At 63.0% G+C, this 55,646-nt stretch carries 53 protein-coding genes (1 of these 53 running past the window's edge); 15 read left to right on the top strand and 38 right to left on the bottom strand.

Annotated elements, in window-relative coordinates:
* Positions 1-172: the end of a class I SAM-dependent rRNA methyltransferase gene (locus PM2_RS08860; protein WP_028698427.1), read on the top strand. It extends 1,025 nt beyond the left edge of the window; the window shows 172 of its 1,197 coding nt (coding positions 1,026-1,197); its start codon lies beyond the left edge, outside the window; its stop codon occupies positions 170-172.
* A 37-nt stretch (positions 173-209) separates the two neighbouring features.
* On the opposite strand, the gene PM2_RS08855 is transcribed toward PM2_RS08860, so the two are convergent.
* Positions 210-866 (bottom strand): magnesium transporter, encoded by a 657-nt coding sequence (locus PM2_RS08855; protein ID WP_016712539.1) that lies wholly within the window; start codon positions 864-866, stop codon positions 210-212.
* Positions 867-1,343: 477 nt separating this feature from the next.
* Between PM2_RS08855 and ilvD the strand changes: the two genes are divergently transcribed.
* Both ilvD and PM2_RS30720 read left to right on the top strand, forming a co-directional pair.
* Entirely contained in the window at positions 1,344-3,185 is a 1,842-nt protein-coding gene (ilvD, locus tag PM2_RS08850; protein ID WP_003249056.1) for a dihydroxy-acid dehydratase, read from the top strand.
* A gap of 184 nt (positions 3,186-3,369) precedes the next feature.
* Complete coding sequence (locus PM2_RS30720) at positions 3,370-3,648, top strand: hypothetical protein (protein WP_141745088.1); 279 nt, start codon at positions 3,370-3,372, stop codon at positions 3,646-3,648.
* A 2-nt stretch (positions 3,649-3,650) separates the two neighbouring features.
* On the opposite strand, the gene PM2_RS08845 is transcribed toward PM2_RS30720, so the two are convergent.
* Positions 3,651-4,706, bottom strand: a complete 1,056-nt coding sequence (locus PM2_RS08845; protein WP_016712540.1) for an HAD family hydrolase — start codon at positions 4,704-4,706, stop codon at positions 3,651-3,653.
* 244 nt (positions 4,707-4,950) lie between these two features.
* Between PM2_RS08845 and PM2_RS08840 the strand changes: the two genes are divergently transcribed.
* On the top strand, positions 4,951-6,342 hold the full coding sequence (locus PM2_RS08840; RefSeq protein WP_028698426.1) for an L-cystine transporter: 1,392 nt from the start codon (positions 4,951-4,953) through the stop codon (positions 6,340-6,342).
* Positions 6,343-6,580: 238 nt separating this feature from the next.
* On the opposite strand, the gene PM2_RS08835 is transcribed toward PM2_RS08840, so the two are convergent.
* Complete coding sequence (locus PM2_RS08835) at positions 6,581-7,096, bottom strand: dihydrofolate reductase (protein WP_028698425.1); 516 nt, start codon at positions 7,094-7,096, stop codon at positions 6,581-6,583.
* Between the two features lie 54 nt (positions 7,097-7,150).
* Between PM2_RS08835 and PM2_RS08830 the strand changes: the two genes are divergently transcribed.
* Together PM2_RS08830 and PM2_RS08825 are read left to right on the top strand one after the other, a co-directional pair.
* A complete protein-coding gene (locus tag PM2_RS08830; protein ID WP_016712543.1) occupies positions 7,151-8,542 on the top strand; it encodes a DUF2868 domain-containing protein in 1,392 nt (463 codons plus the stop codon).
* A complete protein-coding gene (locus PM2_RS08825) occupies positions 8,535-9,899 on the top strand; it encodes a GTPase/DUF3482 domain-containing protein (protein WP_016712544.1) in 1,365 nt (454 codons plus the stop codon). The genes PM2_RS08830 and PM2_RS08825 overlap by 8 nt, the downstream gene beginning before the upstream one ends.
* A 62-nt stretch (positions 9,900-9,961) precedes the next feature.
* Here PM2_RS08825 and PM2_RS08820 read toward each other — a convergent pair whose 3' ends face one another.
* The 5 genes from PM2_RS08820 to PM2_RS08800 all read right to left on the bottom strand — a co-directional run bounded on the left by PM2_RS08820 (position 9,962) and on the right by PM2_RS08800 (position 17,001).
* Complete coding sequence (locus tag PM2_RS08820) at positions 9,962-10,987, bottom strand: putative 2-aminoethylphosphonate ABC transporter substrate-binding protein (protein WP_019097927.1); 1,026 nt, start codon at positions 10,985-10,987, stop codon at positions 9,962-9,964.
* A gap of 18 nt (positions 10,988-11,005) precedes the next feature.
* Positions 11,006-12,730 carry a putative 2-aminoethylphosphonate ABC transporter permease subunit gene (locus tag PM2_RS08815; RefSeq protein WP_028698424.1) on the bottom strand — a complete coding sequence of 575 codons (1,725 nt, stop codon included), beginning with the start codon at positions 12,728-12,730 and terminating at the stop codon, positions 11,006-11,008.
* Position 12,731: 1 nt separating this feature from the next.
* Positions 12,732-13,790 carry a putative 2-aminoethylphosphonate ABC transporter ATP-binding protein gene (locus PM2_RS08810; RefSeq protein WP_016712547.1) on the bottom strand — a complete coding sequence of 353 codons (1,059 nt, stop codon included), beginning with the start codon at positions 13,788-13,790 and terminating at the stop codon, positions 12,732-12,734.
* A 118-nt stretch (positions 13,791-13,908) separates the two neighbouring features.
* On the bottom strand, positions 13,909-14,778 hold the full coding sequence (locus PM2_RS08805; RefSeq protein ID WP_016712548.1) for a LysR family transcriptional regulator: 870 nt from the start codon (positions 14,776-14,778) through the stop codon (positions 13,909-13,911).
* A gap of 9 nt (positions 14,779-14,787) precedes the next feature.
* Positions 14,788-17,001, bottom strand: a complete 2,214-nt coding sequence (locus tag PM2_RS08800; protein WP_028698423.1) for a heavy metal translocating P-type ATPase — start codon at positions 16,999-17,001, stop codon at positions 14,788-14,790.
* Positions 17,002-17,084: 83 nt separating this feature from the next.
* Between PM2_RS08800 and cadR the strand changes: the two genes are divergently transcribed.
* Positions 17,085-17,528: a cadmium resistance transcriptional regulator CadR gene (gene cadR / locus PM2_RS08795; protein ID WP_016712550.1), complete on the top strand. Its 444-nt coding sequence runs from the start codon at positions 17,085-17,087 to the stop codon at positions 17,526-17,528.
* Positions 17,529-17,585: 57 nt separating this feature from the next.
* On the opposite strand, the gene PM2_RS08790 is transcribed toward cadR, so the two are convergent.
* Genes PM2_RS08790 through PM2_RS08780 form a run of 3 tightly spaced genes read right to left on the bottom strand, consistent with a single transcriptional unit; the run spans position 17,586 to position 20,214 of the window.
* Complete coding sequence (locus tag PM2_RS08790) at positions 17,586-18,557, bottom strand: thymidylate synthase (protein ID WP_028698422.1); 972 nt, start codon at positions 18,555-18,557, stop codon at positions 17,586-17,588.
* Between the two features lie 48 nt (positions 18,558-18,605).
* The gene (gene lgt, locus PM2_RS08785) at positions 18,606-19,415 is read right to left on the bottom strand and encodes a prolipoprotein diacylglyceryl transferase (protein WP_019097932.1); all 810 of its coding nucleotides are present in this window, start codon (positions 19,413-19,415) and stop codon (positions 18,606-18,608) included.
* A 16-nt stretch (positions 19,416-19,431) separates the two neighbouring features.
* Positions 19,432-20,214, bottom strand: coding sequence for a sulfite exporter TauE/SafE family protein (locus PM2_RS08780; protein WP_019097933.1), 783 nt, complete (start codon positions 20,212-20,214; stop codon positions 19,432-19,434).
* Positions 20,215-20,343: 129 nt separating this feature from the next.
* Here PM2_RS08780 and PM2_RS08775 point away from each other — a divergent pair, with 129 nt between their 5' ends.
* Positions 20,344-21,090: an NRDE family protein gene (locus PM2_RS08775; protein ID WP_025752208.1), complete on the top strand. Its 747-nt coding sequence runs from the start codon at positions 20,344-20,346 to the stop codon at positions 21,088-21,090.
* A gap of 51 nt (positions 21,091-21,141) precedes the next feature.
* Here PM2_RS08775 and ptsP read toward each other — a convergent pair whose 3' ends face one another.
* Positions 21,142-23,421: a phosphoenolpyruvate--protein phosphotransferase gene (ptsP, locus tag PM2_RS08770; protein ID WP_025752205.1), complete on the bottom strand. Its 2,280-nt coding sequence runs from the start codon at positions 23,419-23,421 to the stop codon at positions 21,142-21,144.
* Between the two features lie 22 nt (positions 23,422-23,443).
* Positions 23,444-23,923 (bottom strand): RNA pyrophosphohydrolase, encoded by a 480-nt coding sequence (locus PM2_RS08765; protein ID WP_003249017.1) that lies wholly within the window; start codon positions 23,921-23,923, stop codon positions 23,444-23,446.
* Positions 23,924-24,064: 141 nt separating this feature from the next.
* Here PM2_RS08765 and PM2_RS08760 point away from each other — a divergent pair, with 141 nt between their 5' ends.
* Positions 24,065-24,721, top strand: a complete 657-nt coding sequence (locus PM2_RS08760; protein ID WP_016712556.1) for a histidinol-phosphatase — start codon at positions 24,065-24,067, stop codon at positions 24,719-24,721.
* A 39-nt stretch (positions 24,722-24,760) separates the two neighbouring features.
* On the opposite strand, the gene PM2_RS08755 is transcribed toward PM2_RS08760, so the two are convergent.
* The gene (locus PM2_RS08755; RefSeq protein WP_028698421.1) at positions 24,761-25,186 is read right to left on the bottom strand and encodes a DUF2269 domain-containing protein; all 426 of its coding nucleotides are present in this window, start codon (positions 25,184-25,186) and stop codon (positions 24,761-24,763) included.
* 38 nt (positions 25,187-25,224) lie between these two features.
* The gene (gene ilvA / locus PM2_RS08750) at positions 25,225-26,739 is read right to left on the bottom strand and encodes a threonine ammonia-lyase, biosynthetic (RefSeq protein ID WP_016712558.1); all 1,515 of its coding nucleotides are present in this window, start codon (positions 26,737-26,739) and stop codon (positions 25,225-25,227) included.
* A gap of 135 nt (positions 26,740-26,874) precedes the next feature.
* On the opposite strand from ilvA, the gene rpiA reads away from it, so the two are divergent.
* Complete coding sequence (gene rpiA, locus PM2_RS08745; protein WP_016712559.1) at positions 26,875-27,549, top strand: ribose-5-phosphate isomerase RpiA; 675 nt, start codon at positions 26,875-26,877, stop codon at positions 27,547-27,549.
* Positions 27,550-27,683: 134 nt separating this feature from the next.
* Here rpiA and PM2_RS08740 read toward each other — a convergent pair whose 3' ends face one another.
* From PM2_RS08740 to PM2_RS08725, 4 genes are all read right to left on the bottom strand, one after another.
* Positions 27,684-28,586 (bottom strand): SdiA-regulated domain-containing protein, encoded by a 903-nt coding sequence (locus PM2_RS08740; RefSeq protein ID WP_016712560.1) that lies wholly within the window; start codon positions 28,584-28,586, stop codon positions 27,684-27,686.
* A gap of 90 nt (positions 28,587-28,676) precedes the next feature.
* Positions 28,677-29,594 carry an SdiA-regulated domain-containing protein gene (locus PM2_RS08735; RefSeq protein WP_016712561.1) on the bottom strand — a complete coding sequence of 306 codons (918 nt, stop codon included), beginning with the start codon at positions 29,592-29,594 and terminating at the stop codon, positions 28,677-28,679.
* Positions 29,595-29,688: 94 nt separating this feature from the next.
* Positions 29,689-30,354, bottom strand: a complete 666-nt coding sequence (locus PM2_RS08730; RefSeq protein ID WP_016712562.1) for a fumarylacetoacetate hydrolase family protein — start codon at positions 30,352-30,354, stop codon at positions 29,689-29,691.
* A 25-nt stretch (positions 30,355-30,379) separates the two neighbouring features.
* Positions 30,380-31,777, bottom strand: coding sequence for a D-2-hydroxyglutarate dehydrogenase (locus PM2_RS08725; protein WP_028698420.1), 1,398 nt, complete (start codon positions 31,775-31,777; stop codon positions 30,380-30,382).
* A 171-nt stretch (positions 31,778-31,948) separates the two neighbouring features.
* Here PM2_RS08725 and serA point away from each other — a divergent pair, with 171 nt between their 5' ends.
* A complete protein-coding gene (gene serA, locus PM2_RS08720; protein ID WP_016712564.1) occupies positions 31,949-33,178 on the top strand; it encodes a phosphoglycerate dehydrogenase in 1,230 nt (409 codons plus the stop codon).
* A gap of 46 nt (positions 33,179-33,224) precedes the next feature.
* On the opposite strand, the gene PM2_RS08715 is transcribed toward serA, so the two are convergent.
* Positions 33,225-33,701 carry a DUF4399 domain-containing protein gene (locus tag PM2_RS08715; RefSeq protein WP_016712565.1) on the bottom strand — a complete coding sequence of 159 codons (477 nt, stop codon included), beginning with the start codon at positions 33,699-33,701 and terminating at the stop codon, positions 33,225-33,227.
* Positions 33,702-33,924: 223 nt separating this feature from the next.
* On the opposite strand from PM2_RS08715, the gene PM2_RS08710 reads away from it, so the two are divergent.
* Positions 33,925-34,413 (top strand): transporter substrate-binding domain-containing protein, encoded by a 489-nt coding sequence (locus PM2_RS08710; protein WP_028698419.1) that lies wholly within the window; start codon positions 33,925-33,927, stop codon positions 34,411-34,413.
* 60 nt (positions 34,414-34,473) lie between these two features.
* Here PM2_RS08710 and PM2_RS08705 read toward each other — a convergent pair whose 3' ends face one another.
* Positions 34,474-34,977 (bottom strand): 2-thiouracil desulfurase family protein, encoded by a 504-nt coding sequence (locus PM2_RS08705; protein ID WP_016712567.1) that lies wholly within the window; start codon positions 34,975-34,977, stop codon positions 34,474-34,476.
* Entirely contained in the window at positions 34,964-35,596 is a 633-nt protein-coding gene (locus tag PM2_RS08700; RefSeq protein WP_028698418.1) for a 2OG-Fe(II) oxygenase, read from the bottom strand. Before PM2_RS08700 ends, PM2_RS08705 begins: the two co-directional genes overlap by 14 nt.
* A 113-nt stretch (positions 35,597-35,709) precedes the next feature.
* On the opposite strand from PM2_RS08700, the gene PM2_RS08695 reads away from it, so the two are divergent.
* Positions 35,710-36,462 carry a DUF2059 domain-containing protein gene (locus PM2_RS08695; RefSeq protein WP_016712569.1) on the top strand — a complete coding sequence of 251 codons (753 nt, stop codon included), beginning with the start codon at positions 35,710-35,712 and terminating at the stop codon, positions 36,460-36,462.
* Here the strand turns inward: PM2_RS08695 and bipL are convergent, their stop codons facing one another.
* A complete protein-coding gene (gene bipL, locus PM2_RS08690; protein WP_016712570.1) occupies positions 36,463-37,389 on the bottom strand; it encodes a phospholipase BipL in 927 nt (308 codons plus the stop codon).
* Positions 37,390-37,509: 120 nt separating this feature from the next.
* Between bipL and PM2_RS08685 the strand changes: the two genes are divergently transcribed.
* A complete protein-coding gene (locus PM2_RS08685) occupies positions 37,510-38,079 on the top strand; it encodes a DUF6436 domain-containing protein (RefSeq protein WP_016712571.1) in 570 nt (189 codons plus the stop codon).
* Here the strand turns inward: PM2_RS08685 and PM2_RS08680 are convergent.
* Positions 38,058-38,624 (bottom strand): sugar O-acetyltransferase, encoded by a 567-nt coding sequence (locus PM2_RS08680; protein WP_016712572.1) that lies wholly within the window; start codon positions 38,622-38,624, stop codon positions 38,058-38,060. The two genes, PM2_RS08685 and PM2_RS08680, sit on opposite strands and share 22 nt — an antisense overlap.
* A gap of 86 nt (positions 38,625-38,710) precedes the next feature.
* Between PM2_RS08680 and PM2_RS08675 the strand changes: the two genes are divergently transcribed.
* Positions 38,711-41,074 carry a penicillin acylase family protein gene (locus PM2_RS08675; RefSeq protein ID WP_028698417.1) on the top strand — a complete coding sequence of 788 codons (2,364 nt, stop codon included), beginning with the start codon at positions 38,711-38,713 and terminating at the stop codon, positions 41,072-41,074.
* 72 nt (positions 41,075-41,146) lie between these two features.
* On the opposite strand, the gene PM2_RS08670 is transcribed toward PM2_RS08675, so the two are convergent.
* The 14 genes from PM2_RS08670 to PM2_RS08605 form a co-directional block, all read right to left on the bottom strand.
* Positions 41,147-41,932, bottom strand: a complete 786-nt coding sequence (locus PM2_RS08670; RefSeq protein WP_003248974.1) for a MetQ/NlpA family ABC transporter substrate-binding protein — start codon at positions 41,930-41,932, stop codon at positions 41,147-41,149.
* A gap of 174 nt (positions 41,933-42,106) precedes the next feature.
* Complete coding sequence (locus tag PM2_RS08665; RefSeq protein WP_028698416.1) at positions 42,107-42,937, bottom strand: sigma 54-interacting transcriptional regulator; 831 nt, start codon at positions 42,935-42,937, stop codon at positions 42,107-42,109.
* Positions 42,938-42,994: 57 nt separating this feature from the next.
* Positions 42,995-43,576, bottom strand: coding sequence for an alpha/beta hydrolase (locus tag PM2_RS08660; protein WP_019097334.1), 582 nt, complete (start codon positions 43,574-43,576; stop codon positions 42,995-42,997).
* A gap of 249 nt (positions 43,577-43,825) precedes the next feature.
* Complete coding sequence (locus PM2_RS08655) at positions 43,826-44,227, bottom strand: ExbD/TolR family protein (RefSeq protein WP_016712576.1); 402 nt, start codon at positions 44,225-44,227, stop codon at positions 43,826-43,828.
* A 1-nt stretch (position 44,228) separates the two neighbouring features.
* The gene (locus PM2_RS08650) at positions 44,229-44,948 is read right to left on the bottom strand and encodes a MotA/TolQ/ExbB proton channel family protein (protein ID WP_016712577.1); all 720 of its coding nucleotides are present in this window, start codon (positions 44,946-44,948) and stop codon (positions 44,229-44,231) included.
* A 30-nt stretch (positions 44,949-44,978) separates the two neighbouring features.
* Positions 44,979-45,779 carry an energy transducer TonB gene (locus PM2_RS08645; RefSeq protein ID WP_028698415.1) on the bottom strand — a complete coding sequence of 267 codons (801 nt, stop codon included), beginning with the start codon at positions 45,777-45,779 and terminating at the stop codon, positions 44,979-44,981.
* A 265-nt stretch (positions 45,780-46,044) separates the two neighbouring features.
* Entirely contained in the window at positions 46,045-47,034 is a 990-nt protein-coding gene (locus tag PM2_RS08640) for a sulfate/molybdate ABC transporter ATP-binding protein (RefSeq protein ID WP_016712579.1), read from the bottom strand.
* A gap of 3 nt (positions 47,035-47,037) precedes the next feature.
* Entirely contained in the window at positions 47,038-47,910 is an 873-nt protein-coding gene (cysW, locus tag PM2_RS08635) for a sulfate ABC transporter permease subunit CysW (protein WP_004575843.1), read from the bottom strand.
* Between the two features lie 11 nt (positions 47,911-47,921).
* Positions 47,922-48,740: a sulfate ABC transporter permease subunit CysT gene (cysT, locus tag PM2_RS08630; protein ID WP_016712580.1), complete on the bottom strand. Its 819-nt coding sequence runs from the start codon at positions 48,738-48,740 to the stop codon at positions 47,922-47,924.
* A gap of 100 nt (positions 48,741-48,840) precedes the next feature.
* Positions 48,841-49,848 carry a sulfate ABC transporter substrate-binding protein gene (locus PM2_RS08625; RefSeq protein WP_019098645.1) on the bottom strand — a complete coding sequence of 336 codons (1,008 nt, stop codon included), beginning with the start codon at positions 49,846-49,848 and terminating at the stop codon, positions 48,841-48,843.
* A gap of 48 nt (positions 49,849-49,896) precedes the next feature.
* Entirely contained in the window at positions 49,897-50,079 is a 183-nt protein-coding gene (oscA, locus tag PM2_RS08620; protein ID WP_016712582.1) for a sulfur starvation response protein OscA, read from the bottom strand.
* A gap of 193 nt (positions 50,080-50,272) precedes the next feature.
* Positions 50,273-53,335, bottom strand: coding sequence for an efflux RND transporter permease subunit (locus PM2_RS08615; protein ID WP_016712583.1), 3,063 nt, complete (start codon positions 53,333-53,335; stop codon positions 50,273-50,275).
* Positions 53,332-54,399, bottom strand: a complete 1,068-nt coding sequence (locus PM2_RS08610; RefSeq protein WP_019098647.1) for an efflux RND transporter periplasmic adaptor subunit — start codon at positions 54,397-54,399, stop codon at positions 53,332-53,334. Before PM2_RS08610 ends, PM2_RS08615 begins: the two co-directional genes overlap by 4 nt.
* Positions 54,396-55,484, bottom strand: coding sequence for an efflux RND transporter periplasmic adaptor subunit (locus PM2_RS08605; RefSeq protein WP_016712585.1), 1,089 nt, complete (start codon positions 55,482-55,484; stop codon positions 54,396-54,398). The genes PM2_RS08610 and PM2_RS08605 overlap by 4 nt, the downstream gene beginning before the upstream one ends.
* Positions 55,485-55,646: the final 162 nt, after the last annotated feature.

The raw sequence follows: 55,646 nt of genomic DNA, 5'->3' as shown, positions 1-55,646 counted from the left end.
CCTGCCCGAGGACGACCTGCACAACATCCTGCTGACCAGCGCCCGCCACCTGGACCGCAACCTGCAGCTGCTTGAGCGCGGCGGCCAAGGCCCGGACCACCCGGTGCACCCGGCCATCGCCGAGACCCGCTACATCAAGAGCATCACCTGCCGCTTGCTGCCAAACAGCTGATTGCTGTCGGTCGGGGGCCTTGCGCCCCCGGCCCGCTTCAAATATCCAGAACGTGCGTCGCAATCCCGAAGTACACCAATACCCCCGCTGCATCGGCAATCGATGTAATCAGTGGCCCGCTGGCTGTCGCTGGGTCCAGCCGCAAGCGGCTCAGCAGAAATGGCAGGCTCATGCCGATCAGGCTTCCAACCAGTACGATGATCACCATGCTGCTGGCTACGATCAGGGCAATTTGCGGCCCGCCGCGCAGTACCCCCAAGGACGCCACGGCAACAGCCATGGTGCATCCCAGAGCCAATGCAACCCCGAACTCCCGACCCAACATGCGCCACCAGTCACGCATGGCCACTTCACCCGTCGCCAGGCCTCGTACCATCAGCGTTGCAGACTGAGCACCAGCATTACCGCCGCTGTCCACCAGCAATGGCAGGAAGAATACCAAGGCGATATGGGCGGCGATGGTTTCCTCGAAAGCGGCGATACCCGCCCCAGAAAACAGGTTGCCAAACACCAGCAAAACCAGCCATAGCACGCGCTTTCGGTAGAGCAAACCAAGGGTCGCATCGCGCAAGTTACCGACATGGTTGGTGATTGAAGCGCCCTTGTGAAAGTCCTCTGTCGCTTCGCGCCGTTGGGCCTCCAGGGCTGCATGGGCGTTCGACTGAAGGGTGTTTTTATCGATTTGATGTTGCATGAAGTTCTCCAGGCGCCGACGCAGGCGCCTGCAGACTTCAGCCTCGCGGACTCAAGCCTTCGGCAGCCCTGGCGGCGGCGCGCTCAGTGCCAGATAGCAGGTTCATGTGGAACCGGTAACTGGGAAGGTCCATTGAGGGTTATCTCGTTAAACCGCACATGCGGCGGCCGGATGATAGTTATTCGAGGTGCGCAAGTCAGCCCGTTGGGGGATGTTTCGGAAGCGTCCTACAGGTACCGGCTGTACGGGCAAATTCACCGACCAGGCACATCTTCATTCCCTCGCCGCGCCAGCGGTGTAGAATCGGCCTATTCATCGCCAGTCATCCCCGGCGGGTTTATGAGCTCTGGCCAAGCACGCGGCGATCCCGCGCGGTCTTCGGCCTCATCCGTGCCAGTGGCAACCGGCCTGCGGCGCAAAGGACAAGAGAAGCTCACTCCCCTTTTTGTGACCTGATTAAGCCGCCAGGAGTGTTTCATGCCTGATTATCGTTCCAAGACGTCCACCCAAGGCCGCAACATGGCCGGCGCCCGTGCCCTGTGGCGCGCCACCGGGATGAAGGACGAAGACTTCAAGAAACCGATCATCGCCATCGCCAACTCGTTCACCCAGTTCGTCCCGGGCCACGTGCACCTGAAGGACCTGGGCCAACTGGTTGCCCGCGAAATCGAGCGCGCCGGTGGCGTGGCCAAGGAATTCAACACCATCGCGGTCGATGACGGCATCGCCATGGGCCACGACGGCATGCTGTACTCGCTGCCAAGCCGCGAGATCATTGCCGACGCCGTGGAATACATGGTCAACGCCCACTGCGCCGACGCCATTGTGTGCATTTCCAACTGCGACAAGATCACCCCCGGCATGCTGATGGCCGCCCTGCGCCTGAACATCCCGGTGATCTTCGTTTCCGGCGGCCCGATGGAAGCCGGCAAGACCAAACTGGCCAGCCACGGCCTGGACCTGGTCGACGCCATGGTCATCGCCGCCGACTCCACGGCTTCGGACGAAAAAGTCGCCGAGTACGAGCGTAGCGCCTGCCCGACCTGCGGTTCGTGCTCCGGCATGTTCACCGCCAACTCGATGAACTGCCTGACCGAAGCCCTGGGCCTCGCCCTGCCGGGCAACGGCTCGACTCTGGCCACTCACTCCGACCGCGAGCAGCTGTTCCTCACCGCCGGCCGCACCATCGTGGAGCTGTGCAAGCGCTACTACGGCGAGAACGACGAGTCGGTACTGCCGCGCAGCATCGCCAACTTCAAGGCGTTCGAAAACGCCATGATGCTCGACATCGCCATGGGTGGCTCGACCAACACCATCCTGCACCTGCTGGCTGCCGCCCAGGAAGGCGAGGTGGCGTTCGACCTGCGCGACATCGACCGCCTGTCGCGCAAAGTGCCACAGCTGTGCAAAGTGGCGCCGAACATCCAGAAGTACCACATGGAAGACGTACACCGCGCCGGCGGCATCTTCAGCATCCTCGGTTCGCTGGCCCGTGGCGGCCTGCTGCACACCGACCTGCCGACCGTGCACAGCCGCAGCATGGAAGAAGCCATCGCCAAATGGGACATCACCCAGACCGATGACGAAGCCGTGCACACCTTCTTCAAGGCAGGCCCTGCCGGCATCCCGACCCAGACCGCGTTCAGCCAGTCGACCCGTTGGGAAACCCTGGATGACGACCGCGAAAACGGCTGCATCCGCAGCTTCGAGCACGCTTATTCGCAAGAAGGCGGCCTGGCCGTGCTGTACGGCAACATCGCACTCGACGGTTGCGTGGTGAAAACCGCCGGTGTCGACGAGTCGATCCACGTGTTCGAAGGCACCGCGAAAATCTTCGAAAGCCAGGACAGCGCCGTACGCGGCATCCTCGCTGACGAAGTGAAGGCCGGCGACATCGTGATCATCCGCTACGAAGGCCCGAAAGGCGGCCCGGGCATGCAGGAAATGCTGTACCCGACCTCGTACCTGAAGTCCAAAGGCCTGGGCAAGGCTTGCGCCCTGCTCACCGACGGCCGCTTCTCGGGCGGCACTTCGGGCCTGTCGATCGGCCACGCCTCGCCTGAGGCTGCTGCTGGTGGCGCCATCGGCCTGGTGCGCGATGGCGACAAGGTATTGATCGACATCCCTAACCGTTCGATCAACCTGCTGGTCAGCGATGAAGAGCTGGCTGAGCGTCGTGTAGAGCAGGACAAGAAGGGCTGGAAGCCTGCCGAAGTACGCCCACGCAAGGTGACCACTGCGCTGAAGGCCTACGCCCTGCTGGCGACCAGTGCCGACAAGGGTGCTGTGCGCAACAAGGCTATGTTGGAAGGCCTGTAAGAAGCGTCTGAAAACACCAACCGGCGCCCCGTGCGCCGGTTTTTTTTGCTTTTCCGCTCCCATACTGCCTAAAAAGCAGCCTTAGGGGGCAATGGCAGCCATGAGTTGGAAAAGCCTGCTGTACAGCGTGACCATAGGGTACGCATGCCTGGTACCCACCTCTACCCAAGGTCAGGAGCGTGCAATGACCGGAGCCATCAGTTTCAGGGGCTCGGTACATGTACCTGGTTGTCGCCATGCCTGGGATGCCGAACAAGGGCGCTTGGTGCTTACCGATTGCCCCAGCGCCTTTCTTCCATCAGACGCACCCCCTGTCCATTTGCAAGCCGAGAACATTTTCTCTGGCGAGTACACCACGGTCATTCATCAAGAGCCCCTGGCCGGTCACACGTTCGCCATTCACGACCGCTACGGCAAACGTGTTTCCAGCGGCAGTTATCGAATCACGGTACACGTACCATGAGCCTACTGGATCTGCTCCGGCGTCACGATCACCCAGTTCTTGTCCGCCGTCACCAAGAGCCCTTCCTTGGCCTGCGCCGCCGCATTCTTGGCAATCATCCCGTTAAGCTGGTCCATGTACTTGGCCTTGCGGTTTATCCACAGGTGAATACCGCCCTTGCCTACATCCACCCCATGAAACTGCATGTAACCGTCACTGGTCGGCGTGTCGCCCCCCACCAGCACCGGCTTCTTCCACTCATCGATATAGGTCAGGATCGCCGCCTGCTTGCCCGCCATCCAGGTGGCGGGGGTCCACAGGTACGGGGTCAGTTCCAGCCCTTCGTTGGCCTTGGCGTCATAGTGCCCGGCGCTGATCTGCTTGCGTGCCGTGGTCAGCTGGCCATTGACGCGGTCTTTCAGCAGCAGGCTCACACCAATCACGTTCTGCGGCTTCACGTTGTACCCGTACTTGGGGTCTGACGCGACCATGCGCACCAGCTCTTCCGAAGCCGCCGAAATCACGTACACCTCGATGCCGTTCTCCATCAGCTTGTTGTACAGCTCGGCCTGGCCTTTGAAGACCTTGGGCGGCTGTACCTCGATGGCCTTGACCTGGTCCCCGTCGTAATAGGTGCTGGGGATCGGCTTGGTGGAGGCCATCAGCTCATCCACCTGCACTTTCAGCTCCTTCAGGGTAAAGCCCGAGAACACCTGGGCCACCCACGGATAGCAGACCATGTCGTCAACTTCGCACAACCGGTAGTAGTAGCTGAACAGGCTTTCCTTGTGCTCGGCGGTGTCCTTGAACGGCATCAGCTTCAACGACGGGTCGAGCTTGTCGCGGCTCAGCAGCCCCTTGTTTTCCATGAATGGCAGCAGGGCCTCTTCAAGGTCATAGCGGTAACTGGTGTTGTCCATGTCGAACACCGCGTAATTACCTTTGTTGGCATTTGCGGCAATCATGCTGTCGAGCTGTTTGGCTGCTTCTGCAGGCCAATGCTTGAGCTCGGTGGCGAAGGTTTCGATACTGAACAGCAGGGACAGGCCGAGGGCCACGGCTTTAGGGGCGCGCTTCATGTACGAATCTCCTGAAATGACCCGGAAACGCTAGTGCAACATTCCCCGTCAACGGCCCTCGATAACGACCTTCATGCAGCTGCAAACGCCGTGTTCATTGCAATCTGCGACACGCCGTTATTCCATAAACGAATATGCACATTCCATTTGGATATAAATTCGTTTGTTTTCAGCCTGTTAGCATTTCCGTTCGCAATCGCTCACAGAGGCGATGCTTCCTTTGCTTTTTTTCGCTGGAGCTTCAATGAACCTGCCGCTGTCCCTTAACCTGCTGGCGTTCCTGGCCCTGTTGCTGGGCCTGGCACAAACCCGCCGTACCGACTGGAGCCTGGCCAAGAAGGTGCTGCTGGGCCTGGTGCTGGGTGTGCTCTTCGGCCTGGCCCTGCACACGATCTACGGCGCGGGCCACCCGGTGCTCAAGGCCACCATCGCCTGGCTCGACCTGGTCGGCAACGGCTATGTCGGCCTGTTGCAGATGATCGTCATGCCGCTGATCTTCGCCTCGATTCTCAGCGCCGTGGCACGCCTGCACAATGCCTCTTCGCTGGGCCGCATCAGCGTGCTGAGCATCGGCACCCTGCTGCTGACCACCGCCATTGCCGCGCTGATAGGCATCGTGCTGACCAACCTGTTCGGCCTCAGCGCCGAAGGCCTGGTGGCCGGCGCCCAGGAAAGCGCACGCATGCAGGTTATCCACAGCGACTATGCCGGCAAGGTCGCCGACCTCAACATCCCGCAACTGCTGCTGTCGTTCATCCCCAGCAACCCTGTGGGTGACCTGGCGCGGGCCAAGCCGACTTCGATCATCAGCGTGGTGATCTTTGCCGTGTTCATCGGCCTGGCGGCCTTGCAGCTGATCAAGGACGATGCCGAGAAAGGCGAACGTGCCCTGTCGGCCATCGACACCCTGCAAGCCTGGGTGATGCGCCTGGTGCGCGTGGTGATGAAACTGACCCCGTATGGCGTGCTGGCGTTGATGACCAAGGTAGTGGCCAGCTCGAACATGGAAGACATCCTCAAGCTGGGCAGCTTCGTGGTGGTGTCGTACCTGGGCCTGGCGCTGATGTTCGTGGTGCACGGCATCATCCTCGCCGCCGCTGGCGTGAGCCCGCTGCGCTTCTTCCGCAAGGTGTGGCCGGTGCTGACCTTCGCCTTCACCAGCCGCTCCAGCGCCGCCAGCATTCCGCTGAACATCGAGGCGCAAACCCGCCGCCTGGGCGTGCCGCAGTCGATTGCCAGCTTCAGCGCATCGTTCGGCACCACCATTGGCCAGAACGGCTGTGCCGGCCTTTACCCCGCCATGCTGGCGGTGATGGTTGCACCGGCAGTGGGCATCGATACCTTCGACCCGCTGTGGATCGCCACCCTGGTGGCCATCGTCACGTTGAGCTCGGCAGGGGTTGCCGGTGTAGGCGGTGGTGCCACCTTTGCCGCGCTGATCGTGCTGCCGGCCATGGGCTTGCCGGTGGAGCTGGTGGCATTGCTGATTTCGGTGGAGCCGCTGATCGACATGGGGCGCACGGCGTTGAACGTGAACGGTTCGATGACAGCAGGTGTGGTGACCAGCCAATTGCTGAAAGAGACTGACAAAGCTGTGCTGGCGGGTGATGAGCATGCCGAGTTGAGCCATACCTGACGGATCACCCGGGGCTGCTATACAGCCCCAATATCCCGTAACGCAATGGCGTGGGGAGTGAACAACAGGCGGCTGGCAGCATCGCTATACTGCTAGCTCGCGTTAGCGAACACTCCTAGGGAAAAAGCCACACCATGCCCCAGTACGACATGACGCAGGCCGAAGCCGAAAAACTCCGTATTTGGGACCAGCTGTCTTGCTGTGCCTGCGATGGGGTTGCAAAGCAGCCCCGGCAATCTCAAACCCTGTCCCAGACCTCGAAGTGATAGGCAGGCTTACCTTCTTCAGCCTGCGCCTCACTCGACGCCAGCTTCCACTGCCCCTCATCAAACGCCGGGAACCACGCGTCCCCTTCCGGTGCCATTTCCACCCGCGTCAGGTACATCCGGCTGACCAGCCCTTTCTCCAGCGCCTGCCCATACAGCTGCGCCCCGCCAATCAGCATCAGCTCATCAACGCCTTGCTCACGCGCCCACTGCTCGGCCCGCACCAGCGCCTCCTCAAGGGAAGCGAACACCTCGGCGCCTGCCAGCTCAAGCCCCGGCTGGCGGCTGACGACGATGTTCAACCGCCCGGGCAGTGGCCGCCCCAGCGAGTCCCAGGTCTTGCGCCCCATGATGATCGGCTTGCCCAGGGTGGTGGCCTTGAAGTATTTGAAATCACCCGGCAAATGCCAGGGCATGGAGTTGTCGATGCCGATCACGCGGTTTTCAGCGTATGCCGCGATCAGGCTGAGGGGGAGTGATGTATTCATGCCAGCGAGGATAGCACCGGGCGTGTGGGTTATGCTTCTGCCCTGACCTGTGCAATGGAAGACCTTGTGACTGCACCCACTTCACTGGACAAGCGCTGGCTCACCGAAGCGGTACGCCTGCGTGAAGAACATGCCGGCCCTCTGGAAGACCAGGAGGCCAACCGCCGCGCCCGCCAACTGGGCGGCGACCTGGCGGCCCGCATCGAAACCCGTGCGCTGTGCCTGGCCGAACGCGACGGCATGACTGTCGCCTTGCACCACTGGAAGCAGGGGGCGCGCCTGGCGCTGCTGGCCTTGTTGCTGCTGGCCGTGCTCAGCGGCGCCGGCATGGCACTGGCCGCCCTGGGCGATGGGCAACGGCCGGTCAACGTATTCTGGGCCTTGGGCAGCCTGCTCGGGCTGAACCTGCTGATGCTGCTGGGCTGGGCCGTCGGCCTTGCCATCAGTGGCGAGCACGGCGCGGGGCTGGGCCGCCTGTGGCTATGGCTTAGCGAACGCTTTGCCCGCGATGCCAAAGCCGCGCACTTGGCACCTGCGCTGCTAGTGCTGCTGCAACGCCAGCGGCTCAACCGCTGGTTGCTCGGCCTGCTGGTACACGGCCTGTGGCTGCTGGCGATGCTCACCGCGCTGGGCATGCTGCTGGCCTTGCTGGCGACCCGGCGCTATGGCTTCGTCTGGGAAACCACGCTGCTTGCCGCCGACCCGTTCATCCACCTGACCCAGGCCCTGGGCGCCCTGCCCTCGTTGCTGGGCTTTGCCATACCCGACGAGGCCATGATCCGCGCCAGCGGCGACACCTTGCCCGCGCTGGACCTGGCCCGCCAGGCCTGGGCCAGCTGGCTGCTCGGCGTAGTGCTGGTGTATGGCCTGCTGCCGCGCTTGCTGCTGGCAGCGTTATGCCTGTGGCGCTGGCGCCAGGGCCGCGAGCGCCTGACGCTGGACCTTAGCCTGCCCGGCTACGCGCACCTGCGAGATGCGCTGATGCCCCGCAGCGAGCGCATCGGCGTACAGGACCCCGCCCCCGATGCCTTGCCGCAGTTTGCCGTAGGCCAGCTGGAAAGCGGCAGCAGCGGTGCCCTGCTGGTCGGCCTGGAACTGGACGACCAGCGCCCTTGGCCGCCCGCCCTGCCCAAAAACGTGACCGATGCCGGTGTGCTCGACAGCCGCGAATCGCGCAACCGCCTGCTTGAACAACTTAGCCGCTTCCCGCCCGCACGCCTGGCCATCGCCTGCGACCCACGGCGTTCACCCGACCGCGGCAGCCTGGCACTGCTCGCCGAACTGGCGCGCAATGCCGGTGCGACCCGAATCTGGCTACTACAGGCCGCGCCTGGTCAGGCCCTCGATGCCCAGCGCCTGGGTGACTGGCACGAAGCCCTCGACCGCCTTGGCCTCGCGCACGCCGACACCTCGCCATTGACCTGGCTGGAGCATGGCCATGACTGAGCCGCTGAAACTGGCCGTGGTCGGCCACACCAACGTCGGCAAGACCTCGCTGCTGCGCACCCTCACCCGTGACGTCGGCTTTGGCGAAGTCTCCCACCGCCCCAGCACCACCCGCCATGTGGAAGGTGCGCGCTTGTCGGTGGACGGCGAACCCATGCTGGAGCTGTACGACACACCGGGCCTGGAAGATGCCATCGCTTTGCTCGACTACCTCGAACGCCTGGAGCGCCCAGGCGAGCGCCTGGACGGCCCGGCCCGCCTGGAGCGCTTTCTTCAGGGCAGCGAAGCACGTCAGCGCTTCGAGCAGGAGGCCAAGGTGCTGCGCCAGCTGCTGGCCAGCAATGCCGGCCTGTACGTGATCGATGCGCGTGAGCCGGTGTTGGCCAAATACCGCGACGAGCTGGAAGTGCTGGCCAGCTGCGGCAAGCCGTTGCTGCCGGTGCTCAACTTCGTCGCCAGCCACCAGCACCGCGAGCCGCAATGGCGTGAAGCCCTTGCCCGGCTTGGGCTTCACGCGTTGGTGAGGTTCGACAGCGTGGCCCCGCCCGAGGATGGCGAGCGGCGTTTGTACGAGAGCCTGGCCCTGTTGCTGGAAGACGCTCGACCTGCCCTGCAGCGGCTGATCGACGACCAGCAGGCGCAGCGCCTGGCGCGCCAGCACAGTGGCAAGCGCCTGATCGCCGAGCTGCTGCTGGACTGCGCCGCCTGCCGGCGCAGTGTCGAGGCTGAGCCGGCAGCCGAAGCCCGGGCCATCGAAGCGCTACGCCGGGACATACGTCAGCGGGAGCAGCGCTGCGTCGAGGCACTGCTCAAACTGTATGCCTTCCGCCGCGAAGACGCCCATGCCAGCGACCTGCCATTGCTGGATGGCCGGTGGGGTGACGACCTGTTCAACCCCGAAACCCTGAAGCTACTGGGCGTACGCCTGGGCAGCGGTGTGGCAGCCGGGGCGGCCGCCGGTGCCGGGGTTGATTTGCTGGTTGGCGGCCTTACCCTCGGTGCAGCGGCCTTGGCAGGTGCAATTGCCGGTGGTGCGCTGCAGACGGCACGCAACTATGGTTCGCGGTTGATGAGCAAGCTAAAGGGCAAACGCGAGTTGACCGTGGACGACACGGTATTGCGCTTGCTGGCCTTGCGTCAGCAGCAGTTGATGGTTGCGCTGGACAACCGCGGGCATGCGGCGCAGGACAGCATCAGGCTGGGTGAGCTGGATGAAAAGGCCTGGCGTGAAGGCAAGTTGCCAGAGGCGCTGGTCAAGGCGCGAGCACATCCGCAGTGGTCGACGCTCAATCCAGGGTCGAAGCTGAATCAGGCTGAGCGGCAGGAACAGCTAGAGGCGTTGGTTTCTCAGTTTTGAGTAAACAGGTCTGGCCTCTTCGCGGGTAACCCGCGAAGAGGCCAGAGCTGCAAAGCGAAAGGTTACTGCTGGGCCACCTTCTCCGACTTACCGTCATAGCGCTTGCGCCATTCAGCCAGAATCTGGTCGCGGTTCTGCGAGGCCCAGGCAAAGTCGTTCTTGATCAGGCGCTGCTCATAATCCGCTGGCAACTCGGTCTGCGGCTTGGCAATGCCCGGCGCCGCCAGCACGGCGAAGTTCTCCTTGTACAACTCCATGGCTGCGGGGCTTGCCGAAAAATCGGCCAGACGCTTGGCCGCGTCCGCCTTGGGCGAGCCCTTGATCACCGCAGTCGCCTCGATCTCCCAACCCAGGCCTTCCTTCGGCAGCACGATGTCCAGCGGCGCGCCCTGGCGCTTGAGCTGCACGGCCGGGTATTCGAACGAGATACCGATCGGGAACTCGCCCGCCGCCGCCAGCTTGCATGGCTTGGAGCCGGAGTGAACGTACTGCCCGATGTTCTGGTGCAGCGCATCCATGTAGGCCCAGCCCTGCGGCTCACCGAAGGTCTGCAACCAGGCGCTCACGTCAAGGAATCCGGTGCCCGAAGAGGCCGGGTTAGGCATGACGATCTTGCCCTTGTACTCCGGCTTGGTCAGGTCTTGCCAGCTCACCGGTTTGCTCAGGCCCTGCTTCTCGGCCTCGATGGTGTTGAAGCAGATGGTCGCGGCCCACACGTCCATGCCCACCCAGGCCGGTGGGTTTGCGGCATCGCGGTAGTTGGCGGCGATCTTGCCCAGGTCTTTCGGCGCGTAGGCTTCCAGCATGCCGTTCTGGTCGAGAATGGCCAGGCTGGACGCCGCCAGGCCCCACACGGCGTCAGCTTGCGGGCGGTCCTTCTCGGCCAGCAGCTTGGCGGTGATGATGCCGGTGGAGTCGCGTACCCACTTGATCTCGATGTCTGGGTTGGCCTTTTCGAAGGCCTGCTTGTAGCTCTTCAGCTGTTCAGCTTCCAGGGCGGTGTAGACCGTCAGCTGGGTACCGGCGGCCAAGGCCTGCAGGCTGAACACGGCAGAAACGGCAGCGGCAAGTGCAAGGTGCTTGTACATGGGTAGGTTCCTTACAGGTCAGACGGTCGCGGCGCGTTGGCGCCAGGCTTGGGAGCGGCGCAGCAGGCCGCGTGAGGCTGCGGCCAGCAACAGTGAAGCGCCGGCACTGGTCAGCAGAATCAGGGTGGACATGGCAGCAGCACCGCCCACGTTGCCGGCATCGTCCATGTTCAGCACGGCAACGGCGGCCAGGATGGTGCCGGGGCTGTACAGGAAGATCGCCGCCGAAACCGTGGTCATGGCCGAGACGAACAGGTAGCGGATGATGTCCTGCAGCGCCGGCAGGCAAATCGGCACGGTCACCCACAGGAAGTGCTTGTACAGCGGTGCCTTCAGCGACAGCGCGGCGGCCTCGAACTCGCCGTCGAGCTGGCGCAGCGCAGTGGTTGCGGTCATCTGTGCGGTGGTCAGGTAGTGAGCAATGGTGCACACCACCAGCAGCCCCATGCCGCCATACAACACATGCAGCGGGTTGCCGTTCAGGTTGAAGAAGAAGACGTAGCCCAGGCCCAGTACCAGGCCTGGCACGGCCATGGGGATGAAACTGAGCAGGCGCAGCATCTGGTTGAGCAGGCGCTGGCCCTGGGTTTTCTCCATCAGGTAAGCACCGGTGAAGATCACGATGCTGCCGATCAGCGCGGTGCCGATGGCCATGGTCACGCTATTGCGGTAGGCCAGCCAGCCACCACCGGCGGTGTCTTCGAACATGTAATGACGCAGCGACAACGACAGGTTGTACGGCCAGAAGGTGACCAGCGAGGAATACACCGCCATGCCGATCACCAGCAGCAACGCCGCGCACACCAGCAACACGATGGCCAGGAAGCAGGCATCTCGGCTGCGCGATGGCTTGGGCTCGAACACCTGGGCACGACCGCTCATGGCTTCGCCCTGGCGCCGACGCAGCCAGGCATCGACCGTGAAGCTGAACAGCGCCGGCAGCAGCAGGACCATGCCGATCAACGCGCCACGGCCGAACTGTTGCTGGCCCACCACCGCCTTGTAGGCCTCCAGTGCCAGTACCTGATAGTCACCACCGACCACGACCGGTACACCGAAGTCGGTGATGGTCAGGGTGAACACCAGGCAGAACGCCGCGAATACCGCTTGCCGCGTGGCTGGCCAGGTGATGCTGGTAAATGCCCGGCACGGGCCGGCGCCCATGCTGGAGGCCGCATCGAACAGCCGGGCATCGGCCAACGACAGCGCCGACAACAGAATCATCAGCGCATGCGGGAAGGTGTAGATCGCCTCGCCCAGCACGATGCCCCAGAAGCCGTAGATGTTGTCGCTGAGCAACCCGCGCAGCAGCCCCTGGTTACCAAACAGATAGACCAGCGCGATGGCCGGCAGCATCGACGGCGCCAGCAGCGGCAGCAGGGAAATCCCCCGCCATACGCCCTTGGCCGGGATCCGCGTGCGTTGCAGCGCATAGGCGAACAGGTACGCCAGCGGCACCACGATGGCCGCCACGGTGAAAGCCACCGACAGGCTGTTGCCCAGCAACCAATGGAAATTGTCGCTGGCGAACAGGTCGCGGGCTGCCAGCAGGCCGCCACCCTGGCCCGCGTCAGCGCTGAAGCCACGCCAGAAGATCGCCAGCAGTGGCATCAGCACGGCCAGCACCAGAAGGATCAGCAGCAGGCTCTTGCCGCCGACGACGAACAACCGGTCACCCAGGGCGATACCAGCTCGCGGCATGGGGTTGGCCTGGGTCAACGGCAGGGACATTGGCGCGGCCATCTCAGGCAAACACCTGCAGGCTCTGCGGCGGCAGGGCCACCCAGATGTCCTGCGAACCCAGGCGCGGCATGGCTTCGGGGGCCAGTTCAGCCAGCAGGGCATGGCCAGGCAGGGCTTTGAGTTCGAAGCTCATGCGGCAGCGGTTACCCAGGAACGTAATCTCGCGGACCATGGCCGGGAACAGGTTTTCCTCGTGCACCACCGGGTTGACCGTGATTGCCTCCGGGCGGCAGAACAACCGGCCGCTGCTGGCCTGGGCCGAGCCCGGCGCCAGACGCATGCTCATGGCGCCGACCTGGGCATGGCTGTCACCGTTGCGCTGGAAAGGCAGCCAGTTGCCCTGGCCAACGAACTCGGCGACGAACGGTGTGGCCGGCTGGTCGTAGATTTCCTGTGGGGTGGCGTACTGCTCAACCTGGCCGTTGTTCATCACCGCAATACGGTCCGCCATCAGCATGGCCTCGTCCTGATTGTGAGTGACCATCAAGGTGGTAATGCCCAGCTGGCGTTGCAGTTGGCGCAGTTCGGTGCACAGGTGCTCGCGCACCCGTGCGTCAAGCGCCGACATGGGCTCATCGAGCAGCAACAGGGAGGGTGACGGCGCCAGCGCACGGGCCAGGGCCACACGTTGCTGCTGGCCACCGGAGAGCTGGCCGGGGTACTTCTTCTCGCTGCCAGAAAGGCCTACCAGTTCAAGCATTTCAGCCACCCGCTGGCGGGCCTGCTCGCGGCCACTGCCGGCCAGGCCGTAGGCAATGTTGGCCTCGACGGTGAGGTTGGGGAACAGCGCGTAGGACTGGAACAGGATGCCGTAGTCACGGGCCTGGGGTGGCAGCTCGGAGATATCGCGTTCACCGATGTACAACGTGCCACGGTCCTGGCGCTCCAGGCCGGCAATGCAGCGCAGCAGCGTGGTCTTGCCACAGCCGGACGGGCCGAGCAGGCACACCAGCTCGCCGGCGGCGATGTCCAGCGAGACATCGTTGAGCGCCGTAAAGGCACCGAAGCGCTTGTGAATGTTGCGCACTTTCATTTGTGCGCCGGGGGTGGCGTGGTTCATGGCAGGGCCTCATCGAAGAGATGGGGGCCATGCTAGGCAGGCTGTGCGAAGGTTCTGTGGCTTTAAGGCAAAAGCAAGTGATAGTGGTATTGGCAGATTTTGTATTGCCCAAACAAATCTAGAAGTGTGAGCCCGCCACTTCCTGCGCCACCCCAAGGAAGGCAGCCGGCAACCGCGCCTGGCGCCGCTCCTTTAGGCAATACAAATACTCATGCATCACCGGCGCATCTTCCAGCGCCAGCACCCGCAATTCAGGGTTATGCGGCACCTCATGCCGGGCAATCACGCTGATACCGATATTGCGCAGCACCGCTTCGCGGATCGACTCGCGGCTGCCGATTTCCAGCAAAGCCCCGGCTTTCACCCCGGCCTCCTGCAGCATCTGCTCGGTCAGCTTGCGCGTGGTCGAGCCCTTCTCGCGCATCAACAGGCAGTGCCCGGCCACAACGTCGATCGACACCGCCTGCCGCTGGGCCAACGGGTGGTTGCGATGCACCGCCACCACCAGCGGATCAGTCCCCAGCACCCGCCGCACCAGCCGGGCATCTTCCACCAGCTGTGACGAAGCGGCGATGTCCACCCGGTAGTCTTCAAGCATTTCCAGCACCTGCTGCGAGTTGCCGATTTCCACCGCCACTTCCACCTGCGGCAAGCGCTCGCGATAGATCTTCACCAGGTCGAGAATGTAGTAAGGCGCCGTGGCGGCAATACGCAGGCTGCCCTGGGCCTGGCCACTGTTGCGCAGCTCGAACTCGATATCGGCCTCTTGCTGCAGCAGCGCCTTGACCATCGGCAGCAGGCGGACGCCCTCTTCACTCAACACCAGGCGCCGCCCGCCACGGTAGAACAGCTCGACCGCGTACTGGCTTTCCAGATTGCGGATCTGCGTGGTCACCGTGGGCTGGCTGAGCCCGAGCTTTTTCGCCGCCAAAGTGATGCTGCCCAAGCGGGCCACCATGTAGAAGGCTTTCAGCTCCGAACTCAGCATGCACGTCCTCTATTTGCGCAGCAGGCGCAAGCCGTTGAACACCACCAGCAGGCTCACGCCCATGTCGGCGAACACCGCCATCCACATGGTGGCCATGCCGGCAAAGGTGATCGCCAGGAATATTGCCTTGATGCCCAACGCCAGAACGATGTTCTGCATGAGGATCGCCGCACTTTGGCGCGACAGCCTGACGAAGGCCGGGATTTTGCGCAAGTCGTCGTCCATCAGCGCTACATCGGCAGTCTCGATGGCGGTGTCGGTGCCAGCCGCCGCCATGGCAAAGCCGATTTCGGCGCGGGCCAGGGCCGGGGCGTCGTTGATGCCGTCACCGACCATGCCCACCCGATGGCCCTTGGCGTAGAGGGTTTCGATGCACTTGAGCTTGTCGGCAGGCAGCAGGTTGCCTTCGGCACGGTCGATGCCCACCACGGTGGCGATGGCCTGGGCGGTATGCGGATTGTCGCCGGTCAGCATGACAGTCTTGATACCCAGCTCATGCAGTTCCGCGATGGCCTGGCGGCTGCTGTCCTTGACCGTATCGGCCACCGCGAACAGCGCCAGCGGGCCAGAGCGGTCGAGCAGTAAAACCACTGTCTTGCCCTGGCGCTCCAGCGCATCCAGCTGGGTTTCCAGCGCGGGCGAGCACAGCCCCAGTTCCTCGACCAGGCGGTGGTTGCCCAAGTGGTAAACCTCACCCGCGATAGTACCGCGCACGCCGCGCCCGGCCAGGGCGGCGAAGTCATCGACCTCGCTCAAGGCCAGGCCTTGCTCCTTGCCGAACTGGGCTATGGCACGGGAAACCGGGTGGTCCGAACGCTCGCCCAGGCTGGCGGCCAGGGCTTGCGCGCGGCCTTCGAACAGCGGCTCCAGCACCTTGGCGTCGGTTTGCACCGGTTTGCCGTTGGTAATGGTGCCGGTCTTGTCCAGGGCCAGGAAGTCCAGGTGGCGACCGCCCTCCAGGTAAACACCGCCCTTGATCAGGATGCCTTTGCGCGCCGCAGCGGCCAGGCCGCTGACGATGGTCACCGGGGTCGAGATCACCAGGGCGCACGGGCACGCGACCACCAGCAGCACCAAAGCGCGGTAGATCCAGTCGAACCAGGCGCCGGCCATGAACAGCGGCGGAATCACCGCCACGGCCAAGGCGATGGCAAACACCACCGGGGTGTAGATGCGCGAGAAGCGGTCGACGAAGCGCTGGGTCGGCGCCCGCGCGCCTTGCGCTTCCTCGACGGCCTTGATGATCCGCGCCAGGGTCGATTGCCCGGCAACAGCGGTAACGCGAAACTCCAGTGCCCCTGCCTGGTTGATGGTGCCGGCGAACAGCTTGTCGCCCACTGCCTTCTCTACAGGCAGGCTTTCGCCGGTGATCGGCGCCTGATCGACGCTGGATTGGCCGCTGATCACTTCACCATCCAGGCCGATACGTTCGCCGGGGCGCACCCGCACCAAGGCGCCGATGGCCACTTCACGCACCTCTACCTCGCGCCACTGGCCGTCGACCTGCTGCACCGTGGCCATGTCCGGGGTCAGCTGCATCAGCCCGCCGATGGCATTGCGTGCGCGGTCCAGCGAGCGCGCTTCGATCAGCTCGGCGACGGTGAACAGCACCATCACCATGGCCGCTTCCGGCCACTGGCCGATCAGCACCGCGCCAGTCACAGCAATGCTCATCAGCGCGTTGATGTTGAGGTTGCGGTTTTTCAGGGCGATCCAGCCCTTCTTGTAAGTACCCAGGCCACAGCCGAGGATCGCTGCCAGCGCCAGCGCCGCCACCACCCACTCCGGGGCCAGTGCGGCAAAGTGCACGATTTCGGCGGCGATCGCGGCAATACCGGACAGCGCTAGCGGCCACCAGCGGGTCTTGGCCACGTGTGGTGCACTGGCGGTGCCATCGTCTTCGGCGCCAAGCGGCTCGGCTTTCATGCCCAAGCTGTCGATGGCCTGCTCGATTTCAGCAGTGCCACCCAGGGTGTGGCGCACGCCAAGCACACGGTTAATCAGGTTGAATTCGAGCTGCTCGATACCGGCCAGCTTGCCCAGCTTGTCCTGGATCAGGTTCTGCTCGGTAGGGCAGTCCATGGCCTCGATGCGGAAACGGCTGAACTGGGCGTGGCTGCTGGCCTTTTCGCTCAGCTGGACCAAGGCTGGCGCAGCAGCGCTGCCACAGCAGCTGTGGGCGTGGTGATCGTGTTTGTGTTCGTGGCTGACAGGCTGGTTCATGGGGTCATCCTTAATTTGAGCCTGTTGCCAATGGAACACCCTGTAGCCACTATAGGGTCAAGCCATTTGCTGGAGATTTCGTGATGAAGATCGGAGAGCTGGCCAAAGCCACCGACTGCGCCGTGGAAACCATCCGCTACTACGAGCGTGAACAGCTGCTGCCGGAGCCGGCGCGCAGCGACGGCAACTACCGGCTGTACACCCAGGCCCACGTCGAGCGGCTCACCTTCATCCGCAACTGCCGCACCCTGGACATGACCCTGGATGAAATCCGCAGCCTGCTACGCCTGCGCGACAGCCCCGATGATTCGTGCGGCAGCGTCAATGCGCTGATCGACGAGCATATCGAGCATGTGCAGGCACGGATCGATGGTCTGGTGGCGTTGCAGGAACAGCTGGTGGAGCTGCGGCGGCGCTGCAATGCGCAAGGGGCGGAATGCGCGATCTTGCAGCAACTGGAGACGAACGGGGCAGTATCGGTGCCGGATACCGAGCATTCGCATGTGGGGCGAAGTCACGGGCATTAAGCCGAAAGCATTCGCGGGCAAGCCCGCGAATAGGCCAGCTCAGGTAATGGAGATCTGTCAGACCGCCATCGGCGCCGTCATCGGCGCATGGTGCTCATACCCTTCCAGCCAGAAGTCACTCGGCTCGATCTTCTCCAGCCACTCCGGCTCATACTTGCCGGTCTCGGCAAACGCCGGCACGCGATCACTGATCACCAGCTTCGGCGCCTCCAGCGGCTCGCGCTTGAGCTGCTCATTCAGCATGTCCAAGTGGTTTTCATACACATGGGCATCACCAATGAAGTAGCTGAACCAGCGCGGGGTATACCCGGTCAGGCGGCCGAACAGCGACAGCAGCGCCGCGCCTTCGGTGAGGTTGAATGGCGTGCCCAGGCCCAGGTCGTTGGAGCGGATGTAAAGGGTCAGGGAGATTTCCTTGGTCTCTACATTCGGATGGAACTGGTACAGCAGGTGGCACGGCGGCAGGGCCATTTCGTCCAGCTGCGCGCAGTTCCAGCCGTGGAACAGAATACGGCGGCTGCCCGGGTCGTTGGCGATGGTGTCCAGGCACTGGCGCACCTGGTCGATGGCCTTGTACAGGATGACGAACGCGACGCCGCCCTCTTCGTCCTGAGCGATGCGACGGAAGCCTGCCTTTTCGGCCATTTCGATGGCCGCCGGGTTGCTCAGCGGGATGCGCTTGTAGCCCGGCCACTGGCGCCATTGCACGCCGTAGATTTCGCCCAGGTCGTCATGGCCCTGGCGGAACGGGTTCGCCAGCCACTGAGCGTTCTCGTTGGCGTTCTGGTCCCAGACCTTGCAGCCCAGCTCGCGGAATTCACCGGCGTTCTTCACGCCACGCAGGAAACCGACCATTTCGCCGATCGCCGACTTGAACGCCAGCTTGCGCGTGGTGATGGCCGGAAAGCCCTTCTGCAGGTCGAAGCGCAGCATGGCGCCCGGCAGGCTGATGGTACGGATGCCGGTGCGATTGCCTTGCAACGTACCGTTCTCGATGACTTCACGGACCAGATCTAGATACTGTTTCATGACTTTCCTGTAACAAGAACGGCAGGGGGATCACCCCTGCCGTGAAAATCATACGGCTGGTTTTGCCGTAGGTTTGCGGTTGTAGGCCAACCAGATCAAGAAGATGCCGCCGACAATCATCGGCACGCAAAGCAACTGACCCATGGTCAACCAGCCGAAGGCAATGTAGCCAAGCTGGGCATCAGGCACCCGCACAAACTCCACGATAAAGCGGAAAATGCCGTAGAACAGCGCGAACATGCCGGAAACGGCCATGGTCGGGCGCGGCTTGCGAGAGTACAACCAGAGAATCACGAATAATGCCACACCTTCCAGGGCAAACTGGTACAGCTGCGACGGATGACGGGGCAACTGGGCCGGGTCGCTGAACGGCGGGAAAACCATCGCCCACGGCACGTCGGTCGCCTTGCCCCACAGCTCGGCGTTGATGAAGTTGCCAATACGCCCGGCGCCCAGGCCGATCGGCACCAGTGGGGCGACGAAATCCATCAGTTCGAAGAACGACTTGTTGTTGCGCTTGCCGAACCACAAGGCCGCCAGCATCACGCCAATGAAGCCGCCGTGGAACGACATGCCGCCCTTCCACACCTCGAAGATCAGCGTCGGGTTGGCCAGGTACTGGTGCAGGTCATAGAACAGCACATAGCCCAACCGCCCACCGACGATCACCCCCATCGAAAGCCAGAACACCAGGTCGGACAGTTTCTCCCGCGACCAGGTAGGGTCGAAGCGGTTCAGCCGACGCGAGGCCAACAGCCAGGCGCCGCCGATGCCGATCAGGTACATCAGGCCGTACCAGTGGATTTTCAGCGGCCCGAGGGCCACGGCCACGGGGTCTATCTGCGGGTAAGGCAGCATGGAACTTCCTCTCGATTCAAATCAAAAAGCTGAGGCCGACACAGAACAGCAGTGCTGCGAACAGGCGTTTCAACAAACGGGGCGACAGCTTGTGCGCCAGGCGCGCGCCGAAGCGGGCGAAAAACATGCTGGTCACGGCAATGCCGACCAGCGCCGGCAGGTACACGTAGCCCAGGCTATGGGGTGGCAGGTGCTCTTCGTGCCAGCCCAGCAGCATGAAACTCAGGGCACTTGCCACGGCAATCGGCAGGCCACAGGCCGAGGACGTGGCCACTGCCTGCTGCATGGGCAGGCTGCGCCAGGTCAGGAACGGCACGGTCAGCGAACCGCCGCCAATGCCGAAAATGGCCGAGGCCCAGCCAATCACCCCGCCCGCGCCGATCAACGCGGGTTTGCCGGGGATGCCACGGCTGGCCCTGGGCTTGAGGTCCAGGGCCATCTGCGCGGCGATGACCAGGGCGAACACGCCGATGATCTTCTGCAGCAGCGGGCCCTGGATCAGCGAGGCCGTCTTGGCACCGATGCCGGCACCAATGAGGATGCCGAGGGTCATCCAGGCGAAGATCGGCCATTGCACGGCCCCTTTGCGCTGGTGTTCGAGCACGGCGTTGATCGAGGTAAAGACGATGGTGGCCAGCGACGTGCCGACGGCCAGGTGGGTCAGCACCGAGGCATCGAAGCCCTGCAAGGTGAAGCTGAACACCAGCACCGGCACGATGATGATGCCGCCGCCCACGCCAAACAGCCCGGCCAGCACACCGGCACAGGCGCCCAACAGCAGATAGAGCACGAATTCCATTCGGCTTCCCCAGCAAAACAATCCGGCATGGTAACGGAAGCCGGGCTCAGGGCTCTAGTGAACTCTGTGACAGGATGGATCCGCCCCGCCGCTGTGGGTACAGTGGCATAAAACACAGAGGCCCAACCGATGTGCCTGATCGTATTCGCCTGGCGGCCGGGGCATGCCCTGCCGCTGATCGTCGCGGCCAACCGCGACGAGTTCTATGCCCGCCCCACCCAGGCCCTGGCGGCCTGGGAGGACGCCCCCGGCGTGCATGCCGGCCGCGACCTGGAGGCCGGTGGCACTTGGCTGGGCGTGGGGCCGCAGGGGCGCTTTGCCGCGTTGACCAATATCCGTGACCCAGGTCAGGCGGTGGGGCCGCGCTCACGGGGCGAGCTGGTGGCGGCATATCTGAAAGGTGAGTTGGGGGTCGAGGCTTACCTGGACCAGGTGGCCAGCCACAGTGGGCAGTATTCGGGGTTCAACCTGCTGGTGGGTGATGGGCAGCATCTGGGTTACCTGCATGCGCGAGATGCCACGCCGCGCCTGCTGGAGGCGGGGGTTTACGGGCTTTCCAACGCCGGGCTGGACACGCCGTGGCCGAAGTTGGTGAAAGCGCGCAGTGGGCTGGAAGGGTTGCTGGAAACGCCGGAACCGCAGCGGTTGCTGGCGTTGCTGGCAGATAACGAGCCTGCGGCGGATGGTGATCTACCTGAGACTGGCGTTGGGGTGGCGACCGAGAAACTGCTGTCGAGTGTATTTATTGCCAGCCAGAACTACGGGACGCGGGCGAGTACGGTGCTGATTGTGGATGATCAGGGCAGAAGGCAGCTGATTGAGCGCAGTTTCGGGCCCTTTGGTGGACACCTCGGGGAAGTTGAGTTCGCGGTTTGAGGGCCATGGGGCTGCTGCACCGCGAAAGGGCCGCAAAGCGGCCCCAACAAATCAAAGGGTTTTATTGGCCCCAGGCCCAATCATCCGCGCCAACCCAAGGTTCTTCAGCGCCAACTGCAGCGAGCTGTGGATAACCTGCGGGTTGTCATGGCTCAAGGCTTCAGCCAACAGCTCCTTGGCCTTGCCCAGGTTCACCTGGCGAAGCATCCACTTCACTTTCGGCAAGTTGGTGGCGTTCATCGACAAACTGTCGAAACCCATGGCCATCAACAGGATCGCCGCCGCCGGGTCACCAGCCATCTCACCGCAGATGCTCACCGGCTTGCCTTCGCCATGGGCGTCGCGCACTACCGTGTTCAACGCTTGTAGCACCGCCGGGTGCAGGTAGTCGTAAAGGTCGGCAACCCGTGGGTTGTTGCGGTCCACCGCCAGCAGGTACTGGGTCAGGTCGTTGGAACCCACCGACAGGAAGTCCACCTGCCGCGCCAGTTCCTTGGTCTGATACACCGCCGCTGGAATTTCCACCATCACGCCCACTGGCGGCATTGGCACGTCGGTACCTTCGTCACGCACCTCACCCCAGGCGCGGTGTATCAGGTGCAGGGCTTCTTCCAACTCGTGGATGCCGGAAATCATCGGCAGCAGGATGCGCAGGTTGTTCAGGCCCTCGCTGGCCTTGAGCATGGCGCGGGTCTGCACCAGGAAGATTTCCGGGTGGTCGAGGGTGACGCGGATGCCACGCCACCCGAGGAAGGGGTTTTCTTCCTTGATCGGGAAGTACGAGAGCGCCTTGTCACCGCCAATGTCCAGGGTGCGCATGGTCACTGGCAGCGGGTGGAACGCCGCCAGCTGCTCGCGGTAGATGGCCAGCTGCTCCTTCTCGCTGGGGAAGCGCTGGTTGATCATGAACGGCACTTCGGTGCGGTACAAACCAACCCCTTCGGCGCCACGCTGCTGGGCGCGGGCCACGTCGGCCAGCAAGCCGGTGTTGACCCACAGCGGCATGCGGTGGCCGTCCGGGGTGACGCAGGGCAGTTCGCGCAGGGCGTCCAGGCCCTGTGCCAGCTGGCGTTCCTCCTCGACCACGTCGCTGTACTGCTTACGCAGCACTTCGCTCGGGTTGGTAAAGACTTCACCCTTGTAGCCATCGACGATCAGCTCGATGCCGTCGACCTTGGAATACGGCAGGTCGACCAGGCCCATCACCGTGGGGATGCCCATGGCGCGAGCCAGGATAGCAACGTGGGAGTTGCCCGAGCCCAGCACCGAGACCAGGCCAGCCAGCTTGCCTTCCGGCACTTCGCCAAGCATGGCCGGGGTCAGCTCTTCACTGACCAGGATGGTGTTGTCGGCGTACACCAGCGACTGCGAACGGGCTTCCTGCAGGTAGGCCAGCAGGCGCCGGCCAAGGTCCTTGACGTCGGAGGCGCGCTCGCGCAGGTAGTCATCGTCCATCAGCTCGAAGCGGTTGACGTGCTCACCCACCACCTGGCGCAGGGCACCCTGGGCCCACTGGCCGGTCTTGATGACTTCGGTCACCTCACCGCCCAAGGCCGCGTCTTCGAGCATCATCAGGTACACATCGAACAACGCGCGCTCTTCCGGGCGCAGCTGGGTGGCCAGCTTGGCCGACAGCTTGCGCATGTCCTCGCGCACGCCTTCAAGAGCGTTCTGGAACAGCTTGAGTTCGGCATCGATGTCATCGACGGTCTTGTCCGGCACCACTTCCAGGTCGGCGGGTGGCAGCATCACCACCGCGCGGCCCACGGCGGCGCCAGGCGAGCCTGGCACACCGACGAAGCGGGCTTCCTGGATGCCCTTGCCCTGGCGGCCCAGGCCACGGATCGAACCGGTGGCCTCGGCGTGGGCGATAACCCCGGCAAGCTGGGCACTCATGGTGACCAGGAAGGCTTCTTCGCCCTCGTCGAACTGGCGCCGCTCCTTCTGCTGGATGACCAACACCCCGACCACACGGCGGTGGTGGATGATCGGCGCACCGAGGAAGGAGGCGAATTTTTCTTCACCGGTTTCGGCAAAGTAGCGGTAACGCGGGTGGTCGGCGGCGTTTTCCAGGTTCAGCGGCTCTTCCCGGGTACCGACCAGGCCGACCAGGCCTTCGTTGGGGGCCATGCTGACCTTGCCGATGGAGCGCTTGTTCAGGCCTTCGGTAGCCATCAGCACGAAGCGGTTGGTTTCCGGGTCGAGCAGGTAGACCGAGCAGACCTGGCTGCCCATGGCTTCCTTGACGCGCAAGACAATGATCCCCAACGCCGACTTGAGATCTTTGGCGGAGTTTACTTCCTGGACGATCTTGCGCAGCGTATTGAGCATGGCTCGGGGTCGAACTCCGTCGTCAGTCGCGCGTCAGCAGACGCGGTGCTAGCTCTTTCAGGGCGCGCCGGTACACCTCGCGCTTGAATGTCACAACCTGGCCCAGCGGGTACCAATAGCTCACCCAGCGCCAGCCGTCGAATTCCGGCTTGCCGGTCAGGTCCATCCGCACCCGCTGTTCGTTGCTGACCAGTCGCAGCAGGAACCACTTCTGCTTCTGGCCGATGCACAGCGGCTGGCTGTGGGTACGGACCAATCGCTGGGGTAAACGATAACGCAACCAGCCGCGGGTGCAGGCAAGAATTTCCACATCATCGCGTTCAAGGCCAACTTCTTCGTTCAGCTCGCGGTACAGGGCATCTTCCGGCGTCTCGTCAGGGTTTATACCACCCTGGGGGAACTGCCAGGCATCCTGGTTGATCCGTCGAGCCCATAGCACCTGCCCGGCATCATTCGTGAGAATGATCCCGACATTGGGGCGAAAACCATCCGGGTCGATCACGGCAGCAACCTCGCAAACGCATGTCACCGCATTGTTCCACAAAGCTTGCGAGCGCAGCAACGCGCCCGCCAAGCTTATGTGCAGCAGCGTGAAAACTCCGTATTCTGCGGGCCTACCCTGAGGCTGATACGAGTGACCGCGATGCGCCTGGCTTTATTCGACCTGGACAATACCCTCCTCGGTGGCGACAGCGACCATGCCTGGGGTGACTACCTGTGCCAGCGCGGCATCCTTGACCCGGTTGCCTACAAGCAGCGCAACGATGGCTTCTACCAGGACTACCTCAACGGCACCCTGGACCTGCAGGCCTACCTGGCCTTCTCCATGGAAATCCTGGCGGCAACGCCCGCAGCCCAGCTGGACGAATGGCACCGCGACTTCATGCGCGACTGCATCGAGCCGATCATCCTGCCCAAGGCCCTGGCCTTGCTGCAGCAACACCGTGAGGCGGGCGACCAGCTGGTGATCATTACCGCCACCAACCGCTTCGTCACCGCACCGATTGCCCGGCGCCTTGGGGTGAAGGTGTTGTTGGCGACTGAATGCGAAAGGCATGAAGGCCGCTATACCGGGCGCAGTACCGATATACCGTGTTTCCGTGAAGGAAAGGTGACGCGGCTGCAGCGCTGGATGCTGGAGAACGGCTTTGATCTTGAGGACAGCTATTTCTACAGCGACTCGATGAATGATTTGCCGCTGTTGCAGCGGGTGACGCATGCGGTGGCGGTGGACCCGGACCCGAATCTTCGGGCCGAGGCTGAAAAGCGTGGGTGGCCGGTGGTTTCGCTCAGGGCTTGAGATTGCCGGCGATGGGCTGCAAAGCAGCCCCAAATTCAATCAGACTGGCTTGGCGCCCATCAGCCCGGCAATGGACAGGAAGCAAACCCCACTGAACACCGCCAGCGCCAGGGTAAACCGCAACCCCACCACCTCGGCCTTGCGCAGCCGGTTCAGCCGCACCAGCAGCCACCACATGGCAAACGCGCCAACGGTATAGATGACGCTGGACGCCAGCAGCCAGGTCTGCCCAAGCGGCCAGCCCACGAGGTGCACCAGCCACCAGCCGGTAAATGGCATGCTCACCAGGCAAAGGCCCATGACCAGCCAGACGAACACCAGCGGTCGACGCAGCAGCTTGGCATAGGCCTCGGCATCGCCTCGCCTGCGGGCACGCACGGTCCAGATCGCCAGGCCCAGAGCCCCCAGAAGCAACAGGGCGGTAGCGATCATGTGCAGGGTCTTGAGGGTGGTCAGGTGTTCCATGTCTTCACATCCTTGAGCAATAAGCCAAGCTTAGCCGCTCAACCCAGGAACAGCTTGTACGCCGGGTTCTCGGTCTCGTCCCAGTAGGGGTAACCGATCTTGGCCAAGGCCGCCGGCACCAGGTGGCGCTCGTCCTCCGGCACCTGCAACCCCGCCACCACACGCCCGTCAGCCGCGCCATGGTTGCGGTAATGGAACATCGAGATGTTCCAGCGCCCGCCCAGCTTATTGAGGAAGTTGAACAGCGCCCCCGGTCGCTCGGGGAACTCGAAGCGCAGCACCATCTCATCGCTGGCACCGGCCGAATGGCCGCCGACCATGTGGCGGATATGCAGCTTGGCCAGTTCGTTGTCGGTCAAGTCGGTAACCGGGAAGCCCTGCTCGGTCAGGTGCTGCACCAGCGCCGCTCGCGGGTCATTTTCCGGGTGGGTCTGCACGCCGACGAAGATGTGCGCCTCGTCAGAGGTGTGCTTGCGGTAGTTGAACTCGGTGATCTGGCGCTTGCCGATGGCCTCACAGAACGCCTTGAAGCTGCCCGGGCGCTCGGGGATGGTCACGGCGATGATCGCCTCGCGCTTTTCACCCAACTCGGCACGCTCGGCCACATGGCGCAGGCGGTCGAAGTTTACGTTGGCGCCGGAATCGATAGCCACCAGGGTCTGCCCGGTCACGCCGTACAGCTCGACATACTTCTTGATGCCCGCCACGCCCAGAGCGCCGGCAGGTTCGGTGATCGAGCGGGTATCGTCGTAGATATCCTTGATTGCTGCACAAATTTCGTCGGTGCTGACCGTCACCACCTCATCCACATGGTGACGGCAGATATCGAAGGTGTGCTGGCCGATCTGGGCCACCGCCACGCCGTCGGCGAACAGCCCGACCTGTGGCAACACCACGCGCTCGCCGGCCGCCATCGCCGCCTGCAGGCAGTTGGAGTCGTCCGGCTCCACGCCGATCACCTTGATTTCGGGGCGCAGGTACTTCACGTAGGCAGCAATGCCGGCGATCAAGCCGCCGCCCCCCACAGGCACGAAGATCGCGTCCAGCTGGCCAGGGTGCTGGCGCAGGATTTCCATAGCCACGGTGCCCTGCCCAGCGATGGTGTGCGGGTCATCGTAGGGGTGGACGTAGACAAAGCCCTTTTCATCCACCAGCTTCAACGAATAGGCCAGCGCCTCGGGGAACGAGTCGCCATGCAGCACCACCTTGCCACCGCGCGAACGCACGCCTTCGACCTTGATCTCAGGAGTAGTCTTGGGCATTACGATGGTGGCTTTGATGCCCATCTCGCGCGCAGCCAGGGCCAGGCCTTGGGCGTGGTTGCCAGCCGAGGCGGTAACCACGCCACGGGCCAGCTCTTCCGGGCTCAGCTGGGCCAGCTTGTTGTACGCCCCACGGATCTTGAACGAGAACACCGGCTGCAGGTCTTCACGCTTGAGCAGAATCTGGTTACCCAGGCGCTTGCTCAGCTGCCCGGCGCTCTGCAACGGGGTTTCGACGGCAACGTCATAGACGCGCGAGGTGAGGATCTTCTTGACGTACTGTTCGAGCATCGGGAAAGCATCACTGGGCCGCGGGACAAGGGCTGGGAGTCTACCCCAGCGCTACGTCGGGCGACCACAGCAAAGCCGCCCAAGCCGTTATACTAAGCAACTTTGAAAACCGCCCTGCCCCTTTTCGGAGCCCGCATGACCCAGGACCAACTCAAACAGGCCGTCGCCCAGGCCGCTGTCGACTTCATTCTGCCCAAGCTGGATGAAAAGAGCGTTGTCGGCGTCGGCACCGGTTCGACCGCCAACTTCTTCATCGACGCCCTGGCTCAGCACAAGACCGCCTTCGACGGCGCAGTCGCCAGCTCCGAAGCCACCGCCCAGCGTCTGAAGGGCCATGGCATCCCGGTCTACGAGCTGAACAGCGTCAGCGAGCTGGAGTTCTACGTGGACGGAGCCGACGAAAGCGACGCGCACCTGAACTTGATCAAAGGCGGTGGCGCGGCCCTGACCCGTGAGAAAATCGTCGCAGCCGTGGCCAAGACCTTCATCTGCATCGCCGACGGCAGCAAGCTGGTGCCGGTGCTGGGCGCCTTCCCGCTGCCGGTCGAAGTGATCCCAATGGCCCGCAGCCACGTGGCGCGCCAGCTGGTGAAGCTGGGCGGCGACCCGGTGTATCGCGAAGGCGTTGTGACCGACAACGGCAACGTGATCCTCGACGTGCATAACCTGCAGATCACCAACCCGGCGGAGCTGGAAGCGCAGATCAACGCCATCGTAGGTGTGGTGACCAACGGCCTGTTCGCGGCGCGGCCAGCGGATTTGCTGCTGCTGGGTACCGCTGAAGGCGTGAAAACCCTGAAGGCCGAGTAATCGTCGGCGAGGGCTTTGCCCTCGATTCGCGGCACAAGGCCGCTCCTACAAGAGACTGCAGCGCCTGAACCTGATGCGCTCCCCTGTAGGAGCGGCCTTGTGCCGCGAACGGGCTGCAAAGCAGCCCCTCCTGCTCACTCCGCTGGCTGCTTGAACACATAAAACAGGTTCGGCTCACTGACCAGATAAATGGTCCCCGCCTCATCCATCGCAATCCCCTCGGCCTGCGGCACCGTCGCCTGCAACCCCTGGAAGCCCTTGCGCAGCGACAAGGTGCTCAGCGGCCTGCCTTCTACATCCAGCTCCAGCACCAGGCGCGATTCGTCCGAAAGCGCCAGCAAATGCCCGCTGCGCTCATCGAACTGCAAACTCGACAAATCCCGCACAAACAGCCGCGCATCGCGCTTGCGGTCTTGCACCACATGCACGGCGTAAGGCTTTTCCGGGTTGTCATGCGGGAAGCCGTGCACCTCGTAGATCAGCATCGGGTCACGCTCCTTGGCCACGAACAGGCGCTTACCCGCCGAATCGTAGGCCAGCCCCTCAAAACCCTTGTTGCCGTTCAGCCCAATGCCCAAGCTGAGCTGCTCGGCGTCACCGGCATCGAGGAACAGCGTGTCGTCTTCCAGCCGTACGCGAATCAGCCGCTGCTGGCGCTCGTCGGTGATCACATAGCTGTTGGGCCCCACGTACTCCACGGCTTCCGGGTCGCCAAACCCGGTCAATGGCACCCGGCGCAGAATACGGCCGTCCAGCGACAGCTCAATCAGCTCCGAACGGGCGTTGGTGACGGTGAACAGGGTCTTGCGGTCGGGGTCGTAGGTCAGCGCCGAGATGTCGTCATCCAGCCCTTCGACCGGCTTGGCCTCCACCACCACCCGGTAGCGGTCCAGGCCAATGCTCTGCTCGGCGGGCTGCCACCAGGTCTTCAGGTTGAACCAGCCGCGCTCGAACAGGCGAAACTCCTGCCCGGCCCAGCCAAACAGGAGTAAGCCGAGGGCGGCGAAAACAAGGATAAGGCGAACATAACGGCGCATAAGGGCAGGCTCGACACAGGGGTGGCGAATCTAACCATGAACAACTGAAGTAAAGCTTAATGCCAGCATCCGAAATGCCCGATTTCGGGCTCAGTTTTTTCTGAAGCGATAGAACAAGGCCGGCTCACTGACCATATACAGGTTGCCCTTGTCGTCCATCGCCACCCCTTCGGCCCTCGGGATGGTGTCTTCAAGCCCGTTGAAGCCGCCAAGCAAGGTCATGAAACTGACCTGCTGGCCCTGTTCGTCCAGCTCCAGGAGCATGTTGGAGTCGGCCGAGAGCACCAGCAAGTGGCCGGTACGCGGGTCGACACCCAGCGCCGAGAGGTTGCGCAGGTCGAGCTCATCGCTCGGCAAAGGCTGCTTCTCACCCTTGAGCGGGCTGCGGCCATCGGTGTTCCAGGTGTACAGCTTGGGCGGGCGCTCTTCGCCGATGATCAGGCGCTGGCGCATCGGGTCCCAGGCCACGGCCTCGAAGCCCTTGTTGCTTTTCACCGACGGGCCCAGGTCGTGGCTCTGGAAGTCGTCATGGTTCAACGCCGTGGTCTGTGCATCCACCTTGACCACGGTCAAGTCATGCAGGCGCTCGTCGGTGATGGCCAGGTAGCCGTCTTCCAGCACGGCAACGCCTTCCGGGTTGTTCCAGCCATTGAGCGGGATCTTGCGCAGTACATCACCCTCCAGGCTCAGCTCGACCAGGATCGGGTTCTTGCCCATGACCGCGAACAAGGTGCGGGTATGTGGGTTGAAGGCCAAGTCCGAGGCTTCGTCATCGTCCATGCCTGGCAGCGGCTTGGCATCGATGTCTACCTGGTAGTCCGGCAACCACACGCTTTCGCTGCGCTCGGCGGTGCTTTCGAAGCTCTCTTTTACCCACAACGCACCGCGGTCATCCCAGTGCATGGCCACGGCCACGCCATAACCGATCACCGCTGCCACGGCCAAGCCGAAGGGCCAGCGCAGGTAGAAGCGACGCTTGGAGGTTGCCGGGGCGGAGGAGGATGGCATGCGCGGGTCCTGGGGGAATGGGCGAAGATCCGCGCATTATCCGGATCGAGTGTGAAAAATCGGTAAACAGGGCCTACCTCTTCGCGGTTCGGACTCAGAGCACCCGGCTTTCGAAGCGGCTTACACCCGGCAGCTCCAGCACCAGCTCATCACCCACATTGAACGGCCCCACGCCCGCCGGGGTGCCGGTGAGAATCACATCCCCCGCCTGCAACGAAAAATGCGCCGCCATGTACTGGATCATCGGCACGATCGGGTTCAGCATCATTGCGCTGTTGCCATCCTGGCGCACTTCGCCGTTGACAGTCAGGCGTACCGGAATGTCGGTCACGTCCTCAAAGCTGCCAGCCGAGACGAACGGCGGCAGCACACAGGCGCCGTCGAAGCACTTGGCCAGCTCCCACGGCAGGCCCTTCTCTTTCAGCTTGGCCTGTACATCGCGCAGGGTCAGGTCCAGCGCCGGGGCATAGCCGGAAATGGCGTCCAGCACCTCTTCCTCGCTCGGATGGGTCGACAGCGGCTTGCCCAGCAGCACGGCAATTTCGGCCTCATAGTGCACCGAACCACGTTCGGCCGGGATCTTGAAGCCGCCTTCGGCCGGCACCACGCAGCTACCCGGCTTGATGAACAGCAGCGGCTCGGTAGGGATCGGGTTGTCCAGTTCCTTGGCATGCTCGGCATAGTTGCGGCCGATGCACACCACCTTGCCCAACGGGAAGTGAATGCGCGTGCCGTCTACGTACTGGTGCTGGTAACTCATGGCCGACTCCTCTGGATACTGCTTTTTATTCAGGTGCGAAGATCTTACCCGGATTCATGATGCCGTTAGGGTCGAATACGGCCTTGATCGCCTTCATGCAGGCGATTTCTTCGGGCGAGCGGCTGTAGCCCAGATAGTCGCGCTTGGTCATGCCCACGCCATGCTCGGCCGAGATCGAGCCGTTGTAACGTTTAACGATGTCGAACACCCACTTGTTGACCTTGGTACACGAGGCAAAGAAATCATCCTTGCTCATGTGCTCGGGCTTGAGGATGTTCAGGTGCAGGTTGCCATCGCCGATGTGGCCGTACCACACCACCTCATAGTCGGGGTAATGCTCTGCGACGATGGCGTCGATATCGCGCAGGAACGCCGGCACTTTCGACACAGTGACGGAAATGTCGTTTTTGTACGGAGTCCAGTGCGAGATGGTTTCCGACAGGTACTCGCGCAGCTTCCACAGGTTTTTAAGCTGGGTTTCACTCTGGCTCATCACCCCGTCCAGCACCCAGCCCTGCTCCACGCAGTGCTCAAAGGTGGCCAGGGCCTCGTTGGCTACTTCCTCGGTGCTGGCCTCGAACTCCAGCAACACATAGAACGGGCAGTCGGTCTCGAACGGCGCTGGCACGTCGCCGCGCGCCAGAATCTTCGCCAGGCCCTTGTCGGAGAAGAACTCGAAGGCCGTGAGGTCCAGCTTGCCCTGGAAGGCATGCAGCACCGGCATGATCGAGTCGAAGTCCGGTGTACCCAGCACCATCGCCGTAAGATTTCGCGGCGCCCGGTCGAGGCGCATGGTGGCCTCGACCACGAAGCCCAGCGTGCCTTCGGCACCAATGAACAACTGGCGTAGATCGTAGCCGGTGGCGTTCTTGATAAGGTCCTTGTTCAGTTCCAGCAGTTCGCCCTTGCCGGTGACCACTTTCAACCCGGCCACCCAGTTGCGGGTCATGCCGTAGCGAATCACCTTGATTCCGCCGGCATTGGTGCCGATGTTGCCGCCAATCTGGCTAGAACCGCTGGAAGCGAAGTCCACTGGGTAATATAGGCCCTGTTCTTCGGCGTAGGCCTGCAACTGACGCGTGATCACGCCCGGCTGGCAGACCACGGTGCGGTCGAAGGCATTGAAGTCGAGAATCTGGTTCATGTAGTCGAAAGAAACGACAACCTCGCCATTGGCCGCCACGGCGCCGGCCGAAAGCCCGGTACGCCCGCCAGAGGGCACCAGGGCTACCTTGTGCGCATTGGCCCAGCGCACAATCGCCTGCACCTGTTCTACCGTCTTGGGGAAGACGATGGCGCTGGGCGCCGGCGGGTAATGCTTGGTCCAGTCCTTGCCATAGGCTTCGAGGGAAGCCGCGTCGGTCAGGACCTTGCCAGGGTCGACAAGGGTCATCAGTTCTTCAATTACAGCGGGGTGGGTCATCGCTGGAACTCTCGACTTATTCATAGTCACCCTGAGCACTCTTCACCTGTCGGGATAAGCTCAGATTGTGTCGCGTATGCTAGCATAGCCCTCCCGCTGTTCATGCTAAGGCTGCCCTCGCGCCTGGCATCACCCCTCGCCATTTTTTCTCCGGGATACAGGTTTACGCAGATGAGCAAGACTTCTCTCGACAAGAGCAAGATCCGGTTCCTTCTTCTTGAAGGTGTGCACCAGAACGCAGTCGATACCCTCAAGGCTGCCGGCTACACCAACATCGAATACCTCACTGGTTCGTTGCCGGAAGCCGAGCTGAAGGAAAAGATCGCCGACGCCCACTTCATCGGTATCCGTTCGCGCACCCAGCTCACCGAAGAGATCTTCGACTGCGCCAAGAAACTGGTCGCTGTTGGCTGCTTCTGCATCGGCACCAACCAGGTAGACCTGGAAGCGGCCCGCGAGCGCGGTATCGCCGTGTTCAACGCGCCGTACTCCAACACCCGCTCGGTGGCCGAGCTGGTGCTGGCCGAAGCCATCCTGCTGCTGCGCGGCATCCCTGAGAAAAACGCCTCCTGCCACCGTGGCGGCTGGATCAAGAGCGCGGCCAACTCGTTCGAAATCCGTGGCAAGAAGCTGGGCATCGTCGGCTACGGTTCTATCGGTACCCAGCTGTCGGTCCTGGCCGAGAACCTGGGTATGCAGGTGTACTTCTTCGACCCGCTGACCAAGCTGCCACTGGGCAACGCCGTGCAGGTCACCAGCCTGAACGAACTGCTGGGCCTGGCCGACATCGTTTCGCTGCACGTGCCTGAGCTGCCGTCCACCCAGTGGATGATCGGCGAGAAGGAAATCCGCTCGATGAAGAAGGGCGCGATCCTGATCAACGCCGCCCGTGGCACCGTGGTTGAACTGGACCATCTGGCCGCCGCCATCAAGGACAAGCACCTGATCGGCGCCGCCATCGACGTGTTCCCGGTTGAGCCACGCTCCAACGACGAAGAGTTCGAAAGCCCGCTGCGCGGCCTGGACAACGTGATCCTGACCCCGCACATCGGTGGTTCCACCGCCGAAGCCCAGGCCAACATCGGCCTGGAAGTGGCCGAGAAGCTGGTCAAGTACAGCGACAACGGTACCTCGGTGTCCTCGGTCAACTTCCCGGAAGTGGCCCTGCCGGCGCACCCAGGCAAGCACCGCCTGCTGCACATCCACGAAAACATCCCGGGCGTGCTCAGCGAGATCAACAAGGTGTTCGCCGAGAACGGTATCAACATCTCCGGTCAGTTCCTGCAGACCAACGAGAAAGTCGGTTACGTGGTAATCGACGTTGACGCCGAGTACTCCGACCTGGCGCAAGAGAAACTGCAACAGGTCAAGGGCACCATCCGCTCCCGCGTCCTGTTCTAAGTTCGCTTGCTGCATGAAAAAGGGAGGCCCTGGTGGCCTCCCTTTTTTATTTCACTTCAACCGTGATCTTCTTCGACTCGACGCTCGGCTTGAACGGCACGTGATACTGGTCACCCAGAATCAATTGCAGGGTGTGCTTGCCCGGCGTCAGGGTAATGCTGGTCTCGGTCTGCGCCTTGCCGAAGTGCAGCACCTGCGGGCCCGCCGGCAGCGCGGTGCCGGCTTCCGGCATCAGGCTGGTTGGCAGCGGCATGTCAGCCACGGGTTCTTTATCCACATCCACCAGCAAGTGGTGGTGCCCGGTGTGCGGGGTCTGGTCACCCGCTGGCTTGAGTGCCATGCCCTCAATGCCGAACTTGACGGTGAAGGTCTTGTCAACCGTGGCGCCATCGGCGGGGGAAACGATGAAGACCTTGGCCTCCTTGGGCGGCTCCTGGCTCTTCAGGGCATCTGCGGCACTGGCGAATACCGACGCTCCCATCAGCAGACCGGCAACGGCAGCACGCGAAAATAGGCTGTTCATTCACTTCTCCTGTGATTCACTTATTGACCGCAGCCTGGGATCCAACGGCAGCGGTAGTTCACCTTAGTTGAAATATTCGCCAAGGTGTTCACATTGCCTGACAGAAATATTTCCGTCAGGGTTAAACAATGCCGAGGCTTCAAGGTCATAGGCTGCGCTCGATCACGGCGAGGAAGAAAGCCGTGGCGAAAGTTATTCATCTGCTAAAAGAAAAGGGGCATTCATGCGTTCGACCATAGGGGTACTGCTGGCAGTGCTGATCAGTCCATTGGCCCAGGCGGAGCTGATAGACGAAGTCGCCGACCGGGGCGAACTGCGCATTGCGGTGCAGACTGACAACTCACCGTACGCCTTCAAGCAAGACGACCACCTGACGGGGTTCGACATCGAATTTGGCCAGGACCTGGCCCGGGAACTGGACTTGCGCGCCGAGTTCGTCGAGGCCCCGGCCGCCGAAGTGCTGAGCGGTGTCGAGAGTGGCAAATATGACATTGCACTCACCCCATCGACCGATGCACCAAAGGGCGACGGCCCACTCGATGTGAGCCTGCCGATTGGCGAAAAGAAGCGGGTGATTCCGTTCCAGAAGGACAACCCGGCGTTCGAGAGCGCGGTGAATAATGCGCTGCAACGGCTGAAAGACAGTGGCCGCACTGCCGAGCTTGAGCAGAAGTGGTTCAAGGGTGTGCAGGAGACTGCGGCCGGGCAGTAAGGTTTTTACAGCCTGTACCGGCCTCTTCGCGGGTTTACCCGCGACGAGGCCGGTACAGGCTTAAACTGAAAGCCCAGCCAGCGCCTGCTGCGCCTGTTCCAGCTCCAGCTCGCTGAACACCCGCACCCCCGCCCGCCGCAGCAACGCCGTGGTCACCCCTTCCCCCGCCACTTTCACACCCGTGAACGTGCCGTCATAGGTCAACCGGTTACCACACGATGGGCTACCCGACTTCAGCACTGCCACACGAATGCCATGCCGCTGCACCAGTACCAGCGCCAACTGCGCCCCGGCCAGAAACGCGGCACTGACATCCTCACCCGTCACCGTCAGCACCTGCGCCTCGCCATCAAGCACCTCGCCACCCTGTCCACCCGGAATCTCCGCAGGCGGACGCGGCGTCGGCAATCCACCTGCCACCTCCGGGCACAACGGCACTACGCGCCCTTCTGCCTGCCATCGCTGCAACAAGTCAGGATGGCCACTGGCCCGGCCGTCATAGCGCACCGGTTGCCCCAGCAGGCAAGCGCTGACCAGTACCTTGGGCAAATCAGAACGGGTCATTGCCACGGCGCCGGAACCAGCCCGTCAACGACAGCCGTTCTCGCCCGGCCGGCAGCACTTCGTGGGGCACCTCGCCCGACAGGAACACCACCAGGCAACCCGCCACAGGCTCAACGTCGTGCTCGACGCCATCGGCCAGGAACATGCGCAACTGGCCGCCGTCCTCAGGTTGCCAGCCTTCATTCAGGTACAGCACGGCCGACACCATGCGCCGGTCATCGTCGCGGAAGCGGTCCAGGTGCCGGCGATAGAACGCCCCCGGTGGGTACAAGGCAAAATGGCACTCGAAATCCTCCAGGCCCAGGAACAGGCCCTGGTTGATGACCAGGCGCAACTGGTCCATGGCCGCCAGGTACTGGTCGCAGGCCTCGGCCTGCCCGGGGTCGATCCACTGGATCTGGTCGCCGCGGATGGCCTCGCGCACCTCCTGGGCAACCCCGCGCCCAACCGCTGCCGGGTTAAGCTCGCCTTCGGCATCACGGCGTCGGCATTCGGCCGCCAGCGCACGCACCAGGTCGGCAGGCAAAAACAGCGCCTGCTGGGACCAGCCATGGGTGGCCAGATCGTCGACGACGGCCGCAAGCATCGGGTGTTCGGGGGAGTTGTGCATGGCGCGCATCATATCCATTCGCCATGGCGGCGCACAGCGCCACTTGGCCGAGAAATACGCGGATATCTCGACAAACCGGCGCCGGGCCAAGGACAATAGCCACCTGCCGACAGGAGTCCTGAATGCGCCGTCTGTTTTCCCTGATTCTGCTGATGATCTGCACCATGCCTGTCTGGGCAGACAACCTGGATCAACTGTACAAGGCCGCCGGCTGGCCCGACCAGCGCGCCCACTTCAACGATGCTCTCACCGCCGCCCAGGCGCGCTACCGCAACAGTTTGCCCCCCGCCGTGTACCAGGCGCTGGTCAACAACAGCAACCAGCGCTTCGAGGCCCAGGCGGTGGACCGTCGCGCCCAGGCGCAGCTGCGGGCCACCCTGGCCAATCCGGCACCTGCCTTGGCCTTCTTCCAGTCGCCGCTGGGGCGCAAGGTGGTGGCAGCCGAGCTGAAGGCCACCCGCAAGGACGAACTGGCCAAGAATGCCAAAGGCCTGCCCAAGATCCAGGCCAGCGACGACCGCCTGCTGGTCATCGGCCACTTGGCGCAAGCCCTGCCAGCGCGTGAGGCCGGTGCCGAAGTCAGCCTGGCCATTGCTGGCGTGGCGGCCGACAGCCTCAGCTCGATGATCCCCGGCCTGTTCGGCGGCGGCCAGGCACAGGGCCTGCTCGACGGCCAGCGCCAGCGCCTGATGAACCAGATCGGCGAAGACCTCAACAACACCTTGCTGTATGTCTACCGCGACCTGTCCGATGCCGAGCTGGAAGCGTTCGCCACCTTTGCCGAATCACCCGACGGCAAAGCCTACTACCAGGCAGCGCTGGCGGCTGTGCGTGCGGGCCTGGCGGTTGGCCAGAGCAGCAACGACCTGAAGTGATCAGCCCAGGCGCTGGTCGATGAAGTCGAAGTAGCGTTGGCGAATGCCTGGCAGCTCGTTGGCCAGGTGGTGACGGGCCTCGGGCAGCATCAATATCTGTGGGTCGGCAAACTTGGCTTTGAGCACTTCGAGGTTGTAGGGCCAATCCACCGTGCCGTCGGCCTCCCCCTGTACGATCAACGGCCGCCGCGGACTGTGCGGCGCGGCTTCGATGCGTTTGACCCAGGCGATCAGTGCGCCCACCCAGGCGGTTGGCAGGCGACGCGGTTGTAGCGGGTCGGCTTCGAGGAACGGCAGGAAGGCCGGGTCATTGGTGTTTTCGCTGAAGCGCCGTTCGATGCCGTTCACGAAGTGACGCAGCACGCGATAGCTCAACTTCGACCAGCGCCAGGAACAAGGCCGCACCAGCGGTGCCAACAGGATCACCTGGCCATCGATGGGGCTGCGCGCCCCCTGATGCAGCAGGTGGTCAACGGCGATGGCGCCACCGGTGCTTTGCCCGCAAAGGTGCCAGGGGCGCGGCAGCTGCAGCGTGCGCGCCTGTTCGAACAACGCCTCCAGCACCTGCTGATACACCGAAAAATCACTGATGCTGGCCCGCTCGCCACTGGACAGGCCGTGGCCGGGCAGGTCACAGCTGATCACGGCAAAACCCTGCGTGAGCGCCCAGTCGATCACATGCCGATACAGGCCCATGTGATCGTAGTAGCCGTGCAGCAGGAACAACGTCGCGGTCGGCTGCTCAGGTAGCCACACCTGCCCGACCAGGTCGAACCCCGCCGCCTGAAAGCCGCCCAGCCAGCTCTGGACTGACAAGTTCAGGCCATAGAAGCGCTGGTAGTCCTGCGCCTCGGCCGTTAACGGCTGGCGAGCGGTCAACGGCGCCAGGCGGGTGCGCAGGTGGTCAGGGTTGAAAGCAGCGGGCATCGAGCACATCCACATTGATGCAATGTATTGATCTGGAATCTTCAGCTCTAGGCGGCGCCATGGCAAGCTTGCTCACCTCGAACAACCAGCACCGCTCCTACAGGGGATGGCGGAAATTTCATGAAGACTCGAGCCATCAAACCACTGTGCACGGCAATCGCCTTGTTGGTTGGCATTACCATCCTCTGGCAGGCCTACACCACCTTCCAGGCCCGCTACCTGCGCCCATTCGACAACCAGACCACGCTATTCGACGGCAGCCAACTGCAACTGCCACCCGAGCTGGCCGGCCCTGGCCCGATCCGCGTGGTGCACTTCTGGGACCCGGCCTGCCCCTGCAACGTCGGCAACCAGCAACACCTGGGCGACCTGGTCAGCCAGTTCGCAGCCCAGGGCGTGACCTTCCATGTGCTGCAAAAGCCCGGTAGCCATGGCCAGCTGCCCGCCAACCTCACCGCCCTCAAGCCCATCGCCAGCCTGCCCGGTAGCGAGCACCTGCCCGCCTCCCCGGCCGTGGCCATCTGGGATCGGCAAGGTCGCCTCGCTTACTTCGGCCCTTACAGCGAAGGCGCGGTGTGCAACGCCAGCAACAGCTTCGTCGAGCCCATCCTCAAGGCACTGCTCGACGGCCGCCGGGTGACCGCATCCAACACACTGGCGGTGGGCTGCTACTGCCCTTGGGCTGGCTGACGTACCCGCGCCGGGTTGCCCACCACCGTCGCCCCGGCTGGCACATTTCGGGTCACCACGCTACCCGCGCCGACCACGGCGTTATCGCCAATCGTCACCCCTGGCAGGATGATCGCCGCACCGCCGATCCACACGTTGTTGCCGATGGTCACCGCCCGCCCACTCTCCAGCCCGCTGCGCCGTACTGCTGGGTCGAGCGGGTGGTCGGCGGTGTAGATCTGCACGTTGGGGCCGATCTGGCAGTCGTCGCCGATGCGCACCGGCATCACGTCGAGGATCACGCAGTTGAAGTTCATGAAGGTGTTGCGGCCAACGCTGATGTTGTAGCCGTAGTCGCAATAGAACGGCGGGCGAATCACCGCGCCTTCGCCCACCTGGCCGAAATGCTCCAGCAACAGCCCATGGCGTGCGTCGTTGAGCAGTTCGACGCTGCTGTTGTAGCGGTGCATCCAGTGCTTGTTGGCAATCTGCTCGGCCTGCAGTTCGGGGCAGCCAGCGTGGTAGAGCTGACCTGTAAGCATCTTCTGTTTTTCGCTGAGTGACATGGAATCTCCTTCCCGGGGCTATGCTCTGTTCGCGAATCCGCCGATCATCGGACCACATTTTCTGCTTTGACGCACAAGGAGCTTGCATGAAGCGCAGCCTGACCCTGTTGGCCGTGGTGGTTGCCGTGGCCGCCGGCGCCGGTTACTGGTACGTGCAGGGCAAGCTGCCGCAGCGCGAGGGCGAGGTGGCCTTGGCTGGCTTACAGGCGCCGGTCAGCGTGCGCTACGACGCTCGCGGCGTGCCGCACCTGCAGGCGCAAAACGAGGCAGACATGTACCGCGCCCTGGGCTACGTGCATGCCCAGGACCGGCTGTTCCAGATGGAAATCCTGCGCCGCCTGGCCCGAGGCGAACTGGCCGAGGTGCTGGGCGACAAGCTGCTGCCCACAGATACCTTGTTCCGCAGCCTGCGCATTCGCGAACAGGCCGCACTGATGGCCAAGCGTCAGGACCGCCAGTCACCTGCCTGGCAGGCCCTGCAAGCTTACCTCGACGGGGTCAACGGCTGGCAAGCCAGCCATCCCAAGCCCGTGGAGTTCGACCTGCTGGGTATCACCCCTCGCCCGTTTTCCGCCGAAGATACCCTGAGCATTGCCGGTTACCTCGCTTACAGCTTCGCTGCTGCGTTTCGCACCGAGCCCGCACTGACCTACATCCGAGACCAGCTTGGCGCCGATTACCTGAGCATCTTCGACCTTGGCTGGAAACCCGAGGGGGCGGTGGGCACGCCACTGGCCGCTGCGGACTGGCAAAGCCTGGAAGCCCTCGCACGCCTCAGCCACCAGGCGCTGGGTGAGGCGGGCATCCCGCAGTTTGAAGGCAGCAACGCCTGGGCGGTGGCTGGCAACCATACCCGCAGCGGCAAGCCGCTGCTGGCAGGCGACCCGCACATCGGTTTCGCAGTGCCGGCGGTGTGGTACGAGGCCGAGCTCTCGGCACCCGATTTCAACCTGTATGGCTACTTCCAGGCGCTCAACCCCTTTGCCCTGCTTGGTCACAACCGCGACTTCGGCTGGAGCCTGACCATGTTCCAGAACGATGACGTCGACCTGATCGCCGAGCGCACCAACCCGGCCCACGCCAACCAGGTGATGGTCGAAGGCAAATGGCAGGCGCTGGAAAAGACCGAGCAGCAGATCGCGGTCAAAGGCGAAGCACCGGTCACACTCAGCCTGCGCCGCTCGCCACATGGCCCGATCGTCAACGACGTGCTGGGCGCTACTGCCGGGCCTACGCCCATCGCCATGTGGTGGGCGTTCCTGGAAACCGAAAACGCGATCCTCGAAGGTTTCTACCAGCTCAACCGTGCCGACACACTGGGCAAGATGCGCGAGGCTGCCGCCAAGGTCCATGCACCAGGCCTTAACTTTGTCTGGGCCAATGCCCGAGGTGACATCGGCTGGTGGGCGGCGGCAAAGCTCCCGATACGCCCCGACGGCGTCGACCCGGCGTTCATCCTCGACGGCGCCAGCGCGCAGGCCGACAAGCTCGGGTTCTACCCCTTCAACGTCAACCCGCAGCAAGAGAACCCGGCGCGCGGCTATATCGTCTCGGCCAACTACCAGCCGCCAGCAGGGCTGCCCATACCGGGTTACTACAACCTGCCCGACCGAGGCCGCCAGCTCGACCGCCACCTGGCTAACCCCGAGGTGAAATGGGATACCCAGAACAGCCAGGCCCTGCAACTGAACACCGCCAGCGACCACGGCCCGCGCACCCTTGCACCGCTGCTGGCAACCCTGCGCGCAGTGGCGGAAGGAGACGAAGAGAAGGAACTGGTCGAACAGCTCGCCGCCTGGCGCGGCGACTACCCGCTGGATTCGACCAGCGCCACGCTGTTCAACCAGTTCCTCTACGAACTGGCCTTCGCGGCCCTGCACGACGAACTGAGCGACACCTGGTTCCCGGTACTGATCAGCACCCGCGCCATCGACGCTGCCTTGCCACGCCTGGCGGCGGACGCCGACTCCCCTTGGTGGAACACCCGAGGTGGCAACCAGCGTACCGACCGTACCGCCATCGTACGCCTGGCCTGGCAGCGCAGCCTGAAGCACCTGCGCGATACCTTGGGTAGCGACCCGGCCAGCTGGCAATGGGGCAAGGCCCATACCCTGACCCACAACCACCCTCTTGGGGTGAAAAAGCCGCTGAACCTGCTGTTCAACGTTGGGCCGTTCGCCGCGCCCGGTACCCATGAGGTGCCGAACAACCTTTCTGCGAAGATCGGCCCGGCGCCATGGCCGGTGACCTACGGGCCTTCAACGCGGCGGCTGATCGATTTTGCGGATGCCGGGCAGGCATTGACCAGCAACCCAGTCGGGCAAAGTGGCGTGCCGTTTGACCGGCATTACTCGGATCAGGCTGAAGGGTATGTGCAGGGGCAGTACCAGAAGGCGCAGATGGGGATGATTCCGGCACAGAGTACATTGCGGTTGGTGCCAGGGCCGTAAGGGCTGCTAGCAGCCCAAAAAAAAGCCGACGCAAAGGCGTCGGCGTTGGTCATACCAGGTACTTCGACCGCATCAGAACGCCGGCAGCACAGCACCTTGATACTTCTTGGCGATGAATGCCTTCACCTCGGGGCTGGTCAAGGCCTTGGCCAGTTTCTGGATGGCCTCGCTGTCCTTGTTGTCCGGGCGGGCAACCAGGAAGTTCACGTACGGCGAGTCGGCGCCTTCGATCACCAGCGCATCCTTGGCCGGGTTCAGGCCAGCTTCCAGGGCGTAGTTGGTGTTGATCATGTCCAGGTCGACCTGGTCCAGCACACGCGGCAGCATGGCCGATTCAAGCTCGCGGAACTTCAGCTTCTTCGGGTTCTCGGCAATGTCCTTGGGGGTGGCCAGCGCGTTTTTCGGGTCTTTCAGGGTAATCAGGCCAGCCTTCTGCAGCAGGATCAGGGCGCGGCCGCTGTTGCTGCCTTCGTTAGGGATGGCAACGGTGGCGCCTTCCTTCAGCTCGGACAGGTTCTTGATCTTCTTCGAGTAGCCACCGAACGGCTCGACGTGCACGCCGATCACGGTTTCCAGGTGGGTGCCTTTACCTTCGTTGAAGCTCTTCAGGTACGGCAGGGTCTGGAAGTAGTTGGCGTCCAGGCGCTTCTGGTCAACCTGCACGTTCGGCTGCACATAGTCGGTGAAGACCTTGATCTGCAGGTCCACACCTTCTTTTGCCAGGGTCGGCTTGATCAGCTCAAGGATTTCGGCGTGCGGTACCGGAGTAGCGGCAACCACCAGTTTCTCGGCGGCGGCGGCCAGGCCGGAGAACGACAGGGCAGCGGCCAGGGCAGTGGTCAGCAGGGTCTTCTTCATGGTGGTCCTTGTTCTGAATCTGGGCCATCAGCGATGGCGAATCGGGTGCCCAACCGGTTCACCAGCGGGCGTAGGCGGACAATACCTAGATTTTTTATACCGGAACAATATCTTTTACTTAGCTTCTTATTCCAAAAGCAAATCGCCATTAGCCACTTTGCTTATGAGCGATGTCTAGCGCGAGGGGTTGGGCAGGTCCAGGTCCCCTGGCTGCAGCTCTTCGCCATCATTCACCAGCAAGGCGAAGTGGATAACATTCTCCAGTTCACGGGTATTTCCGGGCCATGGATGGGCTTCCAGCTCCTGCTGCGCCGCCTCACTCACCAGCGGTACAGGGCGCTGCAGGCGTACGCTGTAGATGCCCACGAAATACTCGGCCAACGGCAGTATATCGCCGGGCCGCTCACGCAGCGGTGGCAGCTCCAGCGCGCCTTCGCTCAGGTATTGGTACAAGCGCTCGTTAAAGCGCCCTGCCCGTACCACCCGCGCCAGGTCGATGCTGGTCGCGGCCACCAACCGCACATCCACCGGCTGCGGCTGCTGCGCGCCCACTCGGGTGACTTCGCGGTTTTCCAGGGCTGCCAGCAACTTGTCCTGGATGGCCAGCGGCAAGTCGGCGATCTCGTCCAGGTACAACGTGCCGCCATTGGCCGAGCCGAACCAGCCGGCGCGGCTGCTGGCCGTGCCACCCTGGCTGCCGGCGCTGTAGCCGAACAGTTCGGCATCAGCATAGGTGGGGCTGATGGCCGCGCAGTTGACCGACACGAACAAACCACTGCGGTCACTGGCTCGATGGATCTGCCGTGCCAGCAACTCCTTGCCGGTGCCGGTTTCGCCACGGATCAGTACGGGCAAGGGTTGCGGCGCCAGGCGCTCAAGGTCTTCGCGCAGTTGCTGCGAACGCGGGTCAATGAACACCAGCGCCTTGGCGCGGATGCTCAGCGGGCTCTTGTCCAGCTCGGGAAAGGTCAGCAGCGGCTGGCCAAACGGGTTTTGAAAAGTCATGACAAACTCCCGCCCCAGGCCATCATTGGCCGGGCGTCAGGTAAGCGGTAAAGGCGATCAGGCGCGGCGCAGTGCGCGCTGCTCAACCCGGCTTTGCAAGCGGTACAAGTAGGCGAAGCCTTGCTCCCAGCGCTCATGGCCGGACTTGACGTTGATGTGCCCGGCGTTGCTCAGCAACCCTGCCTCGGCGCCCCAGGCCTGGGCCAGGTACAGCGCCCGTGGCACGTTCACGGCCGGGTCGTTGTCCGAACTGACCACCTGGCTGGGGAACGGCAGTGCGTCGGTCGGGATCGGCGCAAAGTTGCGCAAGGCTGGCGCGCAGGTGGGCCGCTCGACGTCCGCTGGTGCCACCAACAGCGCGCCACGCACACGTCGCAGCAAGGCCGGGCTGGCCTGCGCAGCCCAATGGGCGACGGTGATGCAGCCCAGGCTGTGGGCAATCAGGATCACCGGCGACTCTTCGGCAACAATCGCTTGCTCCAGTGCCTGCACCCAGTCCTGGCGCTGCGGGGTCAGCCAGTCGTGCTGCTCCACCCGGGCACTGTTGGGCAGGGTGCGCTGCCAGTGACTTTGCCAATGGTTGTCTGGCGATCCTTGCCAGCCCGGCACAATCAGGTAGCGAATCGACTCATTGCGCATGGGGACGCCTCCAGTAAGTTTGCGTGCTTGGAGACCAGTATAGGGAGGGAGTTATATTCGTAAAGGAATAAGAAGCTATTTATTAATAACCTAAATGTACACCTTGAGAGAATTGTCGGCTGTGAGACCGAGCGCCGCGCGGGCGGCGCTCGACCTCACAGGCGCTGGACCTGTCACGGCAAAAAAAAGGGCCAACCCCTGCCAAGAGATGTGGCCCATAAGCACTTGCCTGAAGAGGTTTGGCGGGTATCAGCGTGCGGTAATCACCGCCAGCTTGCTGATACCTGCACGTTCGATGGCTGCCATGGCCCGCGCCACTTCGCCGTAGTTAACGCCGTCATCGGCCTGCAGCTGCACGCGCACGTCTGCGTCCTTGTCCTTGGCGGCCTTGAGGCTGGTTTCCAGCAGGTCGGGCTGGATCTGGTCCTTGTTGATGAACAGCTTGCCTTCACCGTCGATGCTGACCACCAGCGGGTCCTTCTGCTCTACCGGGGCCACGGCCTCGGTCTTGGGCAGGTTGATGGGGATAGCGTTGGTCAACAGCGGCGCGGTGACGATGAACACCACCAGCAGCACCAGCATGACGTCCACCAGCGGCGTGACGTTGATTTCACTGAGGACTTCGTCGCTGTCCTGGGTCGAAAAAGCCATGTCAGGACGCCTCCTTCACGGGCTGGGTGAAACCGGCCTGTGGCTTGTGCACGGCGGGGTGCACCAGCACGCGGAAGGCACTCTTTTGCGCCAGGCTGTAGAAGTCGTGGGCGAAGTCGTCGAGGTCGGCAGCGGTCAGCTTGAGGCGGCGCAGGAAATAGTTGTAGACCAGCACCGCAGGCACGGCGACGGCAATACCCACACCGGTTGCCACCAATGCCGCACCAATTGGACCTGCTACGGTTTCCAGGCTGGCGGAGCCGGCCGCGCTGATGCCCTTGAGTGCTTCCATGATGCCCCACACAGTGCCGAACAGGCCGATGAAAGGTGAGGTGCTGCCGATACTGGCGACCACTGCCAGGCCGGTTTCCAGCGAGCGGCGCTCACGCACGATCTGCTGGCGCAGGGCACGCTCCAGGCGGTCCTGGTGGTTGATGGCGTGGCTCAGGTCGTTGGCCTGGGTGTCGCCGACGGCAATTGCGGCATAGCCAGACTGGGCAACGCGGGCAGCCGGGCCGGGCAGCTCGTGGCTGAGCTCGGCGGCCGAGTCCAGGCTGGAGGCCGCCCAGAACTGCTGGTGGAAGCGTTTGTCCTGGTTCTTCAACCGCACGAACTGCGCGACCTTGACCAGGGCCAGGCCCCACGTGACGACAGAGAAACCAACCAGCAGCCAGATGACTGCGCTTTCAACGGATTCGAGGGGGGATGCCAGCAGGCTCATGATGATGTCTTCCTGTGTTCTGCGAAAAAGTTAGCGAAGCTTGAAATCGATCGGCACGCTGACCCAGCCGGTCTGGGCCACGTCGCCCTGCTTGGCGGGCACGAAGCTCCAGCGTTTCACCGCAGCCAGCGCGGCGGCGTCGAGGGCATCACGGCCGCTGCTCTTCTGGACCTGGATCTGCCGGGGTTTACCGCTGGGCAGCACCTCTACCCGCAGCAGTACGGTGCCTTCCCAACCGCGCCGCTGGGCCATCTGCGGATACTCCGGCGCCGGGTTTTTCAGGTACGCGGCGTTGGCCGAAGCGGGCGTAACCGGGGCCGGCGCGGGTGGTGCGGGCGCAGGTGGTGCCGGAGCGGCCACTGGGGCTGGCGGTGGTGCTTCGACCGGTTTGGGCTGTGGTTTGGGTGCTTGCTTGACCACCGGCTTGGGCACGGGCTTTGGCTTGGGTTTGGGCTTGGCGGCCAGTTCGTCGATCACGGGAGGTGGCGGCGGCGGCTCGACGACAGGTGGTGCAGGCGCAGGCGGTGGCGGTTCGATCACAGGCGGCGCTGGCGCTGCGAACTCGATGGTCATCGGCGGCACTTGCGGTGGCACCACGGGCAGCTCTGGCGTGGGTGCCTGGCTTACCCAGTACGCCGCAGCGCCGTGCAGGGCCAGCACCAGCAGGCCCAACACCAGCTTGTCACGGCGCTTGAGCCCGCTGACGGGCGTGCGTTGCAGGCGCAGCTGGCCCAGCGGAAGGCGAAGCGTGCGTCCAAGCTCGACCAGGTCGCCCGGGGCCGGGCGCCATGGCTGGTCGTAGGCCCTGACGGCCGACTGGACATTACCCATTGATCAAACTCCTGGGGTCTCGATTCAGGTATGGCTGAATCATCGGGGCCAGAGATTTATCTCTTAAAGTAATGTTTAAAATTATGGTTAGAACTTAAGTGAATATTGTTTTTGAAGGGTAGCGTGAAAGCCACGAACTGCACGGGCTGTGGCTGACCAAGCAAAACTCGATGCTTTGTGGGCATGCAAAATATTCAGGAAAGGCATGGAATTGCAGAGATAAAAAACCCGGGACCATGCCCGGGTTCTCATTACCTGAAGAGGCTCAGATATCCGCCACCTTCTGCCAAACCTTCGGCCGGAAGAATAATGTCTCCCCCCGCGCCAACCCAATCAGGCTGTCATGGTCTTTCACCACCTCGGCCTCGATCAGCTCGCTCTGCCCCTCGACTTTCAAGGTCACCCGGGTAGTCGCGCCCAACGGGCGAATATCCCGCACTTCGGCCGCATGGTGCCCTTCAGTCTCATGCCGCGACAGCGACACTTCGTGCGGGCGGAACAGCACATGGTGCCCTTCACTCAAGGCCAGGCGGTTGGAGTCGCCCAGGAAGTGGTAGACGAAGTCGTTGGCCGGCTGCTCGTACACCTCGCCCGGCGAGCCGATCTGCTCGATCACGCCCTTGTTCATCACCACGATACGGTCGGCCACTTCCATGGCTTCTTCCTGGTCGTGGGTCACGAATACCGAGGTCAGGTTGATGTCTTCGTGCAGCCTCGCCAGCCAGCGGCGCAGCTCTTTGCGCACCTTGGCATCCAGTGCACCGAACGGCTCGTCCAGCAGCAGCACCTTGGGCTCCACCGCCAGCGCGCGGGCCAGGGCGATACGCTGACGCTGGCCACCGGACAGCTGTTCGGGGTAGCGGTCGGACAACCAGTCCAGCTGCACCATGTTCAGCAGCTCATGCACCTTCTCGGCGATCTTGCTTTCGCTCGGGCGCTCGCCCTTGGGCTTCATGCGCAGGCCGAAAGCGACGTTGTCGAACACACTCATGTGACGGAACAGCGCGTAGTGCTGGAACACGAAACCGACGTTGCGGTCACGCACGTCATGGCCGGACACGTCCTCGCCGTGGAACACGATATTGCCCTGGTCTGGGGTTTCCAGGCCGGCGATGATGCGCAGCAGCGTGGTCTTGCCGCAGCCGGACGGGCCGAGCAAAGCCACCAGCTCGCCGCTGTTGATGTCCAGGTTGATGTTGTCCAGGGCCTGGAAGCTGTTGAAGCGCTTGCTGACGTTACGAACTTCGATCGACATGAATCATTCCTCCGCGGCGCTGTGGCGCAGGCGGTTAATACGGTTCTCGCTCCACTGCTTGAGCAGCAGGATGAAGAGCGCCAGGATCAGCAACAGGCTGGCCACGCTGAAGGCCGCGACGTGGTTGTACTCGTTGTAGAGGATCTCCACGTGCAGCGGCAAGGTGTTGGTCACACCACGAATGTGGCCCGACACCACCGACACCGCGCCAAACTCGCCCATGGCCCGTGCGGTACACAGCACCACGCCATAGATCAGGCCCCATTTGATGTTGGGCAAGGTCACGTGCCAGAACATCTGCCAGCCGTTGGCGCCGAGCAGTCGCGCGGCCTCCTCTTCTTGCGTGCCCTGCTCCTGCATCAGCGGGATCAGTTCACGGGCCACGAACGGCACGGTGACGAAAATGGTCGCCAGGACGATGCCCGGCAGCGCGAACACGATCTGGATGTCGTGGTCCTGCAGCCATGGCCCGAACAGGCCTTGCGCGCCGAACATCAGCACGTAGACCAGGCCGGCGATCACCGGCGACACCGAGAACGGCAGGTCGATCAGGGTGACCAGGATACTCTTGCCACGGAAGGTGTACTTGCTGACGCACCAGGCGGCGCTGACACCGAACACCAGGTTAAGCGGCACCGAAATGACCACGGCGAGCAGGGTGAGCTTCAATGCCGACAGCGCGTCGGGCTCGAAAATCGCCTCGAAGAAGGTGCCAAAACCGTTCTTCAGCGCCTGTGATACCACGATCACCAGCGGCAGCAGCAGAAACAGCGCGAACACCAGCCAGCCAAGGCCGATCAGGATGCGCCGCGAAGTGGCGCTGCCACGGCGGGCAGCGTTGGCGGCCGCGCTTGCACTCAGGGATGAACTGGACATGCCGGCCTCCTTCAAGGGGTTTCGATACGGCGCTGCAGCAGGTTGATCAGCAGCAGCAGGATGAAGGAAACCACCAGCATCAGCACGCCGATGGCGGTTGCGCCGGTGTAGTCGTACTGGTCGAGCTTGACCATGATCAGCAGCGGCAGGATTTCGGTCTTCATCGGCATGTTGCCGGCAATGAAGATCACCGAACCATACTCGCCCACGCCGCGGGCGAAGGCCAGGGCAAAACCGGTGAGCCAGGCCGGTAGCAGGGCCGGCGCCAGAATATGACGGAACACCTGCAGCGGTTTGGCGCCCAGGCAGGCGGCGGCCTCCTCCACTTCACGCGGGATGTCTGCCAGTACCGGCTGCACCGTACGCACCACGAACGGCAGGGTGACGAAGGTCAGCGCCAGGGTGATGCCCAGCGGGGTGTAGGCGATCTTGAAACCCAGGTCGGTGGCGAACTGGCCGACCCAGCCCGAGGGCGCGTACAGGGCGGTCAGGGCGATACCGGCAACGGCGGTAGGCAGGGCGAACGGCAGGTCGATCATCGCGTCGATGATCTTGCGCCCAGGGAAGGTGTAGCGCACCAGCACCCACGCGAGCAGGGTGCCGATCACCCCGTTGATGATGGCGGCGAACAGGGCGGTACCGAAACTCAGCTTGAGCGCGGCGATTACCCGCGGCGCGCTGATGATGTTCCAGAACTGCTCCCAGGTCAGCTGCGAGGCATGAATGAACATGGCTGCCAGCGGTATCAGCACGATCAGGCTGAGGTACACCAAGGTGTAGCCCAGTGTCAGCCCGAAGCCGGGTATGACGGGAGAAATGCGGCGTGACATAAATATCCCTGGTTAAACGCACGAAGCCCGGAATCAATCCCGGGCTGGTGCAAGACTCTGAATCCCGGGGTTGCTGCGCAGCCCCGCTTTTCCTTGGCGATTACTGTGCCTGATAGATCTGGTCGAACACACCGCCATCATTGAAGAATTTCGGTTGTGCAGTTTTCCAGCCACCGAAGTCCTTGTCGATGGTTACCAGGTCCAGTTTCGGGAATTGCTTGCCGAATTCGGCAGCGACTTTCTCGTCACGCGGGCGGTAGAAGTTCTCTGCGGCAATCTTCTGCCCGGCCGGGCTGTACAGGTGCTTCAGGTATTCGGTGGCAATGTCGGTATTGCCCTTCTTCTCCGCGTTCTTGTCCACCACGGCCACTGGCGGCTCGGCCAGGATCGACAGCGACGGCACGACGATGTCGAACTTGTCGGCACCACCGTCTTCCTTCAGCGCCAGGAAGGCTTCGTTTTCCCAGGCCAGCAACACGTCGCCCTGGCCGTTGTTGACGAAGGTGATGGTCGAGCCACGGGCGCCGGTATCCAGCACTGGTACGTGCTTGAACAGTTCCTGCACGTAGGCCTTGGCCTTCTCTTCGCTACCGCCGGTCTTCAGGCCGTAGGCCCAGGCAGCCAGGAAGTTCCAGCGGGCGCCGCCGGAGGTTTTCGGGTTGGGGGTGATGACCGACACGTCTTTCTTGATCAGGTCGCCCCAGTCCTTGATGCCTTTCGGGTTGCCCTTGCGTACCAGGAACACGATGGTCGAGGTGTACGGGGTGCTGGCGTCCGGCAGGCGGGTCTGCCAGTTGTCCGGCAGGGTCTTGCCGAGCTTGGCGACTTCGTCGATGTCACCGGCCAGTGCCAGGGTCACCACGTCGGCACGCAGGCCATCGATCACCGCACGGGCCTGCTTGCCCGAGCCGCCGTGGGACTGCTGGATCTTCACCTTGTCGCCCGGGTGGGCCTGCTGCCAGTGCTTGATGAACTCGGCGTTGTACTGCTGGTACAGCTCACGAGTCGGGTCGTAGGACACGTTCAGCAGTTCGTAGTCCTTGGCGATGGCGGAACCGGCAAAAACAGCACTGGCCAAAGCGGCGAGCGCATAACGGCGGATGGACATGGTGAAGCTCCCGATTGGCATTTTTCTAGTTTTGAGTGTGAGGCGCGATCAGCCGGCCTTGTTGCCGGGCTGTTGCAGGCGGAACTTCTCCTTGCGCTCGATCTGTACGACCTGAGCGTTGTGCACTGTGATCTCCACCGCACCGAAACGCAGGTCGCGCAAGGCGCTCTGGATTTCACGCAGAATGGTGGCTTCGTCCTGACCGTCGATGCTACGCAGAGATGCACTCATGCTCGTTCTCCTTGGAGTGAGGTGCCGGGCAGAGGTTTGAAGGGGATTTGCGCCTGGCTTGAGGGCAATAGTAGTGAGGCGGAGTTATTCTTAAAAATACTGTTTAAGAATGTTTATATAACCAAATTCAATTCGCGATCTTACAGGCGCTCAAATGCCTCCGTGGGAGCGGGCGTGCCCGCTCCCACAGGGTTCAATGTTGGGTTTCAGTGCTGTTTTCAGGCTCGCGGATCTTGTACCAGGCCACATACAACGCCGGCAAGAACAGCAGCGTCAGCAGGGTGGCCACGATGATCCCACCAATCATGGCGTAGGCCATCGGCCCCCAGAACACTTCGCGGGCAATCGGGATCATGCCCAGGCTCGCCGCCGCCGCCGTCAGCAGAATCGGCCGGCGCCGGTGGTTGGTAGCCTCCACCACTGCGTCCCACGGCGAGAAGCCCTGGGCCTCGAACTCGTCGATCTGGGTCACCAGAATCACCGAGTTGCGAATGATGATGCCCGCCAGCGCGAGGATGCCGAGAATCGCCACAAAGCCCATGGGCGTGCCCGTTGGCACCAGCGCAATGATCACGCCAATAAGCCCCAGCGGCGCCACGCTCACCACCAGGAACAGCTTCTGCACGCTGTGCAGCTGGATCATCAGGAAGGTGGCCATGAGGAACAGCATCAGCGGGATTACCTTGCGGATCGGCCCTTGCGCCTTGGCGCTCTCCTCCACCGTACCGCCCGTGGCCACTTCGAAGCCCACCGGCAGCTTGCTGGCGAATTCGTCGATCTTCGGCTTCAGCTGGGCGACCAGGTCGGTGGGCTGGATGTCGCCATTGACCGAAGCCTTGATGGTGATGGTCGGTTTGCGGTCCCGGCGCCACACCAGCGGCTGCTCCAGCTCATAACGCACCGTGGCAAACGACAGCAACGGGATCGAGGTGCCGTTGGGCGTGAGAATCTGCAGGTTTTGCAGGGTATCCGGCGAGCCGCGCTCGCTGTCTTCGGCACGGGCCACCACGTTGACCAGGTAGATGTTGTCGTTGACCTGGGTGATCTGCACGCCGCTGACGATACTGTTCATCACATTGGCCACGTCTTCCGACGACAACCCCAGTTGGCGTGCCTTGTCCTGGGCGATTTCCACGCGCAGCACCTTACCCGGCTCGTTCCAGTCGTAGATCATCTCGCCGATGTGCTCGTTCTGGTCGAGCAAGGTGGCCAGTTCGATGGCGTGCTTGCGCACCTCATCGATGTTTGCGCCACTGACCCGATACTGGATCGGCCGCCCTACCGGCGGGCCCATTTCCAGCGACTGTACGTTGGTACCGATGCCGACGAACTCTTCATGCAGGATCTTCTGCAAGCGATCCATCATGGCCTGACGCTCTTCGAAGCCTTTGCTGACGATCACCAACTGCGCGTAGTACGGGTTCTGCAATTGTTGATCGAGGGGCAGGTAGAAACGAATGGCACCCTGGCCGATGTAGGTGCTCCAGTGCACCAGGTCCGGGTCATCCTTGATCCGCGCCTCGAAGCGGTCGACCACCTTGCGCGTCTCCTCGATCGAGGCGTTTTGCGGCAGGTTGAGGTCGACCAGGATTTCCGGGCGGTCCGAGGACGGGAAGAACTGGTTCTGCACAAAACGCTCACAGAAAATGGCCAGCACGAACAACAGCACGGTGCCGATGATGGTCAACCAGCGGTTGCGCATGCACCACAGCAGGCCATGTTCGAAGGCCTTGCCCAGGCGGCCAGGCTCGGCTTCATGGGCTTTGACCTTGCTGCTAAGGATGTGTACGCCCAGCACGGGCGCGAAGAACACCGCCACCACCCAAGACACGATCAGCGACACGGCAATCACGGCAAACAGGGTGTAGGTATACTCACCGGCCGAACTGGCGTTCAGGCCGATCGGCACGAAACCGGCCACAGTCACCAGGGTGCCGGTCAGCATGGGGAAGGCTGTAGAGGTGTAGGCAAAGGTTGCCGCCTGCTCCTTGCTTTCGCCCATCTCCAGCCGCGTGACCATCACCTCCACGGTGATCATCGCATCGTCCACCAGCAGGCCAAGCGCAATGATCAGGGCGCCCAGCGAAATCCGCTGCATGGTGATGCCGCTGTACTCCATGAACACGAACACCATGGCCAGCACCAGCGGGATCGAGCAGGCCACCACCAGGCCTGCGCGCACGCCCAGGCTGATGAAGCTCACCCCCAGTACGATCACCACCGCCTCGAACAGCGCGCTGGTGAAGCCGCCGACGGCCTGCTTCACCACCACCGCCTGGTCCGACACGGTGTGTACCCCAACCCCTACCGGCAAGTCCTCGACCACTTTGTCCATGCGCTTTTTCAGCGCCGCACCGAACACCTGGATGTTGCCACCGGCCTTCATGCCGATGGCCAGCCCAAGCGCAGTCTGGCCGTTGTAGCGGAACATGGGTGACGGCGGGTCGACATACCCGCGTTCGATATCCGCAATATCCGCCAGGCGGAAGAAGCGGTCATTGATACGCAGGTTGACCGTTTCCAGGTCTTTTTCCGAGGAGAACTGCCCGGTGGTGCGCACCGAAATGCGCTCGGGACCCGCCTCGATCACGCCAGCCGGGGTCACGGCGTTCTGCGATTGCAAGGCCTGCATGACCTGGCGCTGGTCAATGCCCAACGCGGCCAGCTTGCGGGTGGAGAAGTTCAGGTACAGCACTTCATCCTGTGTACCGACCAACTCGATCTTGCCGATGTTGGGCACATCGCGGACCTCAGCCCTGGCTTGCTCCACGTAGTCGCGCAACTGGCGCAGGGTAAGGCCATCGGAGGTAAAGGCGTAGATCGAGCCGAATACATCACCGAATTCGTCGTTGAACGCAGGCCCCTGGATGCCCTGAGGGAACTGACCGCGAATGTCCTGGATCTTTTTGCGCACCTGGTACCAGATGTCCGGGATGTCCTTGGCCTTGGTGGTGTCGCGCAGGTACACGTAGACCGTGGATTCACCGGGGCGGGTGTAGCTTTTGGTGTAGTCGAGGGAGTCGAGTTCCTCGAGCTTCTTCTCGATACGGTCGGTGACTTGGTACAGGGTTTCGTCCTGGGTCGCGCCGGGCCAGCGGGTCTGGATGACCATGGTCTTGATCGTGAACGACGGATCTTCCTCACGGCCCAGGTTGAAGTAGGAGAAGATCCCCATCAGCAGGCCAACGAACATCAGGTACCAGACGAACGATTGATGCTTGAGTGCCCAGTCGGACAGGTTGAAGCTTCCTTTCATTGCGCATCCTCGTCGAAGGTGACCTTCTGGCCGGGCTTGAGGCTGTTCACGCCCGCAGTCACCACTCGCTCGCCGGGCTGTACGCCCGAGCTCAGGACGACGCTGTCGGCGGTGCGGCCGATCAGGGCCACGTCACGAGTGGCCACGGTCTTCTGCTGCGTATCGATCACCCATACCTGGGTCTTGCCGTCGCGCTCGAGCAAGGCACTCAAGGGCAGTTCGCTGCGCGGCGACACCTCCGAACTCAGGGTCACGCTGATGGCGGTGCCCAGGTGGAAGGCCGCCGGGGTGCTCGCCAGGGTCAGGCGCGCACGGCGGGTGCGCGTGGTGGCGTCGGCCTGGGGTTCCAGTTCCCGCAGGCTGGCGGTGGTGTTGATGGTAGGGTCCAACTGCGAAGCAACGGTGAAGGTCAGGCCTTTGCTCAACTGCTCGGCCAGGCCGATCGGCAGGTCGATCACGGCTTCCTTCACATCCGGTCTGGCCAGGGTTACCACGGCCTGGCCGGCGGTGACGGTTTGCCCGGCTTCGGCCTGCCAGGCAGTGATTACCGCAGCGTGGTCGGTGCGCAGGGTGCTGTAGTCGAGCTGGTCACGCGCCTGGCTGAGCGCAGAGCGCGCCTGCTCCAACGCCGCGCTGGTGGTTTTCAGGTTGGTCTGGGCGATATCCAGCTGGGCCTGGGCGCCTACCCCGCGGTCGTACAGTTGCTGCTGGCGGCGGGCGTCGGCCTGAGCGTTGATCCATTGGGCCTGGACCTTGGCCAGGTCGCCTTCGGCAGCACGCAGCTGGTTTTGCTGGTCGGTCGGGTCGAGGGTTGCCAAGGTGTCGCCCGGTTTTACCTGGGCGCCCACATCCAGCCAGCGACGGGCGATACGCCCGGAAACCCGAAAGCCCAGGGTACTTTCAAAGCGTGCCTGAATACTGCCGGCAAAGCGGCCCAACTGCGACTGCACCTGGGGTTCGACTTTCACCGACAGCACGGGCCGAATCGGCTCTGGCACCTCGTCCTCGCTGCTGCACCCCACCAGCAGCACGCCAGCCGACAGCATCAGCAGCAGGCGCTTCATAGCTCACCCCCTTGGGCCTTGGCGTCGATCTTCTGCACCTGCATGCCGGGGTGCAGCAATTGGCCGCCATTGACCACCACGGTCTCGCCGCCTTTAAGGCCGCTGGCGACCACGATCTTGCCGGTGAGGTAACGGCTGACCTCGACCTTGCGCAGTTCAACCTTGTCGCCCTCGCCCACCACCCATACGGCGGGCTCATGCAGGGCTTTGGTCAGTGCCGACCACGGCAGCTCGACGCTGGGCCGGCCTTGGGCATTGGTGGTGGCGGTGACCGGTGCGCCCAACTGCATGCCCGGTGGCACGTCTTTGAGGCCTACCTTGACCTGCACCGTGCCGCTTTGCGCCGACACCGTGGGAGTGATTTCACGCACGAAGCCATGTGCCTGGACGTTGGGGTTATCCAGCAGTCTGACGATCACCCCGGCATCGCTGGGCGGTGCGACCAGCAGCGATTCGTACACGTTGAACACCGCATCGCGGTCGCCATCGGTGGCCAGGCTGAAGATGGGCATGGTGGCCTGCACCACCTGGCCCACTTCGGCTTGGCGCTCGGTGATTACCCCGGCGGCCTCGGAGACCAGTGCGGTGTAGCTGAGCTGTTCGTTGGCGTTGGCCAGTTGCGCCTGGGCGGCCTTGAGCGCGCTCTGGTTGCTGCGCAGCGCGGCTTCGGCAGAGTCGTATTCACTCTGGCTGGTGTAGCCCTTGGGCAGCAGTTTTTGCTGGCGTACAAAGGCGGCGCTGGTCTGGGTGACCCGCGCCTGCGCGGCGAACACCTCGGCCTTGGCCGAGTCGACGTTGTTCTGCAGGTCTTTCGGGTCCAGCCGGGCCAGCACCTGGTTAGCCTTGACATGGTCGCCCACATCCACGCTGCGCGAAATGATCTTGCCGCCCACGCGGAACGACAAGTCGGTCTGCACCCGCGCCTGCACATCACCGGTCAGGGTGACCCTGGCTGCGAAATCAGTGGGCTGGACTTGCTGCACACCAACCCGAGGCAACGTCTCGGGGACCTCTTCCTTGCTACAGCCGGTGAGCATGTACAGCAGCCCCAGGCAAACGACCGACAGCGGACGCACCAACGCCATGCTGGCTCCTTGCTTGCGCACAAATGATTTGTGAGATGCGACTGTCAGCGTAGTTCAGGGTTCGATAAACATCACTGATGGATAGAGGACGTACGCGCATCAGGGCATCAAGGTGCATGCCTCGATTTTTTCGGTGCTTATCAGATCGAGCGCCGCCCGCGC

Origin of the sequence: Pseudomonas monteilii NBRC 103158 = DSM 14164 (assembly GCF_000730605.1) — a bacterium.
In the GTDB taxonomy this organism is placed as follows: Bacteria; Pseudomonadota; Gammaproteobacteria; order Pseudomonadales; family Pseudomonadaceae; genus Aquipseudomonas; species Aquipseudomonas monteilii.
The sequence above is the reverse complement of the archived record's forward strand: the minus strand, read 5'-3'. Positions and strand labels throughout refer to the sequence as shown.

Excerpts from the sequence above, each read along its gene's own strand:
- PM2_RS08800 (WP_028698423.1), bottom strand. The coding sequence starts at position 17,001 with ATGAACCAGCCTGTCAGCCACGAACACAAACACGATCACCACGCCCAC.
- rpiA (WP_016712559.1), top strand. The coding sequence starts at position 26,875 with ATGACCCAGGACCAACTCAAACAGGCCGTCGCCCAGGCCGCTGTCGAC.
- PM2_RS08625 (WP_019098645.1), bottom strand. The coding sequence starts at position 49,848 with ATGTCCATCCGCCGTTATGCGCTCGCCGCTTTGGCCAGTGCTGTTTTT.
- PM2_RS08830 (WP_016712543.1), top strand. The coding sequence starts at position 7,151 with ATGGAAGACCTTGTGACTGCACCCACTTCACTGGACAAGCGCTGGCTC.
- PM2_RS08700 (WP_028698418.1), bottom strand. The coding sequence starts at position 35,596 with ATGCGCGCCATGCACAACTCCCCCGAACACCCGATGCTTGCGGCCGTC.
- PM2_RS08755 (WP_028698421.1), bottom strand. The coding sequence starts at position 25,186 with ATGGAACACCTGACCACCCTCAAGACCCTGCACATGATCGCTACCGCC.
- PM2_RS08710 (WP_028698419.1), top strand. The coding sequence starts at position 33,925 with ATGCGTTCGACCATAGGGGTACTGCTGGCAGTGCTGATCAGTCCATTG.
- PM2_RS08665 (WP_028698416.1), bottom strand. The coding sequence starts at position 42,937 with ATGACTTTTCAAAACCCGTTTGGCCAGCCGCTGCTGACCTTTCCCGAG.
- PM2_RS08825 (WP_016712544.1), top strand. The coding sequence starts at position 8,535 with ATGACTGAGCCGCTGAAACTGGCCGTGGTCGGCCACACCAACGTCGGC.
- PM2_RS08735 (WP_016712561.1), bottom strand. The coding sequence starts at position 29,594 with ATGCCATCCTCCTCCGCCCCGGCAACCTCCAAGCGTCGCTTCTACCTG.
- oscA (WP_016712582.1), bottom strand. The coding sequence starts at position 50,079 with ATGAGTGCATCTCTGCGTAGCATCGACGGTCAGGACGAAGCCACCATT.
- PM2_RS30720 (WP_141745088.1), top strand. The coding sequence starts at position 3,370 with ATGACCGGAGCCATCAGTTTCAGGGGCTCGGTACATGTACCTGGTTGT.
- PM2_RS08605 (WP_016712585.1), bottom strand. The coding sequence starts at position 55,484 with ATGGCGTTGGTGCGTCCGCTGTCGGTCGTTTGCCTGGGGCTGCTGTAC.
- PM2_RS08855 (WP_016712539.1), bottom strand. The coding sequence starts at position 866 with ATGCAACATCAAATCGATAAAAACACCCTTCAGTCGAACGCCCATGCA.
- PM2_RS08775 (WP_025752208.1), top strand. The coding sequence starts at position 20,344 with ATGTGCCTGATCGTATTCGCCTGGCGGCCGGGGCATGCCCTGCCGCTG.
- PM2_RS08810 (WP_016712547.1), bottom strand. The coding sequence starts at position 13,790 with ATGAACCACGCCACCCCCGGCGCACAAATGAAAGTGCGCAACATTCAC.
- ilvD (WP_003249056.1), top strand. The coding sequence starts at position 1,344 with ATGCCTGATTATCGTTCCAAGACGTCCACCCAAGGCCGCAACATGGCC.
- cysW (WP_004575843.1), bottom strand. The coding sequence starts at position 47,910 with ATGTCCAGTTCATCCCTGAGTGCAAGCGCGGCCGCCAACGCTGCCCGC.
- PM2_RS08805 (WP_016712548.1), bottom strand. The coding sequence starts at position 14,778 with ATGCTGAGTTCGGAGCTGAAAGCCTTCTACATGGTGGCCCGCTTGGGC.
- PM2_RS08610 (WP_019098647.1), bottom strand. The coding sequence starts at position 54,399 with ATGAAGCGCCTGCTGCTGATGCTGTCGGCTGGCGTGCTGCTGGTGGGG.
- PM2_RS08705 (WP_016712567.1), bottom strand. The coding sequence starts at position 34,977 with ATGACCCGTTCTGATTTGCCCAAGGTACTGGTCAGCGCTTGCCTGCTG.
- serA (WP_016712564.1), top strand. The coding sequence starts at position 31,949 with ATGAGCAAGACTTCTCTCGACAAGAGCAAGATCCGGTTCCTTCTTCTT.
- PM2_RS08820 (WP_019097927.1), bottom strand. The coding sequence starts at position 10,987 with ATGTACAAGCACCTTGCACTTGCCGCTGCCGTTTCTGCCGTGTTCAGC.
- PM2_RS08840 (WP_028698426.1), top strand. The coding sequence starts at position 4,951 with ATGAACCTGCCGCTGTCCCTTAACCTGCTGGCGTTCCTGGCCCTGTTG.
- bipL (WP_016712570.1), bottom strand. The coding sequence starts at position 37,389 with ATGCCCGCTGCTTTCAACCCTGACCACCTGCGCACCCGCCTGGCGCCG.
- PM2_RS08845 (WP_016712540.1), bottom strand. The coding sequence starts at position 4,706 with ATGAAGCGCGCCCCTAAAGCCGTGGCCCTCGGCCTGTCCCTGCTGTTC.
- PM2_RS08725 (WP_028698420.1), bottom strand. The coding sequence starts at position 31,777 with ATGACCCACCCCGCTGTAATTGAAGAACTGATGACCCTTGTCGACCCT.
- PM2_RS08650 (WP_016712577.1), bottom strand. The coding sequence starts at position 44,948 with ATGAGCCTGCTGGCATCCCCCCTCGAATCCGTTGAAAGCGCAGTCATC.
- PM2_RS08680 (WP_016712572.1), bottom strand. The coding sequence starts at position 38,624 with ATGTCACTCAGCGAAAAACAGAAGATGCTTACAGGTCAGCTCTACCAC.
- PM2_RS08670 (WP_003248974.1), bottom strand. The coding sequence starts at position 41,932 with ATGAAGAAGACCCTGCTGACCACTGCCCTGGCCGCTGCCCTGTCGTTC.
- ptsP (WP_025752205.1), bottom strand. The coding sequence starts at position 23,421 with ATGCTCAATACGCTGCGCAAGATCGTCCAGGAAGTAAACTCCGCCAAA.
- PM2_RS08790 (WP_028698422.1), bottom strand. The coding sequence starts at position 18,557 with ATGAAACAGTATCTAGATCTGGTCCGTGAAGTCATCGAGAACGGTACG.
- PM2_RS08740 (WP_016712560.1), bottom strand. The coding sequence starts at position 28,586 with ATGCGCCGTTATGTTCGCCTTATCCTTGTTTTCGCCGCCCTCGGCTTA.
- PM2_RS08760 (WP_016712556.1), top strand. The coding sequence starts at position 24,065 with ATGCGCCTGGCTTTATTCGACCTGGACAATACCCTCCTCGGTGGCGAC.
- PM2_RS08675 (WP_028698417.1), top strand. The coding sequence starts at position 38,711 with ATGAAGCGCAGCCTGACCCTGTTGGCCGTGGTGGTTGCCGTGGCCGCC.
- PM2_RS08660 (WP_019097334.1), bottom strand. The coding sequence starts at position 43,576 with ATGCGCAATGAGTCGATTCGCTACCTGATTGTGCCGGGCTGGCAAGGA.
- cysT (WP_016712580.1), bottom strand. The coding sequence starts at position 48,740 with ATGTCACGCCGCATTTCTCCCGTCATACCCGGCTTCGGGCTGACACTG.
- PM2_RS08695 (WP_016712569.1), top strand. The coding sequence starts at position 35,710 with ATGCGCCGTCTGTTTTCCCTGATTCTGCTGATGATCTGCACCATGCCT.
- PM2_RS08645 (WP_028698415.1), bottom strand. The coding sequence starts at position 45,779 with ATGGGTAATGTCCAGTCGGCCGTCAGGGCCTACGACCAGCCATGGCGC.
- PM2_RS08835 (WP_028698425.1), bottom strand. The coding sequence starts at position 7,096 with ATGAATACATCACTCCCCCTCAGCCTGATCGCGGCATACGCTGAAAAC.
- PM2_RS08640 (WP_016712579.1), bottom strand. The coding sequence starts at position 47,034 with ATGTCGATCGAAGTTCGTAACGTCAGCAAGCGCTTCAACAGCTTCCAG.
- ilvA (WP_016712558.1), bottom strand. The coding sequence starts at position 26,739 with ATGCTCGAACAGTACGTCAAGAAGATCCTCACCTCGCGCGTCTATGAC.
- PM2_RS08780 (WP_019097933.1), bottom strand. The coding sequence starts at position 20,214 with ATGGAATTCGTGCTCTATCTGCTGTTGGGCGCCTGTGCCGGTGTGCTG.
- PM2_RS08730 (WP_016712562.1), bottom strand. The coding sequence starts at position 30,354 with ATGAGTTACCAGCACCAGTACGTAGACGGCACGCGCATTCACTTCCCG.
- PM2_RS08685 (WP_016712571.1), top strand. The coding sequence starts at position 37,510 with ATGAAGACTCGAGCCATCAAACCACTGTGCACGGCAATCGCCTTGTTG.
- PM2_RS08615 (WP_016712583.1), bottom strand. The coding sequence starts at position 53,335 with ATGAAAGGAAGCTTCAACCTGTCCGACTGGGCACTCAAGCATCAATCG.
- PM2_RS08655 (WP_016712576.1), bottom strand. The coding sequence starts at position 44,227 with ATGGCTTTTTCGACCCAGGACAGCGACGAAGTCCTCAGTGAAATCAAC.
- lgt (WP_019097932.1), bottom strand. The coding sequence starts at position 19,415 with ATGCTGCCTTACCCGCAGATAGACCCCGTGGCCGTGGCCCTCGGGCCG.
- PM2_RS08715 (WP_016712565.1), bottom strand. The coding sequence starts at position 33,701 with ATGAACAGCCTATTTTCGCGTGCTGCCGTTGCCGGTCTGCTGATGGGA.
- cadR (WP_016712550.1), top strand. The coding sequence starts at position 17,085 with ATGAAGATCGGAGAGCTGGCCAAAGCCACCGACTGCGCCGTGGAAACC.
- PM2_RS08815 (WP_028698424.1), bottom strand. The coding sequence starts at position 12,730 with ATGGCCGCGCCAATGTCCCTGCCGTTGACCCAGGCCAACCCCATGCCG.